General features: G+C 36.3%; 31 protein-coding genes. 10 read left to right on the forward strand and 21 right to left on the reverse strand.

Annotated features, from left to right (window positions below; translation table 11 throughout):
* The first annotated feature begins 797 nt into the window (after positions 1-797).
* Positions 798-1,586 carry a hypothetical protein gene (locus tag WFH39_RS20180; RefSeq protein WP_336691221.1) on the forward strand — a complete coding sequence of 263 codons (789 nt, stop codon included), beginning with the start codon at positions 798-800 and terminating at the stop codon, positions 1,584-1,586.
* Between the two features lie 132 nt (positions 1,587-1,718).
* Here WFH39_RS20180 and WFH39_RS20185 read toward each other — a convergent pair whose 3' ends face one another.
* The 8 genes from WFH39_RS20185 to WFH39_RS20220 form a co-directional block, all read right to left on the reverse strand.
* The gene (locus WFH39_RS20185; protein ID WP_336691222.1) at positions 1,719-3,704 is read right to left on the reverse strand and encodes a urocanate hydratase; all 1,986 of its coding nucleotides are present in this window, start codon (positions 3,702-3,704) and stop codon (positions 1,719-1,721) included.
* Positions 3,705-3,973: 269 nt separating this feature from the next.
* Entirely contained in the window at positions 3,974-4,393 is a 420-nt protein-coding gene (locus tag WFH39_RS20190) for an endonuclease domain-containing protein (protein WP_336691223.1), read from the reverse strand.
* A 186-nt stretch (positions 4,394-4,579) separates the two neighbouring features.
* The gene (locus tag WFH39_RS20195; RefSeq protein WP_336691224.1) at positions 4,580-8,782 is read right to left on the reverse strand and encodes a T9SS type B sorting domain-containing protein; all 4,203 of its coding nucleotides are present in this window, start codon (positions 8,780-8,782) and stop codon (positions 4,580-4,582) included.
* A gap of 202 nt (positions 8,783-8,984) precedes the next feature.
* The gene (locus tag WFH39_RS20200; protein ID WP_336691225.1) at positions 8,985-9,278 is read right to left on the reverse strand and encodes a hypothetical protein; all 294 of its coding nucleotides are present in this window, start codon (positions 9,276-9,278) and stop codon (positions 8,985-8,987) included.
* A 51-nt stretch (positions 9,279-9,329) separates the two neighbouring features.
* Positions 9,330-10,304, reverse strand: a complete 975-nt coding sequence (locus WFH39_RS20205; protein WP_336691226.1) for a 2-hydroxyacid dehydrogenase — start codon at positions 10,302-10,304, stop codon at positions 9,330-9,332.
* Positions 10,305-10,406: 102 nt separating this feature from the next.
* A complete protein-coding gene (locus tag WFH39_RS20210) occupies positions 10,407-10,634 on the reverse strand; it encodes a hypothetical protein (RefSeq protein WP_336691227.1) in 228 nt (75 codons plus the stop codon).
* Between the two features lie 234 nt (positions 10,635-10,868).
* Positions 10,869-11,570 (reverse strand): hypothetical protein, encoded by a 702-nt coding sequence (locus WFH39_RS20215; RefSeq protein ID WP_336691228.1) that lies wholly within the window; start codon positions 11,568-11,570, stop codon positions 10,869-10,871.
* A 408-nt stretch (positions 11,571-11,978) separates the two neighbouring features.
* Entirely contained in the window at positions 11,979-12,632 is a 654-nt protein-coding gene (locus tag WFH39_RS20220; RefSeq protein ID WP_214590167.1) for a protein-L-isoaspartate(D-aspartate) O-methyltransferase, read from the reverse strand.
* A 157-nt stretch (positions 12,633-12,789) separates the two neighbouring features.
* Between WFH39_RS20220 and WFH39_RS20225 the strand changes: the two genes are divergently transcribed.
* The 7 genes from WFH39_RS20225 to WFH39_RS20255 all read left to right on the forward strand — a co-directional run bounded on the left by WFH39_RS20225 (position 12,790) and on the right by WFH39_RS20255 (position 19,933).
* Positions 12,790-13,752 carry a Gfo/Idh/MocA family protein gene (locus WFH39_RS20225; protein ID WP_336691229.1) on the forward strand — a complete coding sequence of 321 codons (963 nt, stop codon included), beginning with the start codon at positions 12,790-12,792 and terminating at the stop codon, positions 13,750-13,752.
* Positions 13,753-14,007: 255 nt separating this feature from the next.
* Complete coding sequence (locus tag WFH39_RS20230; protein WP_336691230.1) at positions 14,008-15,729, forward strand: cellulase family glycosylhydrolase; 1,722 nt, start codon at positions 14,008-14,010, stop codon at positions 15,727-15,729.
* Positions 15,730-16,000: 271 nt separating this feature from the next.
* Complete coding sequence (bla-A, locus tag WFH39_RS20235) at positions 16,001-16,876, forward strand: CGA/CIA family class A beta-lactamase (protein ID WP_336691231.1); 876 nt, start codon at positions 16,001-16,003, stop codon at positions 16,874-16,876.
* 31 nt (positions 16,877-16,907) lie between these two features.
* Positions 16,908-17,321: a hypothetical protein gene (locus tag WFH39_RS20240; protein ID WP_336691232.1), complete on the forward strand. Its 414-nt coding sequence runs from the start codon at positions 16,908-16,910 to the stop codon at positions 17,319-17,321.
* A 24-nt stretch (positions 17,322-17,345) separates the two neighbouring features.
* A complete protein-coding gene (locus tag WFH39_RS20245) occupies positions 17,346-18,236 on the forward strand; it encodes a 3-hydroxybutyryl-CoA dehydrogenase (protein ID WP_235131916.1) in 891 nt (296 codons plus the stop codon).
* Positions 18,237-18,338: 102 nt separating this feature from the next.
* On the forward strand, positions 18,339-19,655 hold the full coding sequence (locus tag WFH39_RS20250; RefSeq protein ID WP_336691233.1) for a hypothetical protein: 1,317 nt from the start codon (positions 18,339-18,341) through the stop codon (positions 19,653-19,655).
* A 38-nt stretch (positions 19,656-19,693) separates the two neighbouring features.
* On the forward strand, positions 19,694-19,933 hold the full coding sequence (locus tag WFH39_RS20255; RefSeq protein ID WP_002977986.1) for a hypothetical protein: 240 nt from the start codon (positions 19,694-19,696) through the stop codon (positions 19,931-19,933).
* Positions 19,934-19,980: 47 nt separating this feature from the next.
* On the opposite strand, the gene WFH39_RS20260 is transcribed toward WFH39_RS20255, so the two are convergent.
* The 3 genes from WFH39_RS20260 to dnaN form a co-directional block, all read right to left on the reverse strand.
* Positions 19,981-20,391, reverse strand: coding sequence for an META domain-containing protein (locus tag WFH39_RS20260; RefSeq protein ID WP_214590174.1), 411 nt, complete (start codon positions 20,389-20,391; stop codon positions 19,981-19,983).
* Positions 20,392-20,874: 483 nt separating this feature from the next.
* A complete protein-coding gene (pheT, locus tag WFH39_RS20265; RefSeq protein ID WP_336691234.1) occupies positions 20,875-23,277 on the reverse strand; it encodes a phenylalanine--tRNA ligase subunit beta in 2,403 nt (800 codons plus the stop codon).
* A gap of 589 nt (positions 23,278-23,866) precedes the next feature.
* Positions 23,867-24,997, reverse strand: coding sequence for a DNA polymerase III subunit beta (gene dnaN, locus WFH39_RS20270; protein WP_076394496.1), 1,131 nt, complete (start codon positions 24,995-24,997; stop codon positions 23,867-23,869).
* 197 nt (positions 24,998-25,194) lie between these two features.
* Between dnaN and WFH39_RS20275 the strand changes: the two genes are divergently transcribed.
* Positions 25,195-25,551, forward strand: a complete 357-nt coding sequence (locus tag WFH39_RS20275; protein ID WP_336691235.1) for a diacylglycerol kinase — start codon at positions 25,195-25,197, stop codon at positions 25,549-25,551.
* A 4-nt stretch (positions 25,552-25,555) separates the two neighbouring features.
* On the opposite strand, the gene WFH39_RS20280 is transcribed toward WFH39_RS20275, so the two are convergent.
* The 7 genes from WFH39_RS20280 to purB form a co-directional block, all read right to left on the reverse strand.
* A complete protein-coding gene (locus WFH39_RS20280) occupies positions 25,556-27,514 on the reverse strand; it encodes a TonB-dependent receptor plug domain-containing protein (protein ID WP_336691236.1) in 1,959 nt (652 codons plus the stop codon).
* A 208-nt stretch (positions 27,515-27,722) separates the two neighbouring features.
* A complete protein-coding gene (locus tag WFH39_RS20285) occupies positions 27,723-29,243 on the reverse strand; it encodes a hypothetical protein (RefSeq protein WP_336691237.1) in 1,521 nt (506 codons plus the stop codon).
* Positions 29,243-30,208: a hypothetical protein gene (locus WFH39_RS20290; protein WP_302718412.1), complete on the reverse strand. Its 966-nt coding sequence runs from the start codon at positions 30,206-30,208 to the stop codon at positions 29,243-29,245. Before WFH39_RS20290 ends, WFH39_RS20285 begins: the two co-directional genes overlap by 1 nt.
* 15 nt (positions 30,209-30,223) lie before the next feature.
* Positions 30,224-31,258, reverse strand: a complete 1,035-nt coding sequence (locus WFH39_RS20295; protein WP_087706294.1) for a hypothetical protein — start codon at positions 31,256-31,258, stop codon at positions 30,224-30,226.
* 156 nt (positions 31,259-31,414) lie between these two features.
* Positions 31,415-35,113 (reverse strand): phosphoribosylformylglycinamidine synthase, encoded by a 3,699-nt coding sequence (locus WFH39_RS20300; protein ID WP_336691238.1) that lies wholly within the window; start codon positions 35,111-35,113, stop codon positions 31,415-31,417.
* Between the two features lie 42 nt (positions 35,114-35,155).
* Positions 35,156-36,172: a hypothetical protein gene (locus tag WFH39_RS20305; protein ID WP_336691239.1), complete on the reverse strand. Its 1,017-nt coding sequence runs from the start codon at positions 36,170-36,172 to the stop codon at positions 35,156-35,158.
* A gap of 46 nt (positions 36,173-36,218) precedes the next feature.
* Positions 36,219-37,646: an adenylosuccinate lyase gene (gene purB, locus WFH39_RS20310; protein ID WP_185204883.1), complete on the reverse strand. Its 1,428-nt coding sequence runs from the start codon at positions 37,644-37,646 to the stop codon at positions 36,219-36,221.
* 229 nt (positions 37,647-37,875) lie between these two features.
* Between purB and WFH39_RS20315 the strand changes: the two genes are divergently transcribed.
* On the forward strand, positions 37,876-38,025 hold the full coding sequence (locus WFH39_RS20315; RefSeq protein ID WP_336691240.1) for a bacteriocin-like protein: 150 nt from the start codon (positions 37,876-37,878) through the stop codon (positions 38,023-38,025).
* A 38-nt stretch (positions 38,026-38,063) separates the two neighbouring features.
* Here WFH39_RS20315 and WFH39_RS20320 read toward each other — a convergent pair whose 3' ends face one another.
* The 3 genes from WFH39_RS20320 to WFH39_RS20330 all read right to left on the reverse strand — a co-directional run bounded on the left by WFH39_RS20320 (position 38,064) and on the right by WFH39_RS20330 (position 41,795).
* Entirely contained in the window at positions 38,064-38,474 is a 411-nt protein-coding gene (locus WFH39_RS20320) for a hypothetical protein (protein ID WP_336691241.1), read from the reverse strand.
* 111 nt (positions 38,475-38,585) lie between these two features.
* Entirely contained in the window at positions 38,586-40,913 is a 2,328-nt protein-coding gene (bglX, locus tag WFH39_RS20325) for a beta-glucosidase BglX (protein ID WP_336691242.1), read from the reverse strand.
* 174 nt (positions 40,914-41,087) lie between these two features.
* Positions 41,088-41,795 carry a prolyl oligopeptidase family serine peptidase gene (locus WFH39_RS20330; protein ID WP_336691243.1) on the reverse strand — a complete coding sequence of 236 codons (708 nt, stop codon included), beginning with the start codon at positions 41,793-41,795 and terminating at the stop codon, positions 41,088-41,090.
* Positions 41,796-41,961: the final 166 nt, after the last annotated feature.

Genomic DNA, 41,961 nt, shown 5'->3' on the forward strand with positions numbered 1-41,961 from the left:
AAACGAAGTGGAGTCGAAAATCTTATATTAAAAGATTCTTCACTGCATAATGCTTCGCAAAATTTCATTCTGAATGACAGAGGGATTTTACTGCTTTAAAATATAACACATAAGTCACATAAGTTTAGTTTAATGAAATATTTAAAAGAACACATAAGAAGAAAATCAAAGATTTTCATAGACTAATGTGTTCTGATCTAAAGCTTAGAAATTATTATAAAATCTTATGTGACTGATGTGTTTAAAAGCTCTTTCATTTAATCTGCAACACTGCCATTTTGAGCGAAACGAAGTGGAGTCGAAAAATCTCAAATAACTGCATTTTAAAAGATTCTTCATTCCATAATGCTGCGCATAATTTCATTCTGAATGGCAGGATTTTTAAATATAACACTTAAGTCACATAAGTTTAGTTTAATAAAATAATTAGAAGTTCACATAAGAAGAAAATCGAAGATTTTCATAGACTAATGTGTTCTTATATAAAGCTTAGAATTATTTTAAAATCTTATGTGACTTAAGTGTTTAAAAACTTTTCAACCTGCAAAGCTGTCATTTTGAGCGCAATGAAATGGAGCCGAAAAATCTAAAGCAACTGCATTTTAATAGATTCTTCATTGCATAATGCTTCGCAAAATTTCATTCTGAATGACAGGAATAGTTTTGAAATGTAATAATGAAAGTATTGTATTAAATAAAAAATTTAAAAAGACCTTTCATCCATTACCCTTCTCAACTTTTCATTACATTTGTTCTCGTAATTCAATACAATAACTACGAAATTACTTTCTTATTCTATGCAAAAAATTGTCATTCTTTTGTTTTTCGCTTTATCGGCATCTGTTTTCAGTCAGGATTATTTGAATAAAACCGAAAAATATGATGTGGAACTGTTTAATTATTTAGACAGTTTAACGATTGAGAAAAAAGTTCCTCTGGAAGAATATCTGAAGTTTTCAAAGCCTTTTTCGAAATGGGATATCCGACCTGTACAGCATGAGAAAATCTACGCGCTCGATTCGGTACGTACATCAAGTGAAATCTCCAATTTTTTCTGGGGTGGTTTTTCTCAGCGGTATGAACTGACGGAAAAGGAAGCGGCAGAAAAACCGAATCAGTTTTTAAAACAAGGCATGATTGACGAGGACAGGCATATTCAGTTTCTGAAGGATCATCTTCCGGAATTCAAAACACTGGCTGCTCTTGTGGGAAAAAGCAGGAATTTAATCTATCTAAACCAGAGTTCTTTGCAAAGGGTAGATGATATTTTTAAAGAAAACAATGGATACTGGTCTTATGTGATTCCGCAAAAATCGCCCTTCCCCATCTCAGCAAAAATAAAAACTGAGAAGAATTACCGTTTCAGCTCTTTGCAGCAACAGATTCTTGAGCAAATGAAGAAGGTAAATATCTACTCTGCGGTAAAGACAGATTTGGGAATATTTTTCCTTTTAGACGGATTTTCAGACAATTCTTACGGTTATTATTTCTCCAAATCCGGAATGTTGGAAAACAATAATCACTTGTTTGAGATCATGAGTTCAAGAAATATCAGCGACGGATTTTTCTATTATATTGCGAATTAGGAGGCTCTACAATTGGGATCATTATTTCTGAAAAATATTGATCGAAACACAACAGAATATTCCTTATATCAAAAAATTAGTAAAACTTTGTCAAAGTTTAAGAACTTTGACAAAGTTGATTTCATTTCTAAATTAAAAAAGATTTTCATCCACAAAATTCGGAAGTGTTACTTTCAGATTCGGCTCTATTTCCATAGCTCTTTTGATGGCGAAAACAGCGCCTTCATTTCTTGCCCAGCTTCTTCTTGAGATTCCGTTGTTTACGTCCCAGAACAGCATGGATTTTAATCTTCTGTCGGCATCATCGCTTCCGTCCAGCAGCATTCCAAAACCGCCGTTGATGACTTCTCCCCATCCTACTCCGCCTCCGTTGTGGATTGAAACCCAGGTTGCCCCACGGAAACTGTCGCCAATCACATTATGGATCGCCATATCTGCCGTAAATCTGGAACCGTCATAAATATTGGAAGTTTCTCTGTACGGCGAATCTGTTCCGGAAACATCATGATGATCTCTTCCTAAAACTACGGGTCCGATTTCTCCGTTTTTGATGGCTTTATTGAAGGCTTCTGCAATTTTCATTCTTCCTTCTGCATCGGCATATAAAATTCTCGCCTGTGAGCCGACCACCAGATTATTTTCCTGAGCTCCTTTGATCCACTGAATATTGTCTTTCATCTGCTGCTGGATTTCTTCAGGGGAATTCTGCTGAATTTCTTCTAAAACCGCACACGCAATATCATCTGTTTTCTGTAAATCTTCCGGTTTTCCGCTCGTACAAACCCAACGGAACGGCCCGAAACCGTAATCGAAACACATCGGTCCCATAATATCCTGTACATAAGAAGGGAATTTAAATTCTCTTCCCAACGTAGGATTTTCCGCCATTACATCGGCTCCGGCTCTGGAAGATTCCAGTAAGAAGGCATTTCCGTAATCGAAGAAATAGGTTCCTTTCGCCGTATGTTTGTTGATGGCTTCTGCATGTCTTCTTAAGCTTTCCTGAACTTTATCTTTAAAAAGTTCCGGATCTTCCGCCATCATTTTATTGGATTCTTCAAAGCTCTGTCCTGCAGGATAATATCCTCCCGCCCAAGGATTGTGAAGCGAAGTCTGATCTGAACCGATGTCGATTCTTAAATTCTCCTGATCGAATTTTTCCCAGACCTCAACAATATTTCCCAAGTATGCCAGAGAAACAGATTCTTTATTTTCCTGCGCCTGTCGAACTCTTGCAACAAGCTCGTCAAGATTTTCATGGATTTCGTTTACCCACTTCTGGTCGTGACGGATTTTGGTAATCTTCGGATTAACTTCCGCACAAACGGTAACACAGCCTGCAATATTTCCTGCTTTTGGCTGCGCTCCGGACATTCCGCCTAATCCTGAAGTCACGAACAGTCCGCCTTTCGGATCTTTATTGATTTTTCTGAACGCGTTCAGTACCGTAATGGTTGTTCCGTGAACAATTCCCTGCGGACCGATGTACATATAGCTTCCCGCCGTCATTTGTCCGTACTGTGTAACGCCCAAAGCATTGAATTTTTCCCAATCGTCCGGTTTTGAGTAATTCGGGATCATCATTCCGTTGGTTACCACTACTCTCGGCGCATCTTTATGGGAAGGAAACAATCCCATCGGATGCCCGGAATACATGACCAAGGTCTGTTCATCCGTCATTTCAGACAGGTATTTCATTGTTAAAAGATATTGTGCCCAGTTGGAAAATACTCCCCCGTTTCCACCATACGTAATCAGTTCATGAGGATGCTGCGCTACGGCATAATCCAGATTGTTCTGAATCATCAGCATGATGGCTTTTGCCTGCTCCGATTTTCCGGGATATTCAGAAATCGGTCTTGCCTTCATCTCATAATCCGGACGGAAACGGTACATATAAATTCTTCCGTATTTCTCGAGCTCTTCCCTGAATTCCGGCAATAATTCTGCATGAAACCGGGGTTCGAAGTAACGTAACGCATTCTTCAGTGCTAGTTTTTTTTCTTCCTCCCCTAAAATCTCTTTGCGTTTCGGCGCATGATTGATGTTGGTTTCGTAAGGTTTCGGCTGTGGCAGCTGGTTGGGTATGCCCTGTTGTATCTGTTGTTGGAATGTCATGTATTTGTTGATCGTTGTTAGTTTAGCAGATTTATTTTTGTGGTTTTAAAGATATTCAAATTAGAAAATCCCTGCAACTAATGTGAGGAAATTTGAAACAGGATGAAAAATTCCCCTCCTCTGGAGGGGTGTCGAAAATTCGGAAGAATTTTTGACGGGGTGGTTTTAATAATCACCGAGTGATGTTTTTGTCTATGATTTTACCACCCCGTCTTCTCCCTCTGGTCGAATCCACCCCTCCAAAGGAGGGGAATATTGTGATAGATATTTTACTTGTATTTATAATGTTCAATGATGAAATGTTCTAAATCTTTCATCACAACAGACAAATTATGTCGTACATCAAAATCTGTTATCCTGAATATTTTCAGACCTAGAGATTCCAGATATTTCTGCCTTACCTCATCATCAACTTCTTTTCCATTGTGGCTCCAGCCGTCAATTTCTATAACTAGCCCCAGCGTTTTCACGTAAAAATCAACGATGAAATTTCCGATAATTCTCTGTCTGTCAAAATCAATGTTATGGAATGTTTTCGCGCGAACCTGTTTCCAGAAAATGACTTCACTCAAAATTCCGGCTTTCCGTTTTCCGTTCAAAAGAGGTTTTAATTTGGGATTATAGGGAAGATTTTCTACAAAATTCCTGCGAACAGAAATTCCGTTAATTGCTGTAAGGATTTCTTTCATCAATTGTTGCTTTTACTGTTTGTGTTTTTTAATTAAACCACCCCGTCAAAAATTTTATACATTTTTGCCACCCCTCCAAAGGAGGGGAATTTCCACTCTTCGGATAATACGGTGATTAAATCTTTTCAAAAATAAAAAACCTCACTGAAAATTTCAATGAGGCTTTATAGAAATAAGCTTTTAGATTTAATTATGATTTTTAACCAAAACCCAGCCGGTTATTGTTCTTCCATCCGGTATGGTAATCACATACCAGTAACTTGCAGTAGGAAGTACCCTTCCTTTTATCATCCCGTCCCAATAGAACTGGGTGTTTGAATTCTGTTCAAAAATCAGCATCTGATAACGGTCGAAGATTTTGAGGTTAGACATTCTTGTTCCGAATACCTGAAGATCTTTAATCACCCAATGGTCATTAAGTCCGTCACCGTTTGGTGTAATGGTGTTTGTAATATCCAGTACCAGACCGTCTTTTTTTACAATACAGTCGCTGTCGGCAAATCTCACATAGAAGGTGGTAATTCCTGTAGGTAAATTATTGAAGCTGTTGCTTGCCTGCCAGTTGATTCCATCGATAGAATACAGTATTGATTTTGAACCCGTAGCATAAATAATCACATTATTACCGCTGAACTGAATGCTTGTAATAACAGGGACTTCATAATGTTTGATTTCGAAAGTCTTGGTGTAAGAACATCCGTTATCCGCCGTCACGGTTAATGAGTAAGTTCCTACTGTGTTAATTCCTGTAATCGTATTCGTTGTAGAGATGGTCTGTCCTGCAGGATTAGTCCATTGATAGCTTACAATCGTGTAATTGGTAATATTTACAGAATAACTGCTCAGTGAGCCTTCCGGACAGAAATACAATGTCGGAATATCGAAAATCGGAGTTTTTTTCAATGAAAGCTGAATCTGTACCAGATTGGAACACGATCCGGGAACACTTACTTTTACATAAATGATACTGGAACCTGAAACCTGATTATACAGATACGCTGAAGGATTTGCAATCGCATTGGTTCCCGCATTAAGATCTGCTAAAGACGAGTAATAGGTAAACGTAACGTTAGCTCCATTGTAAATCTGTGTCTGGAACTGGGTTAGATTAACGGTCTCTGATCCGTCATTTCCGATATCACAGGTTGCTAACGGGAAAGGTCCGTTGTTCAGCAGGGTTACTTTATTTCCGTAAGTGAAGGTTATAGATGCAATATCATTACATCCCGGAATATTCTGCACATTCACCCACATCTGCGCAGGGAAAGGATTGGCGGTAAAGTTCGATGGATTGGCAATAGGATTGGTTCCATTCTGCGCATCCTGCAGGGTAAGATAGAAGGTAAATGTATTCGCAGGATTCGGTGCGTCAACCATTAAATTGGTAAAATTCAAAAGGTTTACTTCATAGCTTCCGTCGAGATTTTCATCACAAACCGAAATGGTAGAATTGATGGCTTTCGGAGGGAAATAGGTATTCAGCTCAATTGATGCTACAGAGTAACATCCTGTGGTATTCACCTGAAATCTTGCCCACACCTGAACGGTAGAAATATTGGTGGTAACGGTATTTCCGATCTGACTGGCAGGGTTTCCGGCATTGGCTTCTGCCTGTGTATTGTAATAAGTAACGGTGATATTTGATAAAGGATAGGTGTTTTGAGCAGGAATAAACATCTGAGAAGTGGCATCACTCAACTGAAAGGTTTCACTTAAATTAAAATCTTCATCGCATTTGTTCAATACCGCATTGTTCAGAACTACAGGGGGTAAGAATGTCATCAGAATGGTAAGTTTAACCGCTGAAAAGCAATCATTGTTATTAAACTTCACCTTTACATAAACGGTTGCACTTCCTCCGGTAACAACAAACTGAGTGGGATTTGTAATCTCGTTGGTGAAAATGTGGGTAACCGGATCATAATTCAGATAATACGTAAAGTTTACATTCGAGCTTGTTGTAATCTGGCTTTGCGCCTGTGTAAGATTATAAATCTCCGTATTGTCATTATTATTATCACAAATATTCGTCAGGTTAACCGTTACCTGAGGATTTACTGCCGGTGTAGAAGTTAATCCTACGGTAAACGGATAAATCTGCTCACAGTTATAAGAATTGATCTTTACAAAGTACTGCTGTGTTCCGGTAAAGGTTACATTATTCACCGGATTATTTCCACTTGCTGCGTCTGCAGCAGTAAGATAGAAGGTTACCGTAGCATTCTGGCTTCCGATAATGGCGGATGAAAACTGTGATAACTGTACGTTTTCTGTATTATCATTATTAAAATCACAAACCGTAAAACTGGACTGTTCTGCAACAGGATGAACCAGATTGATCGTAAGTGGTCTTATTGTGTAGCAGGTCTCAGAAAGTTCGAAACGTACATAATAAATCTGTGTAACGAAATTTCCGTTGGTGGTAATGACCTGATTCGGGCTTATAGGATTTATTCCGAAACTCGCATCCGCATAATCTGCAAAAAATTTCACTACGGGAACTGTTGCCGGAGAGATCAGCATTCCGTTTGAAAGGGTATTTAAATTAACACTGATGTCATCTGTTCCGTTAAAGCAGATGTATTCTGTTTTAGGAATAACCACAACTTTAGTAAATGTAATATTGAGATTTACAGTTGCCACTGCAACGCATCCGTTCGGGATCTGAACTCTTATAAAAATGGTATAAGCTCCGTCATGCACTGTACTTAAAACGCCTCCTGAACCTGTAAGAGCTTCGTTATAGGTTGCATATGCCGTAAATACAGCTCCCGGCTGTGAAGTAATGAGCGGTCCGAAAGTTAAAGGAAAATCAAAAGGCTCTGCATCATCATTGTTGATATCACAGGTTGAATAGTTATAGTTAATCGGAGAATTGAGATTAACTCCCGGTTTAAACTGGAAAGTTACAGGACCTAAAACGAAGGTACAGTTTCCTTCCTGCAGTCTTACCCAGACCGTTGTACCTACTGTAACATTAATTGTGCTGATCGCATTGGTATTGTTCTGAGCATTTGCCTGCGTGGCGAAATAAGAAATTCCCGTAGTGCCCGGCGGAAAAAGCTCAGGATCCAGGAATGCTAAGTTATAGTTGGATTCTACCCCGTCATTATTGGTATCGCAAATCTGAACCGTATTTTTGAGCAAACTTTTGGTCTTAAAATTTAGAGTTAAAACAGCCACTCTGTAACAGTTGGGAACATTCGGATTCTGAATTCTCACATATAAAACCGTATTGGCTGTTAATGTAAAGTTGTTCGGTAAAGGACTGACGTTATTTTGTGCGTTCTGCAAAGTTGTATGAAAGCTGAATACAAAATTCGCAGGGTTCTGTGTGGTTACATTTCCCTGAAAACTGCTTAAAGTAAGGTTTACAGGATTGTTTCCGCAGTAATCCTGTGTGAAATTTTTCGCAGCGGGATAAGTAGGATCAAATGTTAAAGGAAAATCATCCGTTAAAGTAAGGGTACTGGTTCCGCAGGTATTAAAAACTGCAGTTGCCGTATACACTTCATTCTGGGTAGGGCAAATTGTAGCCTGAATTCCTGTAGCAACAGTCTGTCCGGCAGAATCTGTCCATGTTACATCCGGCTGTATTGCGTTCCCCAAAGGATTAAATCTATATCCTTCCTGCAAAGCCTGCCATACTCCTGTATTTCTGTTAGGAGGAGAAACGCCGAGTGTTCCGTCGCCGTTGATAACGCCTATTAAAGCATTTTCAAATTTTCTTGTCGGGCAGGGTGTCGGCTTTTTATCTACGAAAACTTCAATCACATTGGTAGTTTCATGCAGTACAATCTGAGATGAAGCTCTGTCTGTACATCCTGCAATTCTTCCTTCGAAAAAGCTGACAACAAATTTTCTGTAAGGAGCTGTTCCGATGATGGAATAATAAATTTCGGAAGGATCATTTGCAGAGAAAACCATATCGTTGTATACCCCGAATATGGAGTTTTTAGGAAGACTTACATTGGGGTTCTGCCATTGGACATTGGGATAGTTGATGTTTCCCAACTGGCTCAGATCAAAAGTGACCATCCCGTTTGAACCGACTACTAATGCATTAAAATTCTGATTATAAAAACAAAACTGAAAAGGAAGATCCAGCTTGGTAGGAAAAACGTCATCGTAGTTGGCATTGAGCGGAGTTCCCTGATTCAATGCAATGGGAGGAGCAAAAGCCTGAGAAACTACTTCATAATTTGAAGTCTGTTTAATGACAGGATATTCCAGATGGAGATCAATACAACCGTTTGCATTAAGACCATTGGTACAGGTAACATTAAAGCTCTGATTGCCTACTGCATCTTTTATGATAACATTTCCGGGGGTTTGGGCAAGCCCGAAAATGCTTATCCATACGAGGATAAATTGTAAAGGTTTTATCATAATCAAGTTTTCTTTTAATCACTATTTATTGATAAATTTACCACTTTTAGTAATACAATTATCAATCGTAAACATTTATTTACATGGTATTCATAACGAAATTACTCATAAGGTTAGAATACAACAATTTACAAAATAAATGTAAATAAAAAAAACCTTGCCGGAAAAGCAAGGTTTATAATTATTTGAAATTAAGTTCATATTAGGTTAAAACATCATCATTTTCTTCCTCATGGTCATCGTCGTTATCGCTTAGACTCCAGTAATTGTTTTCTTCGTCTTCACTGCCGATCTCTTCCATTTCATCGTCATCTTCCACTCCGGGAATATCCAGTCCTTTATCTAATTTATCGTCATCATTTTCTTCATTAAAAATCGGTTTTCCGTTTCCGTCTAAGGAAATATGCTCTTCCTGATTAAAAATATCTTCACTGGATTTATATTCTCTTTGTTCCAGTCTTCTTTCCTGTTCCTGTTCGCTGTTTTCGGGTATCATATTCTTATTTTTTGGTGTCGTCTGTAATCAAACAAAAATAGTTCCAAGATATTAAGCGTATATTTCAGGATTTACACAGGCAGGCATTTTTTCACCTTTTGAAAAGGCAATAATATTTTCAGCAGCCACTTTTGCCATTCCGTTTCTGGCTTCTTCCGTTGCTGAGCCAATGTGAGGAAGTACACAAACGTTAGAAAGCTCTAAAATAGGATCATCTTTAAAAATTGGTTCCGGATTGGTAACATCCAGTCCGGCTCCCCAGATTTTATGCTCAGAAAGTGCGGCGTAAAGATCTTTCTGATGATGGAAACCTCCTCTTGCCGTATTAATGAAGATTGTATTCTTCTTCATACGATCAAAGACAGAAGCATTAAAAAGCTCTTTCTGCTCTGGTTTGAAATTGGCATGAATACTCAGAACATCAGATTGTTCAATAAGCTCATCAAAAGAAACATATTTTGCTCCCAAATTCTTTTCTGCTTCTTCATTGTGATGGCGGTTGTGATAAATAATCTGCATTCCGAAAGCAGCTCTGGATTTTTTTGCCATTTCGTACCCAATTCTTCCCAGACCGAAAATACCGAGCGTTTTTCCATACAATTCCTGACCCAAAGCGTGCAAAGGATCAAAATCTCCCCAGTTCCCGGATTTTACTTTTTCAAAATTATAGCTTGCTCTTCGTGCAACCGACTGCATGAGTAAAAAAGCAACATCTGAAGTAGCTTTGCTTAACACAGCGGGTGTATTTCCGACCGGAATTTTTCTTGCATCGGCTTCCTGAATATCAACATGGTCAAAACCTACTGAGAACAAGGCAATCGCCTTTATATTCGGACATTCGTTGAAAAAGTCTTTATCGAATTTAAACTCTCCTCCCACGCTTAAAATGGCATCATGGCTTCTGCAGTAATTCAGCCATTCTTCATAGGAGAGATTTTCTTGTTCAGGAATGAATATTTCAAGATTTGCTTCTTTAAGAAGCTGCATTCCAGCTTCAGGAATTCTTTTGTTAATGAATACTTTCATATTTTGTGATGGTTAAATGGTTTCATCAAGTAAAAAACCTCACTTTCACAAGTAAGGTTTTTCAACTTTAATATTAAAATGATTATACTTTAATTTATTCTTCTAAGATTCAGATATCAACTCTTCCATTTCTTCCCAAATCTCCAATGCTGATCTTCTGACTTTTCTTTTCGGTTCAGACTTTTTAGCTTTGAAAGCGTTTACCTGAAGATCATTTCCGGATTCTTTTTTATCCGGATTATCTTCCGCTCTGTTTCGGAAATTAATCTTAAAACCGTTCTGAATATTACTGAAATCTTGTAATATTTTAAATCTTTTTGCATTCATCATATTAAGATTTTAGTTAATTATACAGAAATGCATATTCAATTTTCGTTCCGAAACGTCATGTAATTTTTGTTTTTAATTAATTTTAATAACAGATTATTTTAAATGGAAGATTTAAAGGTTAAGAATAAGACTTAGGACTACAACTGTATTGATAAGTCAGTAATAAAGTATGCTTACAAAAAAAGAGACTGCCTTTTAAAACAGTCTCTTTTCTTATTTTCATTGTCCGGTTAATTAATTGTGATTGTACTCGTAAGTAGTCGTATGAGTTTCCGTTAATGTATTATTATTGTCATAACTTTTTAAGACACTCTGTGTAGGAAAATTATTAGAGTTGTACTGATAAGTTTGCGTGAATATATCAGAACTTATACCACTTGACCCACTCCCTGTAGTACTATTCACTAATTTGTAAGACAGTACATTATGTTCAGATGCTTGATCTACCTGATTATAAACCTGTATATTCTTTAAACCTGTAACATTTTTGAAAGGATTGTTTTTATTATCATAAACAATAGGCTGCAGATTACCGGTTCCAGTTTCAACAATAGTTCCATTTTGAGTCGCCTGTATGGTTTGGGTATAGCTTTTTACAGATCCATCAGTATTTAAATACGCGTCTCTGGTATATGTTTTTACATAATTTCCACTTGTGTGTTTTTCTATTATGGTAACATGATCGGCAGATAAATAATTAAACGTTGTAACTGTACTGTTCGAACCCGAAATATCCTCCGCTTTTATTAAACGATTAGAACTGTCATAAGTGAAGGTCTCTGTAGAAGTTGGTGCTCCATTAGAAGAGGTACTAACGATTTTTGTAATCAAATCACCCGTATAAGTAAAGTTACTGATATCTCCGTCAACTAAACCTTTTTCCTGTACTATTTTTGAACCATTGTAGGTATAAACATAGGTTTCCCCATTATTCATCAATTTGGTAAGAAGAATGGGGGTTGAATCTACAGGATCTACAGTGTTTGAATCGTTAGAGCATGATATTGCAAGTAATGCAATAGACAGAAGCATAATTTTTGTTTTCATGTGCTATTTTAAAATTTCGGCTAAAATATATTTTTTAATTGTTATTTCAGTACTTTTTAAAAAAATTATTACTTTTTTTGTCCTGATTTAGCCGATTTGAGAAGTAAAAAACATTATCTGTCTGATTCTCAAACTATTCTTTCAGACTCATTTTTTTCAACGACCAAATTATTTTAGAATTTTTGGATAATGATCGTTTTTCCGCTGCACATTCCTGAATATGCTGAAAACTTAAATTGAAAATACGCTCCATCTCCGATTTCCGGCAACGATAAAAACAGTAACTCGGATTATTAACTATTGATTTGTATTTCCCAGCATCGGAACAAATTTGTAAGCCCCGAATTCCTCTTTTTCAAATTCAGTCTGTGAGATTTTTGTAAATCTGTATAAAACCTGCTCATCGGTCGGACCGAGAGGAATAACCATTTTTCCACCGACTTTAAGTTGTTTCAGAAGTTCGGTTGGTAAAACTGAAGCTCCGCAGGTCACGATAATTTTATCAAACGGAGCAAAGGTAGGAAGTCCGGCAAAACCATCCCCGAAACTCTGAAATTTCGGATATAAATTCATTTCACGGAGTTTCTTTTTGGAAAAATCGAAAAGATCTTTTTGTCGCTCAACCGTATAAACATGGGCTTTCATTGCCATTAAAACGGCTGTCTGATAACCACAACCGGTTCCTATTTCCAACACTTTTTCCCCTTCTTTTACCTGAAGAAGTTCAGACTGTTCTGCAACAGTTGAAGGATGCGAAATCGTCTGATGTGCAAGAATAGGAAAAGCACGGTCTTCGTAGGCAAAATCTTCGAAAATACTTTCAATAAAAAGGTGTCTCGGAACTTCATTCATTGCTGAAAGTACGTTTTCATCCGAAATCCCGATTCTGTTTCGGAGATATTCCACTAAAATCTTTCTTTTTCCTTTATGTACAAATGAATCTTGCGTCATTACAGATCGTAGTTATTAGGTTGCAGGTAACAGTTCGCACAAAAATATGAAATTTTGTCGGGGGTTAAAAACTGTTGCACGCAGTTTTTAATTTTCTGATAACCGTCAATGTACAACCAACAACAAATTGTTATATTTACAGAAATTTAATACAGCTATGTTGAAAGCAGGTTTGGTAGGAGCCGGACATTTAGGAAAAATACATTTACGACTTTTAAATCAGTCAGATAAATACGAATTCATCGGTTTCCACGACAAAGACGCAGAAAACGGAAAAAAACTGGAAGCGGAATTCGGATATAAATATTTTGAGAATTTTGAGGAATTGCTGGAGCAGATCGATATGCTGGATATTGTAACGCCCACCATTTATCATTACGATTATGCGCTAAAAGCGATTGAAAAAGGTCTGCATTTTTTCATTGAAAAACCGGTTACCCAAACATTGGAACAGGCAGAAGAAATTCTCCAGAAATGTAAGGAAAAGGGCATTAAAGCTCAGGTTGGTCATGTTGAAAGATATAATCCGGCATTTATTGCAACGAAAGAATACATCAATAATCCGATGTTTATTGAAATTCACAGATTAGCAGAATTTAATCCCAGAGGAACAGATGTTTCGGTGGTTCTGGATCTGATGATTCATGATCTGGATATTTTATTAAGCATTGCTAAATCTAAGGTTAAAAATATTCATGCAAGCGGCGTTTGTGTGGTAAGCAAAACGCCTGATATTGCGAATGCGAGGATTGAATTTGAAAATGGCTGTGTTGCGAATTTAACGACTTCCAGAATTTCGATGAAAGCGATGAGAAAGAGCCGTTTCTTCCAGAAAGACGCTTATATTTCCGTTGATTTCCTTGAGAAAAAAGCGGAAGTGATCCGCATGAAAGACGCTCCTGAACACCCTACTCCATTCGACATGATTATTGAAAATGCAGAGGGAGAGAAAAATCAGATTTTATTTGAATATCCGAATATTCAGCCGAACAATGCGATTTTAGATGAACTGAATGCTTTTGCAGATTCTATTACCGAAGATAAGCATGTAGAGGTTTCGCTTGAAGACGGAACAGAAGCTCTGAAAGTGGCTTTGGAAATTATGAAATTGATTTCTTAATTTTTTTAACACAAACCGCACAAATATTATCACGAATAACACGATAATTTATTGATAGAAACGGGCTAAAGTCCGTTTTTTTTTATGAATTATTTCAAATTGACTTTTACCGAAAGTTTCAAATGTCGAATCTCTTTTATATTTAAATTTTAAATCAATTTAATTACTTTTCAATAATATTTAAATATATTTGTTAATTCTTAATCAATAATTTCTGTAAAACAACCCCTTAACAATTCAATAATTAAAATCACTATGAAAAGAGCCATTCTATTATCCGCTTTTTTATTGTCTCAATTTGGGACATCGCAGCTTTTAAAAACACAAGGTGAGAAAATTATTAATGATAAAGGTGAAAATATTCAGTTGCGAGGTCTCGGTTTGGGAGGCTGGATGCTTCAGGAAGGATATATGCTGAAAACGGCTGATTTTGCAGGTCCTCAGTACAAAATCAAGGAGAAAATTGCTGAACTGATTGGTGAAGACGGTATGAACGAGTTTTACAAGGCTTATCTGAAAAACGGAATTACCCGACAGGACATTGATTTTCTGAAAAAAGCAGGATTTAATTCGATCAGACTTCCAATGCATTATAACCTGTACACTCTACCGATTGAAAAAGAATCTAAAAAAGGAGAAAATACATGGCTTGAAGAAGGTTTTAAAATGACTGATGATCTTCTGAAATGGTGTGCTGATAATAAAATGTACCTGATTCTCGATCTTCACGCAGCACCGGGCGGACAGGGAAATGATGTGAATATTTCTGATAACGACAAATCGAAACCTTCTCTTTGGGAAAGTGAAGAAAATCAGAAAAAAACAATTGCACTATGGAAGAAACTAGCCGAAAGATACAAAAATTCCCCATGGATCGGTGGTTACGACTTAATTAACGAACCGAATATCAATTTTACAGGAAAAAATATAAACGGAACGGATGAAATGTCGAATGCTCCGCTTTGGAAGCTTCAGAAAGAAATCACGGAAGCGATCCGTACTGTTGATAAAAAACACATCATCATTATTGAAGGAAACGGATGGGGAAATAATTACAACGGTTTAACGCCGCTTTGGGACGATAATATGGTCTTCAGTTTTCATAAATACTGGAATAACAATGATGACGCGACACTGAAATTTGCTTTGGATTTAAGAGAAAAACACAAAATCCCGATCTGGCTGGGCGAAACAGGAGAAAATTCGAATGTATGGTTTACAGAACTGATCCGGCTTTTAGATAAACACAACATTGGTTACGCATTCTGGCCGATGAAAAAAATTGACAATATTGCAGGAATTACCAACGTAAAAACTACTCCGGAATACCAGAAATTATTGGATTACTGGAAGAACGGAGGCGAAAAACCATCTAAAGATTTCGCCAAGAAAGCTTTGATGCAGATTGCTAACAACTATAAGTTCAGCAATGTTGAAATTAAAAATGATGTGATTGATGCAATGTTCAGGCAGACAAAAGACGATTCCACAAAGCCTTTCAAGAATCTACAGGCTCCAGGAAAAATATTCGCAACCGATTATGATTTGGGAAGAATGGGTTCTGCTTACAAAGACAATGATTTCATTAATCTTTGGGTAAGTGATCCCGCAAAAAGATCGGAATGGAATTCAGGAAATCAACTGAGAAATGACGGTGTTGATATTTACAGAACAAAAGACAATGAATATTACGTCGGAAAGACAGAAACCGGAGAATGGCTTCAGTATACAATAGGTTCTAAAGTTGATAAAACATATACTTTTGAGATAAAATATGCCAGTGAAAACGACGCAAAAATACGGATTGAGGATGCTTCCGAAAAACAACTAGCTTCAGTTTCATTAGCTTCAACAGGCGGAAATGAAATTTGGAAAACGCTAACTGCAAAAGGAATTCATCTTAAAAAAGGAGAAAATAAAATCAGAATTTATTTCGAAAATAATGGCGTTAATCTGAATTATTTTGAAGTGAGATAAGAAAAAATCATAAATTGCAAATCCCTTTTAGTTTCTAAGAGGGATTTATTTTTAAAACTATTTAAACTTTTATTTTAACCGCAAAAGAAGGAAATTTTTAACACTTCAGTTATTTAAGTTCAATATTTAAATGCAAAAAAAAGAACACATAAGTTTAAAAAATCCAAAGATTTTTATCCTTTACAGACTTTTGATCAACTAAAAAGTATTTAAAGATTACAGAATTTCTTTTGCTTCTTTTGGGGTTAATAAAAATGATTAAAAAAATATTATGAAAAAAATCACATTATTATTTCTTTTGATTTCGACGTTTGTTTTTGCGCAGAAATCTTCTTTGGATCAAAAAATAAGCTCTATTATTAAAGACAAAAAAGCAACGGTCGGAATTTCCGTTCTGGGGTTCGAAAATGGTTTTACGTACAATAAAAATGCAGACAAAAAACTTCCGATGCAGAGTGTTTTCAAGTTTCATATTGCTGCTGCGGTTTTAGATTATGTAGAGAAAAGAAAACTTTCTTTAGATCAAAAAGTTACCCTTAACCAATCGAATCTGCATGAAAATACGTGGTCGCCTCTTCGCGAAAAATATCCACATGGCGGTATTGTTTCTTTAAGTGAAATTATTGAATACACCGTTGCTAAAAGTGACAATAACGGCTGCGATATTCTTTTAAAATTATTAGGCGGAACGCAGGTTGTTCAGAAATTTATGAATGCTAAAGGAGTGAAAAACTTTCAGATCAAATACAATGAAGAAGCGATGCATAAAGACTGGAATGCGCAGTATGAAAATTATAGTACAACGAATTCTGCGGTTGATGTGCTGAAAAAGTTTTATGACGGAAAATTATTATCAAAAAAATCAACAGATTATCTGATGAAAGTAATGCTCTCCACTTCCACAGGAACAAATAAATTAATTGAACAGCTTCCGAAAGATACGCCTATCGCAAGAAAAACGGGATCTTCCGGCAAGAATAATGCAGGTTTAACGGGTGCTGAAAATGAAATTGCGATCATCACTTTACCGAATGGCAAGCATTATGCAATAGCTGTATTTGTCAGTAACTCAACGGAAACGGCTGAAGTGAACTGTAGAATGATTTCAGACATTTCAAAAACAGTCTGGGATTATTTTAATAAGTAAAAATTTAAGCTTAATTTTAAAACCAATAAAAATGAAAAAAATAGTATTAATAATCGGGTTATTCACTTCCGCAGTATTTTTTGCACAGAAGAGCGAAAATTATCTGCAGGTAGGCTATCACAGCATTTGCTGCGGTACCCCTTCGTCTAAACCTGTGATGGATTTTATTAATCAGTTTCAGAAAAAAAACAAAATAAAAAATTTCGAAGTGTACAGACAGAGCGGTTTGGGAAGAGAAGGTGAATTTAACATTTATATCGGAACAGATACATTCTCCAGAACCCAGAAAACCAGATTTGTGGAAGGACTGAAAGCTGCCATCAATAATCAAAACCAAATGAAAAGACCTAACAGAGACGGTAATGTGAGTTTTGATGAAACAACGACGGTAAAAAAAGCAGATCTTTCCAATGCACGAAATTTAACTTTAATCAACAGTAAATAATTAAAACTTAAATAAGGAAAAATGATCAAAAACATTGTAGTTATCGGAGCCGGAACCATGGGAAATGGTATTGCGCACACTTTTGCACAAAGCGGTTTTAAAGTAAATCTTGTAGATGTATCTCAGGAAGCTTTAGACAGAGGTCTTAAAACCATTACCACCAATCTCGACAGAATAATTGCAAAGGGAAACCTTACCGAAGAACAAAAAGCGGAAACTTTAGGGAACATTACCACATTTACAGCACTTCAGAATGCGGTAGGTTCTGCGGATCTTATTGTGGAAGCAGCTACTGAAAACCAGGAATTAAAACTTAAAATTTTCGGACAGATGGACGAGTTTGCTCCTGAAAACTGTATTCTGGCAACCAATACTTCCTCAATTTCGATCACTAAAATCGCGGCGGCTACCAAAAGAGCCGATAAGGTAATCGGAATGCACTTTATGAATCCGGTTCCGATCATGAAACTGGTTGAAATCATTAAAGGCTACTCCACTTCCAAAGAGACGTTCGATGCGATCTATGAAATGAGCAAAACGTTAGGAAAAGTTCCTGTAGAAGTAAATGATTATCCGGGATTTGTTGCCAACAGAATTTTAATGCCGATGATTAACGAATCTATCGAAACACTTTACAACGGCGTTGCAGGTGTTGAGGAAATCGATACGGTAATGAAACTGGGAATGGCGCATCCGATGGGACCGCTTCAGCTTGCCGATTTTATTGGTCTTGATGTTTGTTTAGCGATCTTAAACGTAATGTACGACGGCTTCAAAAATCCTAAATATGCTCCAAATCCATTGTTGGTAAACATGGTAATGGCAGGGAAATTAGGCGTAAAATCAGGCGAAGGTTTCTATGATTACTCCGAAAGCAAAAAAGCGGAAAAAGTAGCGAAAATGTTTTCTAAATAATAAAAAGTGAATAGTGAACGGTAAATTGTGAGTTTTTTGGAATTCAATTTTAAATCTGATTAAGATTGACTGGCTTTGCAAAATTTACTAATTTCACAATCCATGAAATTTAAAGAAAAAAATATTCAGATATCAATGGTCATCATTACTTTAGTGATGACCATTTTGCGTTTTCTGCTTAATGAAAAAGGACGTGTAAATCCGGATTCCATCCGTTATATGAGATTTGCGCACGTTTTCCCGACCATCGATAATACCACGACGCCTTTAGGATATCCTTTAGCGATAAAATTTTTTACATTTTTCGGGTTTGATGAATTCTGGGGAAGTAAAATTGTAGGAATTTCCGCATTTTTCTTCATTCTTTTTTTCAACTGGAAGAAGAAATTTTTCTTTAGAGAATCCATTGTTTTATGTGCTTTATTCAGCTTTTTGTCAATTTTCTCCTACACTATGAGCGAACCGCTGATTTTGCCGTTCGTTATTTTATTTTTATATGTTTCCACATTAATTATTGATGGAAAATTAGAAAAGAGAAAAGCCGTTTTTTATCTTTCACTAAGCCTGATTGCTTTGTATAACATAAGATACAGCGCTTTTTTCATTATGGGCGGAACCGGGCTTTTCGGATTGATTTTTTGGAAAAGAAAATATTCGGGAATATTTATCCTTTCTGGAATCATCGGAGGAATTTTTGTGGTTTTGTACAAATTTCTTTTCATTGATTACTTTAACGAAAACTATGTCAGTCAATTTCTGGAAATCGGTCTGCATCCTACTTCAAAACTTCTTGTTGAATTGTTTCAGGGATTGTGTACCACTTTCAACCCATTTATTCACATTGCAGATCCGGGAGGCGGAATGATCAATTACGCGATCTACGGAATCGGCTTTGTAAATATTCTTTTGATTATGTTTTTGTTTATTAAATATAAACTCTCAGAAACGGAGGCATTTTATATTTTTGTAAGTGTTTTCGGGATTATCTGCTCGTATTTTATTCAGTATTTTTATTCTGTGAATGCGATTGATTACAGATTAATGGCTCCTTTCAGTCTTCCGGTCTGGCTGGTTTATTTCAGGAAATTATTCATGGTTTTTGAAGTTAAAACATACGCTTTAGGCTTTTTAAGTCTGCTTTCGGGAATGTTATTTACATGGCTTTCCAAAGGCAATTATCTTGAAAACAGAAAGGAAATGAAGCAGTTTCTGCAATCTGAAAAACTTGATGAAATACCTTTAAAATTCTATCTTGAAACCACGGAAGATCTTGATAAAATACAGGTTGCCGAACTGATGAGTACCATCAATCCTAATATTACGCTAACTTTCAAACCGAAAGATACGCTTCAGAAAACAACGTTAACAAGGTATAAAGTTTTGCAAAAAATAAAGATTGACAAGAACAAATACCAATAATTTTATTATCTTTGATTTAAAGTTAAAACATTAAAAAAATGAAATTACCAAAGTTTTTATTAGCAGATAATTCGGAATTTCCAGAAGATTTATTCGTGGTTCATACAGAATATCCAAGATTTATCTTAAACGTTGAGGAAGAAGAAGTTGAGTGGCTGGATGATCTGGAAGGTGACGACGAAGAAACAATGGCAGACGAGGCTACAAAAGTAGTAGAAGCTGCGTTTAAATGGTGTGATGAAGAGTTGGCTAAGTACGACGAAGAAGAGGAAGATTAATAACAATTTAAACATAAAAAAGGAACTCGATTGAGTTCCTTTTTATTTTATTCAGCTTTATTGAATTTTAAAAGTAAAAGATTGTCCTGATACAATTCCAGAACATTTCCGGTTACTACATATTTATTGGCTTTTCCTACCATATCCATAAAGTTTTTCTCCACGCTCATATTATCGCAAGCCATTCTTGTAGAACCTAAAGCTCCCGCAGAAAAATTACCCATTGCCGGATCTACTTTTGCTGTCCCGAAGTAATTGTTGCATCCTGCATTACCGCTGATCTTTTCTCCTTCGATATTCAGAGTAGGAATTTTTCCTTTCACATTATCAGCCAAAGCCCATTTTGTACCTGCAAGAGAAGGCTGCGCTTTTCCTACTTTGGAAGCAGAAGAGCTGGACATTGTTCCACACGAAACCAAAACTGCAGCAGTACATATACTTAAAAAAAGATTCTTCATTGTTTACTTTTTGATTTAAACCAAATTTACGGAATTATTATTATTTAAACGGGTTTCGGAAGATTTTATTATTCTTTAACACTTCAGATAAAATTGTAATTGAATATGATTTATCGGAATTTAACCTGAGTTCGGGATAAGTATTAAACGCAAGGTTAAACAAAGAGATTCAATTATCAGGAATTCATTTTTTAAGATATACAAAGGCGTAAAACTTATCAAAGTAATACCATTTTGTCTTTTTTAAATAAACGAAGTGTCTTTGTTTAGCTGACAAACTTTCAATAAATAAAAAAAATCTTTTGTTTTTCTTTGCGATAAAATAATACAACGTTATAAATCAATTATTTAAACTTTTTCTTATCCCGAACTGAGGTTAATTTAATAAAATATTCAATCTTTAAACTATTGGCAATTTCGGTTTTTGCCCATAAAAAAAACGGACAAATGTCCGTTTATATTGTATTCGAAAGATAATTTTTTTTACCCTCTTAATTCTGCATTGAATTCTTTCTGGAAAGATTTGATTAAGGAATCCATTACCGCAGTAATTTCTTTCTCTTCAAGAGTTTTTTCCTCGTTTAAAAGTTCGAAACTCATTGCATAAGACTTCTTGCCTTCCGGAAGATTTTTCCCCTCGTAAACGTCAAATAAATTAATATTTTTCAGGTACGGAGATTTATTTTTCTTTGCCGTCTGATAAAGATCTTCGTAATTCACGTTTTTATCAATCAATAAAGCAAGATCTCTTCTGATTTTATTGAATTTAGGAATATCTTTGAATTTCAATTGATTTTCAGAACGTAATTTCTGCGCAAATTCAAGTTCAATTTCGGCGTAGAAACATTCCTGCTCAATATCGAAATCTTTCAGCATCTGAGGAGCTACTTTCCCGATTCTTACCAAAGCTTTTCCGTCCGCTTCATATGCTAAAGCATCAGAAAATCTTTCATCAGATAAAGCTACTTCTTTGCAATCAACACCTAATCTTTCCAGTAAAACTTTTACATAAGCTTTCAGGTTATAAAAACTTGTTGCAGATTTCGGCTGCAGCCAGTTTTCCGCAACGTCTCTTCCGGAAACAAGGATAGCCAATTGCTTTCTTTCCTCGTATTGATCTCTCTTATGATAGATTTTTCCGAATTCGAAGAATTTAATATCCTGATTTTTTCTGTTGATATTGTAGATTGCATTCTGCAAAAGCCCTTCCAGTAAAGACTTTCTCATAAATGCCAAATCGCTGCTTAAAGGATTTAGTAATTTTACGGCATCTGTTTCATCTTTCAGCGAAGTCAATGAATTGTTCATTACTTCATTGAAACCTAGTCCCTGTAACGTTCTTGCCCAGTTATTTTCAAGCTCATCCTGATCCTGTGCAGCCAGTTTTACCGGCGTAAACGAAATTTTCTGAGGAGCATCGATCTTATTGTACCCGTAGATTCTTAAAATCTCCTCGATCACGTCAATTTCTCTGGTAACATCTGCTCTGTAAGCAGGTACAGAAATTTCATAACCATTCTGAATTTCATTTAAAACCTGAATTTCAAGGGCTTTTAAAATTTCTTTTACTTTTTCTCTGTGAATTTTGGTTCCTAAAATCTGCTCGATTTTTGAAAATCTGATGATGACATACTGATCTTCAATTTTCTTAGGATACTGTTCCAGCAATTCTCCCACAAGTTTTCCTTCAGTAAGTTCCTGAATTAATTTTATGGCATGCGTAATTGCTGTTCTTGTAATATTAGGATCTACTCCTCTTTCGAATCTGAAAGAAGCATCGGTATTCAATCCATGGAATTTTGCCCCTTTTCTTACCGCAACCGGATTGAAATAAGCACTTTCCAAAAAGATGGTAGTTGTTTCAGCAGAAACTCCTGAATTCGCACCTCCGAAAACTCCAGCAATGCACATCGGCGTATCTTTTCCGTCTTTAATGATGATTTCGGAACCGTTTAAAGTTCTTTCAACACCGTCTAAAGTTGTGAATTTTGTTCCTTCCTTTACTGTTCCTACTTTTACTTTTTTATCTGCAATTTTATCTGCATCAAAGGCGTGAAGCGGCTGTCCGTAACCGTGAAGGATATAGTTGGTAATATCTACAACGTTATTGATGGGGCTTAATCCGATGGCTTTCAGTCTGTCTTTCAGCCAAGCCGGAGAATCTGCCACTTTTACGTTTTCGATTACCGCTCCGATGTATCTCGGACATAATTCTGCGTCTTCCACTTCTAATGTAAAATCGTGAGAACCTTCGTTGTTCAGTGCAACAGAAGATACTTTTTCGAACTCAGATTTCTGCTTGTTTGTGGAAAGATAAGCATGAAGATCTCTTGCAACCCCGTAATGAGACATTGCATCGGTTCTGTTCGGCGTTAAACCGATTTCCAGAACTTCATCGTTTGTTATTTCAAAATAATCTGCGAAATTTTTTCCGACTTCAAACTTTTCTTCATCCAAAATCATAATTCCGCCGTGATCGTCGCTAAGACCCAATTCGTCTTCTGCACAGATCATACCCTGAGAAACTTCTCCCCGGATTTTTGCTTCTTTGATCTCGAAAAAGTTTCCGGTTTTATCATAGATTTTTGTTCCTACAACTGCAACAGGAACGGTTTGTCCGGCTTCCACATTGGGAGCTCCGCAAACGATGTTTAAAATCTTTCCGTTTCCTACGTCTACCGTTGTCTTTTTTAATTTGTCTGCATTCGGATGTTTCTCGCAGGTTAAAACCTTACCTACAACAATTCCTTCCAGGCTTCCTTTTATGCTTTCAAATTTTTCTATCCCTTCAACTTCAAGTCCTATATCTGTAAGGAACTCACCGATTCTTTCAGTTTTCAGGTCCGTTTTGATATAATCTTTAAGCCAGTTGTTTGATATTTTCATCTGATAAATTATTATTTTTCAAGGTTAAAAGAAACCCTGTTTATTTTGAAAATTTTACTTGAATTTTTCGCGCTACAAATATCGTGTTTTTTTAAGAAACAGAGAAATGTGAGAGAAACTTTAAGAGTTATTTAGCAGCTTTCTTTTTCCTGCCGGATTAACAAGACATTGTCATTTCGAAAAGCGAAACACCGCAGCAATCTGAAAACCTTATTTTTAACGCAAAAGATAGCTAAGAAAAGTATTGTTAAATTCTGAATATTGTTGTTCGCTAAGGCGTTCTACTCAGCAAGTGAAAGCGGAATTTAAATCTGTCATTACTGTTTCTTAAACTAAGCCTCGATTTCTACTTGTAGATGTATTCCGGAGATTACTTCTTCTCTTTGTTCATTGCAAAACGGCGGACTGCAATTCTAGCCCCGATTGCAGCTTTGTTTGAGCTCATTTTGTTAGGATTTGGCTGCGGCAGCTTCGCTGCCGCAGCCAAATCCTAAGTAAATAGCGAGTGCGGAAAGCGGGAAATAGCTCCTAAAAAATAAGAGGTTCTGAAAAAATCAAAACCTCTTATCCTATTTTATTTACGTTAAAATTACAATCCGATGACCGGCATTGATAACATTAAAATACTTTCGTTTTCTTCAAGACCATCAAGAGGTTCGATAATTCCCGGTCTGTTTGGCTGAGACATTTTCATGGTAATATCGTCTGAACCAAGAATCGTTAACATTTCCGTTAAGAATTTAGAGCTGAAACCGATGTTGATGTCTTCTCCGTTGTAATCGCAAGGAATCTGCATATCTGCTTTGTTTGCATACTCCGTATCTTCTGCGTGAAGGTGAAGAATGTTTGCAGAAAGCTTAAATCTTACCTGATTGGTCGATTTATTAGACATGATGGAAGCTCTTTTAATGGCTCCTAACAAAAGATTTCTGTTGATAGTTAATACATTAGGGTTCTCTTTTGGAATTACCGCTGTATAATTCGGATATTTTCCGTCGATTAATCTACAGATCCAAACGTGTTTTCCAAAAGTGAATTTTGCCATGTTCTCGTTGAATTCGATTGTTACGTCTTCATTGGAACTCGCTAAAATATTTTTGAAAATGTTTAATGGCTTTTTAGGCATGATGAATTCCATTGGTTCGGCATTCATCAGATCTTTTCTTTTGTATACTACCAGTCTATGAGAATCTGTAGAAACGAAGTTGGTTTCATTTTCTCCAAACTGGAAAAGAACTCCCGTCATTACCGGACGAAGAGAATCGTTACTTGTGGCGAAAAGCGTATTGGTAAGGGCTTCAGATAAAACTCCTGCAGGCATGGTAACACTTTGTGCGGCATCAAATTCCGGCAATTCCGGATAATCGTCCGCGTTATCCAATGCTACGGCGAAGTTATCTTTTTCATCTAAAATCTCAAGCTGACTTCCTGTTCCTTCTGCATTATCCTTCACAACCAACGTAAGAGGCTGTTCTCCGTAAGTCTTGATGAAGTCCTGGAAAATCTTTGCAGGAACGGCAAATTTACCCGTATCATCAGACTTTGCCTCAAGAGAAGTTACAAGAGTCGTTTCGCCGTCAGACGCGGTAATGGTAACCTGAGTTCCGTCTAATTCAAAAAGATAGTTTTCTAAAATCGGTCTCGACTGAGAGCTTGATATTACGCCACTTACAGTTTGCAAAGCCTTCTGTAGTTCACCACTTGAAATAATAAATTTCATAGATTTAAAAATAAATTTTTACAAATATAATAAATAGAAAACAGAATGAAAAGAATAATTCTGAGAGTTATTAACATCTATCAAAATAATTTCACAACTTCTCCTGCTCTGGTTTTTGATGCCCTAAAACATCCTAAAGCACTAAAGATAAGGATTTTCTTCAATGAATTAACTATATTTGCAAATAAACTTTAAAAATGCGAAAACCTCCTGTACACAAGAGTTTACGAAATGCTTTCCGGGGTGTTTTTCTCATGATGAAGCATGAAAGAAATTTTCAGCTTGAATTTGCTGCTTTCCTTATTAATGTGTTTCTGATTTTTTATCTGAATCTTTCTTCTACAGACACTATTTTAATTTTAATGGTTTCCTCCGGCGTCTTAGCTGCTGAAATTCTGAATACCGCCATTGAAAAAATCTGCGATTTTATTCATCCTGAATTTGATCAAAGGATTGGTTTCATCAAAGATATTTCTGCCGGAGCGGTTTTACTGATGGCGATTGTTTCTGTAATTGTCGGAATTTTTGTTTACTGGAAGTATATTTTCAATTAACTTATCAAAGCTTCCATTTTACCGACAGATTAACTACTCTTCCGTCTATCGGAGCCCAAAGCGGATAAAATGTGGGACTGCTTATGTTGCCGGAATAGAGAGATTCTTTTTTACTTTGTCTGTAATCCAGAAGATTTTCTCCGTTCAGGACAACGATAAAATGTTTCCCGATATCTTTGGAAATCATTGCGGCGGTAAACAGGTAAGAAGGAGTGCGGCTGTAATCTAAACGATATTGTTTTCCGTTATAAGATGCCTCAACCCCTAATTTCCATCCGTTTTCAAAATCTTTAACACCCGTCATTGCAGCCCTGTGTTTCGGAGTAAGAGGAATATAATCATTGCCTTCCAGAAAATTATATTTCGCTATTGTAAAGGTATAACCAAAATACAGCTCCCATTCATCAAATTTTCCTTTGATATATGTATCAAAACCTTTTGAAACAACAGATTTGGATTCGTTGTAGAAATATATATCTCCTGTAGAAGTTTGATGAGCAATTACCGGACTGGAAATTTGTGTAAGAAAAAATGCCTGATTGATGAATATTTCATTTCCACTGTCAAATTTCTTTTTATAGTTAAACTCCAGATTGTAGCCTACAGATTTTTCTGCTTTTGTATTCTGCGCATCAATTGGCAGCAGTTTTTCTAAAGAATAATCTACATTCTGCGCAGCAAGTGCATTAGGAACTTTATAGCCTAAACCAATTCCTCCTCTTGCAGCCCAGTGTTCATCAAAATGATAAATACCGGCAAGGCTCGGCAAAAAGAAACTACCGTATCTATTGGTAAAATCATTACGGATTCCTGATTCTATGGTCGCTTTTTTTAACTTGGTTGTGTTCTGAAGAAAAATTCCGAAAGAATTATTCTCAAACGCCGGAATCTGAAAAGACTGAAAAGATTTAGGATTAAATTTGCTTCCCTGAAAATCTGCTCCTAAAACAAGCAGGGTATTTGTAAATGGCCGTGTATAGGTAAGTTCTGAGAAATAATTTTTCTGATTGGCGGTCAGAAAATTCTCATTGCTGGTGAAATCACGGTTAAAATCACTTAAGCTGTTTTTAAATTCGAGTTTAGAATTATTGCTGAAATTTTGCTGGTAAATAAGATCGAATGTATTTCTTTTAAGTATATTTTTTTCAAAATACTGATGGATATTATCACTATTATTACGTATTACCTGCATATCGCCTCCGGTATTTTTATCGAAACTTCCTGTCCATCCGAGACTAATTGCTGAGCTTTCTGAAGGATAAAAGAATACTTTGGGATGCAGAACCAGAGAATTTGTTTTGGGTACATCAGAAAACCCGTCCTTATTTACGTCTTTTGCATTCTGTGATGTTATCCCACCGAAGAAAATATATCCGAACCTGTTCATTTTTTTGGACGCAAACATATTTAAGTTTTTTTCGTCCAAAGTAGAATAATTTGCTAAAAACGTCAGTTCCTGTTTTGCAGTAGGCTTTCTCGAAATAATATTGACCAATCCTCCAATAGCTCCTCCTCCATATAATGTAGATGCGGAGCCTTTTATGAGTTCTACCTGCTGCAAATCTAAAGGCGGAACAGAAAGAACGCCCAATCCTCCACTGAATCCATCGAATAAAGGCATTCCATCGCGCAATATCTGGGTATACCTTCCATCAAGCCCCTGTATACGAATATTGGAATTACCGGAAACCGGACTGCTTTGCTGGATCTGTACTCCGGATATATCCCCTAAAATACTTCCTATTCCTGCAGGTTTTATTCCGCTTTCTTCATTCATTTCTTCCTTTCCCAGAACTTCTACCTTTTGAGGTGAATTTTCTATTTTCTGTCCGGTTCGGGAAGAAGCTACAATGGTAATTTCCTCTATCTCTTTTTCTTTATTCTGCAAAGTGTCTGCAACTTTCTGCTGTGCAGAAGCAAAGAAAGACATTAATGCAGCAGCGAAGAATACGATTTTTTTCATTATCGGAATTTGATACAAAAATAAGAAACAATTATCACTGTGTTAAGTTTTAAAATTAATTGTTAAAGTATTATTTAAAACTTTCCTTATAAAAAAATAACCGTCACTAAGGACGGTCATTTTGCTTTTATGATTGCTTTTCGTATACTCAATATGAAAATTCTGCTTCTTTTTAAATAAGCTATCCTTTTTAAAATTACAAAATTAATTATTTAAAGATGGGTATGAATTTTAAATCTCCTGTATATATTGTATCAATCCCTGAAATTTTAAAACTTTCCTTATTATTTTCGAAAAGCTGTTTGGAATAGTCTTTCTTTTGATATTTATAATATTTTTCTACGCTCTGCGGATTCGCCTTAAATACAAAACCTGTAACAGAATCAATTTTTAAGCCTGCCGTCAGCTTTCTGTTCATTTCATTTAGGATCAGAGGTTCTGCTTCTGAATTAGGTTTTGGATTCAGTGCAGAGACTGTAAGCTCGGAAACCGACTCTGTTGTTACTTCTGGCTCGGGTTCATTGTAAACAATCTGTTTTTCAGGCTCTTTAAAAAACTGAAACCATGTTAAACCTGAAACTGCAGCGAGTAAAAAAACAGAAAGAATAATTGTTGCTGTTTTAAAAATATTGGACTGCTCTGTTTCCGGTTCTTTTCTACCGGAGTTGCTGTAATAAGAAGATGAATACACAGGAATTTCACGTTCCCGAACTAATCTTGGCTGCGAAACAGAATCCAGTTCCGGTATTCCTAAGTTTCTGACGTTTTCTAAAAAAGTATTTTTATCTGCCTTGTAAGACTGCGTTATATTATTCAACATAATACTGTCGGCGGTTTTCAATTGGTTCAGAAATTCATCAATTTTCTGAGAGAAAGCATAGTAAACTTCGTTTAATTTCTCTAAATTTTTCTCAGATTCTTCTATCTTTCTGCCGTTAGCAAGATGCAGTTCTTTATTTCTTTCAATTTTAGATTTAAAATCTTCACCATTCTGTTTTCTGGAGTTTTCCCATTTTATTTTTTCATTTTCAAATTCCGTAACGGTTTCATGTATTTTACGTTTTCTTTCGTCGTTCAGTTTTTTGATTTCATTTTCAAACCCATCTTTCTGAACAAACTGAAAAATATTTTTCTGGTGAACAAATTTTGCGATGTCCGAGCTTTCTGTGAAGTAAATTGTGTCATATACATTCAGCAGATCAACGGCTTTTTTCAGAATGATCTGTAATGCGGAAGGATTTGTTTCACAATATACCATCAGTTGACGGCTTGTACTCTGTACGGAATCGAAAATATCTATTTTTTTCAGATTAAAATTTATTTTATCAAAATCTGCAGGCTTACCAATTGAGAAATTTTCTGAGTGATTTACCGTAAGTGTATCGTTCTGAACGTTTCTGCTGATAAGATTGGAGTGGAATTCGTTAAGACAGCGGACGGTAATATTTTCTTCTGCAATTTCGTCTGTAAACATAATACTGGAGCCGATAAAAGATCCTTCCCGCGCCGAAGTAGGTTCTTTGGCATAAGTATAAATGGTGTAGGTTATTATATAAGAACCATCTTTATATTCTTTCCGTAGAGAATACAGTTTACTGTTCGGATAAATAAGTACAGCTCCTCTTATGTCTAAAGTCTTTATTTCTACGGGTGTTCCTGCAAAAAAAGTCTGGGTAAAGCCATTGGGATTTCCAAAAGTTCCGAATGCAATTAAATTAACACTGCTCATTAATTTGTAAGACTAAATTTTATACGTTCCCAAAAAGTCCCTTCATAAGACAGCGGATAACCCACAATGCTTTCATACAACCACTCTGATAACTTCTGCGCTCTGTCTAAATTCAGAATGGTTATCTGATTGGTTTCTTCATTAAGCTCTCCCACGGTGTAGAATGTTTTTGCCAGACCATAGGTATCCATTGCAGTAGAAGTCATCGGAAGCCTTTCCTGAATAAAATCATCTAGCTCCGCCGAGGCTTCCACATTGGCTCTTCCGGATTTATCCCATTTTGAGATGACCAGAATAATATTGACGGATTTTAATTTTTTCTCATACTTTTCAAGCTTATTTAAAAAAGTGTTGATTAAAATATCATCTTTATGCGCGCTTTCATAGCTTGTTACAATTATAAATGTAAGAGGAAGATTGGCAGAAAGATAGGTTTCTATGCTGCTGTGATAGCTCCCTCCCCTTTTTATTTCGTTATGATTTTCTCCTGAAGTTTCTAAAAAAGTAAGGTTAATGGGATTTATTTTCTTAGATTTATTGTTAGGTTCGAAAACAAGATCCAGTCTCGTTACCTGATCTTTTACTGTTCCTGCAGGTAAAATCCCTTTACTGATGTTTTCAAAAAAATCATACAGAAGGCTTTCTGCTTCAGCGGTATTTGGTGTCCCTATTTTGGGTCTTATAACCCCTGCTTTCGATCTGAGATAATAAAGCATGGTTGCCAAAATAACAGATTTCCCAGAAGAAGCAGTTCCGAAAAAAAACACGAAATTGCTGTCTTTATTTTTAATTTCCGAGACATTGCCTTTTGCAATAGGAACAAAACGATCGTTCACAGCTTCTTTGTTATGGTCTAAAGACAAAGGCTTCAGCGCGTCTTCTTCATCAAAATTCAAAGGTTTAAGAACTTCCTCCTGATCTTTATCAAAAGACAATGGTTTCAAAGGTTCATTTTCCCATTCCATATTTTATACTTTGTATTAGATTATTGTTTTTCCGCTGCGTTTGCTGGTAAAGATACTTTCGCTGCTGTTTCCTGTATTTCTGTTAGTTTCTGTTGGCATTAAAAGAATGATAAACATAATACCGAAATCCAGTAATATACATCCTGCTAAAACAACCAACTGAAACATCCCGAAATTCTTGATGGCATGGCTGAAAGCATATCCTATTTTTCCTACTTCCTGCGTTTCAGAATGGGTAGGCTCAAATTTCAGTTTATCTTTTCCCAAAATAGATTCTGCTTTTGATCCGAGTCTGTTATACTCTGTTAAAGATTTATCAATCTGCCCTTGAGCCATTAGGTTTATTACATCAGGATTCATCTGTAAAAGATTCTGAATTTCTTTATTCCATCGTACGGAAGCATTATTAATATCACTCATCAGATTTTTTTCTTCCGGAGTAAGGTTATAAACCATCTGTACGATCTGTTCTTCCATTCTGTCGGCAAGATCTGCATATCCGTCAGGAGTTTCACTTACAGGTGTAAGAGGCGTTACTTTTTTGCCGATCATTTTTTCAATTCTTGCAATAATTTGTCTTGCTTCCGGTCCGATCCCGACATTTTTAGGATCACTGATCTGAATTTTCAGAAGATTTAATTCACTTCGGATCGCCTGTCTTGTCTTAGCATCGGGGACGGAGTAATTCAGCTTAGATTCTACATCCGTTTCCAGCGCGCTGAATTTTTCGTTAACATTACGCAGTTCTGTTGTATAAATATCGGTTCTCATAAACCTTGTATACAATGCATTGAAATTGGCAACGAAACAAAATGAAGCAAAGAAAAAATAGATCCAGCTTAGTGAAGAAGGAGACTGTCCGCTGGTTTTTGCCCTTCTTATCTGCCAAAGTAAAAAAAGCAGGATAAGAGAAAGCACCAAAGCAATAACAAAGGAGCTCCCTCCAAAAATCTGCTGTAAACCGAGCCAGGTCTGGTAAAAACTAACACCGATAAGCATTACAGCTAAAATACCGAGAAATAAATCGGTTGCAGTAATTTTTGTTTTCATAGTTAAAATTTTTGTTTAAATCTTTATTTACAGCGGCAATTTATTACGGTTTTCAGCATTTTCTTTACGGTTTTCCGTAAATCAGGAAAAATTACAGTAAAAAGAAAAATGCCTCCGTTATGTAACGAAGGCATTTTATTATTTATTGATGGTCTTTTACTTGAAATACTCCACTCCATTTTTAAAGATGTTGTGATAATTTGCGGTTGGAATATTTTTAAACAGACCTTCAGCAAAACGTTCCGGATGTCCCATTCTTCCGAAAATTTTTCCGCAAGGACTTGTGATCCCCTCAATTCCGAATAAAGAATTATTTGGATTAAAAGGCATTCCGTGAGCTATATTTCCTTCTAAGTCTAAATATTGTGTTGCAATCTGTCCGTTTTCATATAGCTTCTGAATTTCCGCTTCCGAAGCCATGAAACGACCTTCCCCGTGAGAAATTGGAATCGTGAAAATCTGATCCTTCATTCCTTTTAGCCAAGGAGATTCGTCATTTACGACTTTTACATTGACCATCTGGGAAATATGTCTTCTGATCGCGTTGTGAGCTAACGTTGGAGAATTTTCATCTAAATCTTTAATTCTTCCGTAAGGCAATAATCCGGATTTAACCAACGCCTGAAAACCGTTACAGATCCCGATAATCATTCCGTCTCTGTCGAGCAATTCGTGAACGGCATTTCTCATCTTCTCGTTTTTCAAAACGTTAACGATGAATTTTGCAGAACCGTCTGGTTCGTCACCCGCAGAGAAACCTCCTGAGAAGGCTAAAATCTGGGAAGTTTTGATCTCCTCTACCCACGCATCAATACTTTCATCCAATAATTGATGATTGATATTGATTAATGGTAAACTTTTAATTACAGCTCCTTCTTTTGCGAAAGCGTTCAATGTATCGTATTCGCAGTTTGTTCCCGGAAAAACCGGCGCAAATACTTTTGGCTGAGCGATTCCGTGTTTCTTAATGATGATATTTCTTGGGTTGACTGAATTTAATTTTTCATCCAACGCAACCGTTATTTTTTCTTTTTCAACTGTCGGGAAAAGATTTTCGAAAGTATTGGTGTTTGCAGCTAATAATTTATTGATGGAAGTTTGAAGATTGTTGATGGTTAAAACTTCATTCGCAACAACTTGACCTATCAATTGAAGATTTACAGAACTTAATTCTTCTTTAGATTCTATAATTAAGCTACCAATTCGCTTGCTGAGCAATGCCGAAGCATCATCTACTGTAATGTCTGCGCCCAATCTGTTTCCAAAGCTCATTTTTGCCAAAGCAACCGCAACTCCACCTTCTTTCACTGTTTTTACTGAAACGATTTTTCCTGCTTTGATATTTTCGAATATGAATTCATAAATATCTTTTAAAGCATCATAATTCGGAAGTCCGTTTTCCTGAGCAATATGATTGAATAAATATACTTTATTTCCTTCGTTTTTAAATTCAGGAGAGATAATATTTTTCTTTTCACCGTTTGCACAGGCGAAAGAGATTAATGTTGGCGGCACATGCAGATCCTGATACGTTCCGCTCATTGAATCTTTCCCACCAATGGCTGCCAAACCGAAATTAATTTGCGCATCGTAAGCTCCCAAAAGAGAAGCCAAAGGTTTCCCCCACTTTTCAGGATTCTGACCTAATTTTTCAAAATATTCCTGAAAACTGAATCTGATATTTTTATAATCGCCACCCATTGCAACGATCTTCGCAACACTTTCTACAACAGCGTAAGAAGCTCCTAAAAGTGAATTTTGCTTAGAAATCTCTGCATCGAATCCCCAACTTGCTAAAGAAACGGTTTCGATATCTTTTGCTCCGATGATTGGCAACGTCTGAACACTTCCTTCCATTAAAGTCTGCTGATATTTTCCACCCAAAGGCATCGCAACCGTAGTTGCACCAATTGATGAATCGAACATTTCCAGCAATCCTTTTTGAGAAGCTACATTCTTATCGCTTAAAATTTTCAGGAAATTCTCTTCAGTAAATGCTGGAGTTTCTTCTTTTACTTCATTCAGGTGGGTAATTTTAACTTCCTGACTTTTTGAACAGCCGTTCGTATCTAAAAATGCTCTTGAAAGATCCACGATTTTATCTCCTTTCCAGAACATCTGCATTCTTCCTGAATCTGTCACTTTTGCAACTTCCACAGCCACAATATTTTCAGCTTCACAGAATTTGATAAACTGTTCTTTATCTTTAGGTTCTACTACAACTGCCATTCTTTCCTGAGATTCGGAAATTGCAAGCTCGGTTCCGTTTAACCCTTCATATTTTAGAGGTAAAACATCTAAATTAACTTCTAAAGAATCTGCGATTTCGCCAATTGCTACAGAAACTCCTCCCGCTCCGAAATCGTTTGATTTTTTAATCAGTCTCGTTACTTCAGGATTTCTAAACAATCTCTGGATTTTACGTTCTTCAACTGCATTTCCTTTCTGAACTTCAGAACTCATCGTATGGATAGAAGTTTCGTCCTGTTCTTTTGAACTTCCGCTTGCTCCTCCAACACCGTCACGACCTGTTGCTCCTCCTAAAATAATGATAGAATCACCATTTGCCGGTTTTTCACGTCTTACCCAATCCACAGGAACGGCTCCCGCAACGAAACCAACTTCCATTCTTTTGGCTTTGTAGCCTTCATCGTAGATTTCAGAAACCATTGTAGTTGCTAAACCGATTTGGTTCCCGTAAGAGGAATATCCGTTTGCCGCCTGTTTCGTGATTGTTTTTTGAGGCAATTTTCCCGGTAATGTTTTATCAACCGGTTCCAAAACATCTGCAGCACCTGTTAATCTCATCGCCTGAAATACGAATGAACGTCCGGACAAAGGGTCTCTGATAGCGCCACCTAAACAAGTTGAAGCACCACCAAAAGGTTCAATTTCTGTCGGGTGATTGTGGGTTTCGTTCTTGAATAATAAATACCACGGTTCTTTTTTACCATCGTATTCTGCTTCAATCTGGATCGTACAAGCGTTGATTTCGTCAGAAACTACCAGATTTTCTAACTGACCTGTTTTATGGAAATATCTTCCGCAAACCGTAGCCAGATCCATCAAGGATATAGGCTTCAATTCGCGTCCTAAGAATTTTCTTTTTTCGATATAATCATTGAAAATAGTTTCCAATGTATGTTTAAACTGTCCTTCGAATTCGATATTAGACAATTCTGTTTCGAACGTTGTGTGACGACAGTGGTCGCTCCAATAGGTGTCTAAAACTTTAAGTTCTGTTTCCGTAGGATTTCTCTGTTCCGATTTAAAATATTCCTGAATGAATTTTAAATCGTCCAACCCTAAAGCAAAACCGTGATTATTAAAGAATTCCTCAAGCTGAGCATCATCGAAATCGATAAAACCTTCGTGAACAATAACTTTTGAAGGAGTTTCTTCCGCAGGAATGTTTAAAGTTGATAAATCTTTTTCCTGAGATTCCACTTTATTGATTAGAAGGTCTTTGATTTTTGCTAAATCAGATTCGGAAACACCTTCAAATTCAATGAGTTTCCCGCTTCTTACTTTAGATTTTTCATTTCCCGTTAATAAAGCAATGCACTGTTGGGCAGAATCTGCACGCTGATCATATTGCCCAGGTAAAAATTCCAATGCGAAATAAATTCCCTGTGCAGGATTTTCTTCGATTAAAATATCAGTAACCGGATCTACGAAAGTGCTGTTGACCACTTTTCCGAATTCACCGTCATTTAATCCAAAAATATCGTAAACATTATAAACCTTTACGCTTTGGATCGACGGAACAACCGCTTTTACTTCATCAAAAATTTTTGGACTTTCTACATCGAAAATTCCTCTTTTTTCTACGAAAATTCTTTTGTTTTGAGACATTAGATGTCAGATATTTATATATTATTAGACTTATTAGTTAATTTACTCATCTTTGTTAAGATCAGTTTTATTGCGGGAATTTACAATAAGATAATACTTTTGAGAAGTATTATAATCGATTGAATTTTCCTGTTTCCACTTTTGGTAGCCTTTGTAATCAAATTGATGATTTTCAGGAGGAACTAATAAATAATAGTAACTCTCCATCAAAAATTCATCTATAAATCCGGATTCTCTTAGTTTTATAAAGAAGCCAATTAGATTATTTGTTTCGTAACCTCCTTTGCTTGGTTTCGGATTTTTTTCCGTTTTATAGTCAATAAAACCATTAATACCAGCAATCTGATAGTTTAAAAGTATACCTGGAATTCCTGATGCTCTTTCATATTTATTGATATTTTCATAGATCCACCTCATCTTATTAGTTGCACTACTCATAGCACTTCTAAGCATTAGAGAATCACGAAAACAGGCTTTTGCGTAATAAATATTTGAATATTTCGTCAAAGGATTTTTTTCAACAATTTTTGATGGCATTATTTTTTTCAAAAACTCATCCTGTCTGTTATCCAGAGCCAAAGTATCATTTCCTTTCTGACTTGTTTCCGAAACAAATATCCAAAATCCTGCATCATAAACCCTTACATTAATTAATCTGTCAAGATGCTTAAAATAAGTGCTTATCCCATTAAGCTTGAATTTACCTTCTTTAAAGGTAACCGCTTTATTGACAGCTTCTTTAGGACCATATCTTCTATTTCTTAGATTTTCAAAATAATAATTAAAAAGCCTTTCTTCATCCAAACGTCCTAAAACTATTTTGAACTGAAAAAGCTCATTGTTACTTTTGTTTTCATACTCCGCAGAAAGAATACTGTCATTTTTGGAATTAGTAAACAGGGCAGTTCTGGTAAAATTCCCGAAACTCGCCGGAACCGAAATTCCTGAAACAGAGTGATTAAAATCGGTATCAGATTCAATTTTTTTATTCAGCTTTAGTTCCTGAGAAAATATCATCACAGGAAATACTGTTAAAATAAAAAATGTAAAAATCTTCATATTCAATTTAAATAAAATATGCAGCCCAAAAGGACTGCATACCATATTATACTTTAAGATCAGCTTCTAACCCAATCAAATCTTTATTTGCATCAATAATCGGCTGAACTTCATTGGCAATGAATTCTTCCGTCTGAATGGGCGCAAAACCGATGAAGTTTTTAGGATCGAGAACTTCTTTTAATTTTGATTTATCTAATTTTAACGAATCGTCGTTCAGGATTCTTTCGATAAGATCATTTTCTTTACCTTCTACTTTTACCTGCTTGGAAGCTTCCATAGAATGAACTCTGATCACTTCATGGATTTCCTGACGGTCACCACCAGCTTTCACTTCTTCCATGATGATGTATTCTGTCGCCATGAAAGGAAGTTCTTCCATAATATGTTTGTTGATTCTGTTAGGATAGACCACAATTCCGTTCATGATGTTGTTCCAAATTAATAGAATTGCATCAACAGCTAAAAATGCCTGAGGAATGGTTAATCTCTTATTTGCAGAATCGTCCAATGTTCTTTCAAACCATTGTGTTGAAGCGACCATTGCAGAACTTGTCGTTAAAGACATGACGTATTTTGCCAAAGCTCCGATTCTTTCGCTTCTCATTGGATTACGTTTGTAAGCCATTGCCGATGAACCGATCTGGTTTTTCTCGAATGGTTCTTCAATTTCTTTCAGATTTTGAAGTAAACGTAAATCGTTGGTGAATTTGTGTGCAGATTGAGCAATATTTCCTAATAAAGCAACTACTTTAGCATCAATTTTTCTGTCGTAAGTCTGTCCGGAAACGCCAAAAACTTTCTCGAAACCGAATCTTTTTGACAATTCTTTATCTAAATGCTTCACTTTAGAATAATCTCCGTTGAAAAGCTCTAAGAAGCTTGCTGCTGTTCCCGTTGTTCCTTTTACCCCTCTGAAACGTAATGTTTCTAAAAAGAAATCAAGCTCTTCGATATCAAGGACTAAACTCTGAAGCCAAAGGGTTGCTCTTTTTCCTACCGTTGTTAATTGCGCCGGCTGAAAGTGTGTAAATCCTAAGGTTGGTAAATCTTTATACTGAATTGCAAAATCTGCTAAGTTTTTAATAACGTTAACCAACTTTTTCTTTAAGATTAAAAGTCCGTCGCGAATCTGGATTAAATCGGTGTTATCTCCTACAAATGCTGAAGTTGCTCCCAAATGAATAATTCCTTTTGCTGAAGGTGCTACATCACCATACGTATGAACGTGAGCCATTACATCATGTCTGAATTTTTTCTCGTATTCAGCAGCTTTTTCGTAATCGATATTTTCAGCATTGGCTTTCAATTCGGCGATTTGCTCGTCTGTAATGTCAAGACCAAGATCTTTTTCGATTTCAGCAAGGGCAATCCAAAGCTTTCTCCAGTTCTGGAATTTATTATTGTGAGAAAAGTTAAATAACATCTCTTCGCTTGAATAGCGTTCTTCCAATGGATTTTTGTAGGAATTCATTCTTTTCTTTTACTTTTTTTAGATATGCAAAAATACGGTTTTTCAGTGAGAGATAAAAATGGTTTTTTCTTAGAAATGCTTATCTGTGTTTAAATGAAACCAGACAGCAATAATGAAGGAAAACTTTCATAAAAAAGCCGTAGAAAATATTTTTCAACATTAAATGAATTATTATCAGATTTATTTTTTATTTTAGCTTCTACAAAAGAAATATTAAATCAAATTAATTATGAAAAATTTAAAAAAATTATCAAAGTCAGCCTTAAAAAACATTTCAGGAGGATGGGTACCTCCTCCAGGAGAAAGTTGTCCTGCAGGCAGTTGTCAATATAAAGAAAATGGACCTTGCAGACCGTATAATGCTAATCTTTGTATTTAAAAACTAAAAAACAGGAAACTAAAATTTCCTGTTTTTATTTATTGATAAATCACCACATCATTTTTCTTGATCTGGTAACCAGTTTTCTTATAAGGAATCAAAACGTAGCTGTCTTTGATGTGCTTTCCGCTTTTCCAGAGTTTGCTTTTTCCCTGTCTGTCGAGAATAATGCTGTTTGCGCTTCCGTCGGGAATAAAAATTTCGGCTTTTTTCATATTTTTACTGAAAATAACTGCCGTTGATGTGCTGTAACTTTTGTCTGAGTTTACCTCGTTCAATTTAATTTTCTGTTCAAAAACTCTTACGCAATCATTTTTGATCTGAGAGTAGGTATAGCCTGCGGAAGCTTTGCAGCCGTGAACATCTTTGTCTCCGCCCACGACATGCGTTTGCTGTGAAAAGACTAATGAACCCAGGAACATCATACCAAATAAAATTGTTTTTTTCATGTTTTTAAATTTTAAGTTTTCAATCTGTTCAAAATTGTGCCAAAGAACCTTATGAGTTGCCATGTATTCAAAAATACAAAAAAAGCCACTCATTGTAAGCGGCTTATAAAATTATTTTGTCCAGTTGATTTTGGAATGTTTCACATCAGATGAGTTGGTTCCGATCATGATATCAAATTCACCCGGTTCCCAGTCGTATTTCAGATCTCCGTTGTAGAATTTCAGGTTTTCCGGAGTAATATCGAAGGTAACTTTTTTAGATTCCCCTTTTTTCAACATCACTTTCTGGAAGCCTTTCAGTTCTTTTACGGGTCTTGTAATGCTTCCTACCATATCTCTGATATAAAGCTGAACTACTTCTGCTCCATCATAATTTCCGGTATTCGTTACGGTAACGGATGCCTGAATGGTCTGATTTCCTTTTGGATTTGCATTGGAAACTGTAACATCAGAATAATTGAATTTTGTATAGCTTAATCCATAACCAAAAGGATACAACGGCGTGTTACACTCATCCATATAATTGGAACGGAATCTCTGGTATTCACATTTATCAACCAGCTTCTGATCTAACGGGCGTCCTGTATTTTTAGCATTGTAATAAATCGGAACCTGCCCTAAACTTCTTGGGAAAGTCATCGGTAGTTTTCCTGAAGGATTTACTTTTCCGAACAGCACATCAGAGATTGCATTTCCTGCTTCGGAACCTGCAAACCAGACATTAAGAATTGCATCCGGAGTATCTTTAATGTTTGTTAAGGCTAAAGGACGACCTGTGAAAAGAACAACAGCTATTGGTTTTCCTGTCTTTTTTAATTCATTTAAAAGATCTACCTGAGACTGTGGAATGGTAATTTCTGTTCTCGAAGATGATTCCCCGCTCATTTCAGCAGATTCGCCGATTGCCAGAACAATAACATCCGATTTATTGGCAACATCTACCGCTTCTTTTAATAAAGCTTCTTTTGAACGGTTGTCTCTGTCGGTTTTCTTACCGTGCGCTGCATAAATGTCTTCCAGTTTTGCATCATAATCAATATTAGCTCCTTTTGCAGAAATGAATTTCACTTCTTTGCCGAAGTTTTCCTGTAATCCCTGCATGAGATTAACCGCTTTCTCATGTTTTGCTGCAACGCTCCATGTTCCTGCCATGTTCAGAGAGTTATTAACCAATGGTCCGATTACGGCAACGGTTCCTGATTTCTTTAAAGGCAATACCTGATTGTCGTTTTTCATCAAAACCATGGATTGTGCTGCCACATTTCTGGCAATGTTTCGGTTTTCCATATTGTACACCTCTTTTGCAGCCAGTTTTGCATCTCCGAATTTATAAGGATCTGAAAACAAACCTAAGTCGTATTTCGCTTCAAGAATTCTTTTTGCTGCCATATCGATCTCAGCTTGGGTCACTTTCCCTTCTGCTAAAGATTTTTTCAGGGTGGTTAAAAATCCTTCACCTACCATATCCATATCAATACCTGCTTTTAAAGCCAATGCGGAAACTTCCTGAAGATTTCCCATCCCGTGATCTACCATTTCATTGATTCCGGTATAATCGGTCACTACGAAACCTTTGAAATTCCATTTGTTTCTTAAAACTTCGGTTTGCAGCCATCTGTTTCCTGTTGCCGGAACCCCGTCTACTTCGTTGAAAGAAGCCATTACAGAAGCTACTCCTGCATCTACCGCTGCTTTGTAAGGAGGAAAATATTCGTTGAACATTCTTACGTGGCTCATATCCACTGTGTTGTAGTCTCTTCCTGCTTCACCTGCGCCATACAGCGCGAAATGTTTAACACAAGCCAGAATATTGGTTCCGTTGGCAAGGTCTTTCCCCTGATAACCGTAGACCATATTTTTTGCCACTTCACTTCCTAAGTAAGGATCTTCACCGGCTCCTTCGGAAACTCTTCCCCATCTTGGTTCACGGGAAATATCCACCATTGGCGAGAATGTCCAATTGATTCCGTCTGAAGCGGCTTCTTTAGCGGCTATTCTTGCAGACTGCTGCACCAAATTCATATCCCATGATGCGGCTAATCCTAATGGAATCGGGAAAGTTGTTTCGTAACCGTGGATGACATCCATTCCGAAAATCAATGGAATTTTAAGCCTGCTGTTTTCCACTGCAACTTTCTGAACGGCTCTGATTTTATCTGCTCCTTTTATATTGAAAAGCCCTCCTACTAAACCCTGTTCGATTTTTTTTCCGATGTCTGAACTTTTAGCCAAACCGGTAGTAAAATCGCCTGAACTTGGTAAATTAAGCTGTCCGATTTTTTCATCTAAAGTCATTTTCGACAAAAGATTATCCACAAAAGCTTTCTTTTTAGCCTGATACTGAGCCGTCTGATACGATTGAACGGGCTTCGTTACCATTTCCTGTGCCGAAAATACAGGAGCCAATGCTAAAGTGGCGATTACAATTAACTTTTTCATAACTCTATCTTCTTTTAATTATAGTTCTATTTTTAATTTTTTGTTTATCTAAACGAAAAGTCGAAAAGTTTTTTTTAATTATCCTGCCTATTTTCTGTTCGCGAAGGTAATTCTATAAGCTAAGTATGAACCATTCATTCAGCAAACACTTTTCGTTTAACGATTTATACTAAATTATTTCTCTTTTCTTTTTGACAGCATCCATTCGTATAATTTAGGATTGGAATAGGTTGAATCCCAGGAATTATGATTGTCATTTGGGAAAATCGTCAATTCGGCAGAGGGATTTACAGGATGCAGTGCCTGATAAAAATTAAATGCATTTTCCGGTAAAACAACATCATCCATTCCGCCATGAAAGATTTTAATATTCAGATTTTTGTACTGATGAATGTTGGCGTACATTACTCGGTCTGTAGGCGCACAAACCGTAACGACCGCCGCAAACATTTCGGGATGTTCCATTGCGAGTTTCAGTGTTCCCCATCCTCCCATTGAAAGTCCGGTAAGGTAGATTCTTGAAGAATCCACTTTATATTTTGACTGAATTTCTTTTATTAAATTATAAACTGTTTCTGTATCCCACCATGTATTTTCAGGACATTGAGGTGCTAAAATCGCAACCGGTTCTTTTATTAAATTTTTGTAGGTAAACGGACTGTGCGCTTTTACGATTTCCAGATTGTTTCCTCTTTCTCCGGAACCGTGAAGAAAAACAATAAGCGGAACATTTCCTTTTGTATTCTGAGGAAAATCCAGAATGTAAGAGATTTTTTCCTGTTTTTTTATTTCTTTATTGAGTTCTGCTTTTATTTCCTGCGCATTTGCTTTTAAAGAAAATAAAAACGGCAGCAACAAAGCGTATTTTAATTTATATTTCATATTAGAATTTGTATGTTTTGGTTGTTCCAATTTAACCATTCTTTTTTTAATAGCCCCGATTGAAGCATTTGTCTGAGCTCATTTTAGGGATTCGGGGGGGGGGGGGGGGGCGCCCCCCCCCCCCAAAACAAAGAAAAGTGTAGTGGGCGATCCCCCCCAAAAAAAA

The organism is Chryseobacterium sp. MMO-72 (assembly GCF_037146035.1).
Lineage (GTDB): Bacteria > Bacteroidota > Bacteroidia > Flavobacteriales > Weeksellaceae > Chryseobacterium > Chryseobacterium indicum.

Bases quoted from the DNA above. Each gene is read 5' to 3' on its own strand.
- WFH39_RS20330 (WP_336691243.1), bottom strand. From the start codon at position 41,795: ATGAAATATAAATTAAAATACGCTTTGTTGCTGCCGTTTTTATTTTCT.
- WFH39_RS20295 (WP_087706294.1), bottom strand. From the start codon at position 31,258: ATGAAAACAAAAATTACTGCAACCGATTTATTTCTCGGTATTTTAGCT.
- WFH39_RS20280 (WP_336691236.1), bottom strand. From the start codon at position 27,514: ATGAAAAAAATCGTATTCTTCGCTGCTGCATTAATGTCTTTCTTTGCT.
- WFH39_RS20200 (WP_336691225.1), bottom strand. From the start codon at position 9,278: ATGATACCCGAAAACAGCGAACAGGAACAGGAAAGAAGACTGGAACAA.
- WFH39_RS20215 (WP_336691228.1), bottom strand. From the start codon at position 11,570: ATGAATAATGGGGAAACCTATGTTTATACCTACAATGGTTCAAAAATA.
- bglX (WP_336691242.1), bottom strand. From the start codon at position 40,913: ATGAAAAAGTTAATTGTAATCGCCACTTTAGCATTGGCTCCTGTATTT.
- WFH39_RS20210 (WP_336691227.1), bottom strand. From the start codon at position 10,634: ATGATGAATGCAAAAAGATTTAAAATATTACAAGATTTCAGTAATATT.
- WFH39_RS20225 (WP_336691229.1), top strand. From the start codon at position 12,790: ATGTTGAAAGCAGGTTTGGTAGGAGCCGGACATTTAGGAAAAATACAT.
- WFH39_RS20190 (WP_336691223.1), bottom strand. From the start codon at position 4,393: ATGAAAGAAATCCTTACAGCAATTAACGGAATTTCTGTTCGCAGGAAT.
- pheT (WP_336691234.1), bottom strand. From the start codon at position 23,277: ATGAAAATATCAAACAACTGGCTTAAAGATTATATCAAAACGGACCTG.
- WFH39_RS20185 (WP_336691222.1), bottom strand. From the start codon at position 3,704: ATGACATTCCAACAACAGATACAACAGGGCATACCCAACCAGCTGCCA.
- WFH39_RS20205 (WP_336691226.1), bottom strand. From the start codon at position 10,304: ATGAAAGTATTCATTAACAAAAGAATTCCTGAAGCTGGAATGCAGCTT.
- WFH39_RS20240 (WP_336691232.1), top strand. From the start codon at position 16,908: ATGAAAAAAATAGTATTAATAATCGGGTTATTCACTTCCGCAGTATTT.
- WFH39_RS20180 (WP_336691221.1), top strand. From the start codon at position 798: ATGCAAAAAATTGTCATTCTTTTGTTTTTCGCTTTATCGGCATCTGTT.
- bla-A (WP_336691231.1), top strand. From the start codon at position 16,001: ATGAAAAAAATCACATTATTATTTCTTTTGATTTCGACGTTTGTTTTT.
- WFH39_RS20285 (WP_336691237.1), bottom strand. From the start codon at position 29,243: ATGAGCAGTGTTAATTTAATTGCATTCGGAACTTTTGGAAATCCCAAT.
- WFH39_RS20290 (WP_302718412.1), bottom strand. From the start codon at position 30,208: ATGGAATGGGAAAATGAACCTTTGAAACCATTGTCTTTTGATAAAGAT.
- WFH39_RS20230 (WP_336691230.1), top strand. From the start codon at position 14,008: ATGAAAAGAGCCATTCTATTATCCGCTTTTTTATTGTCTCAATTTGGG.
- WFH39_RS20305 (WP_336691239.1), bottom strand. From the start codon at position 36,172: ATGAAGATTTTTACATTTTTTATTTTAACAGTATTTCCTGTGATGATA.
- WFH39_RS20275 (WP_336691235.1), top strand. From the start codon at position 25,195: ATGCGAAAACCTCCTGTACACAAGAGTTTACGAAATGCTTTCCGGGGT.
- purB (WP_185204883.1), bottom strand. From the start codon at position 37,646: ATGAATTCCTACAAAAATCCATTGGAAGAACGCTATTCAAGCGAAGAG.
- WFH39_RS20260 (WP_214590174.1), bottom strand. From the start codon at position 20,391: ATGAAGAATCTTTTTTTAAGTATATGTACTGCTGCAGTTTTGGTTTCG.
- dnaN (WP_076394496.1), bottom strand. From the start codon at position 24,997: ATGAAATTTATTATTTCAAGTGGTGAACTACAGAAGGCTTTGCAAACT.
- WFH39_RS20255 (WP_002977986.1), top strand. From the start codon at position 19,694: ATGAAATTACCAAAGTTTTTATTAGCAGATAATTCGGAATTTCCAGAA.
- WFH39_RS20220 (WP_214590167.1), bottom strand. From the start codon at position 12,632: ATGACGCAAGATTCATTTGTACATAAAGGAAAAAGAAAGATTTTAGTG.
- WFH39_RS20300 (WP_336691238.1), bottom strand. From the start codon at position 35,113: ATGTCTCAAAACAAAAGAATTTTCGTAGAAAAAAGAGGAATTTTCGAT.
- WFH39_RS20320 (WP_336691241.1), bottom strand. From the start codon at position 38,474: ATGAAAAAAACAATTTTATTTGGTATGATGTTCCTGGGTTCATTAGTC.
- WFH39_RS20315 (WP_336691240.1), top strand. From the start codon at position 37,876: ATGAAAAATTTAAAAAAATTATCAAAGTCAGCCTTAAAAAACATTTCA.
- WFH39_RS20250 (WP_336691233.1), top strand. From the start codon at position 18,339: ATGAAATTTAAAGAAAAAAATATTCAGATATCAATGGTCATCATTACT.
- WFH39_RS20195 (WP_336691224.1), bottom strand. From the start codon at position 8,782: ATGATAAAACCTTTACAATTTATCCTCGTATGGATAAGCATTTTCGGG.